This is a genomic window from Mycobacterium sp. 663a-19, from assembly GCF_035616495.1.
In the GTDB taxonomy this organism is placed as follows: Bacteria; Actinomycetota; Actinomycetes; order Mycobacteriales; family Mycobacteriaceae; genus Mycobacterium.
This window is the reverse complement of record NZ_JAPJAV010000001.1, coordinates 685,676-743,346: the sequence shown is the minus strand read 5'-3', so window position 1 is coordinate 743,346 and position 57,671 is coordinate 685,676. Positions and strand designations below refer to the sequence as shown.

Below are 57,671 nucleotides of genomic sequence, written 5' to 3'. Positions count from 1 at the left end.
CAGCTGGACGCGGGAGGCCAGGCCGAGCTTGGCGTAGACGTGGGTGAGGTGGGTCTGCACGGTGCGCGGCGAGATGAAAAGCCGCGCGCCGATATCCCTGTTGCCCAGCCCCTCGCGGACCAGGCGCACCACGTCGTTCTCCATCGGCGTCAGCGATGCCCAACCATTTGTCGGGCGCTTACGCTCGCCGCGCCCGCGCTGTGTGAAGGCGATGGCCTCCTCGGTGGACAGAGCCGCACCCTCAGCCCACATGAGGTCAAAATCCCTCTCGCCCAACACTTCCCGGGCTGCCGCGACCGTAATGTCGTAGCCGGGTTGGTACATCGGGTACCGCGCCTGCCCCATGCGTTCCCGCACGCCGTCGGCTGCGCCCAACAGGCGCGCCGCATAGGAGTGATTGCCGCCGTCGCCCGCCAGCCGGGCCAGGCATTCCAGCGTGTCGGCCACTCGCAGATATCCCTGCGAGCGAGCGGCGGCCCCAAGAGCCTCGTGGGCATCGCGCTCGGCCTGGTCCGGCTCACCCTGGGCGATCGCGACAAAGGCGCGAACCGTGCGCGCGACCACTTGGTGCCAACCCGGTACCACAGCGACGCAATCGTCGGCCCAGTTGCGCGCGGAGACCAGATCACCGCAGGCCAATGCGGCCTCGCCCAACGGATTGACGCTTCTGGTGAACAGTTCGCGCACCGGCACGGTGAGGCGCCAGGCCACCTCCGCGGCGTCCCTCGCCCGGGCGGGGTCACCGTCCGCCAGCGCGGCTTGCGCAGTGACCGCGGCCACCGCGTCCGCCCACTGACCGCCCACCTCCTCGGCAATCACTCGTGCGGATTCGGCCGCCGCTTGAGCGGCATCCGCCCGTCCCTGATATGCGAGCACCACGGTGCGACCCACGTCGCCGAAGACTTTCATCGGCTTGTCCCCGGCCGCTTCGGCCTCCTCGACCAGATCATCTTCGACCAGAGCGGCGTGGGCCAGATTTCCCTGCATCATCAGCGCGATGGCCAGCCACGCACGGGAGTGACGCGAGAAGAACCCGAAGCCCAACGCGTCGGCGAGGTCACGTCCCTCCTCGGCCGCGGCGCGCGCGCCCGTCGGTTGACCCGCCATGCAGCCGATGGTCGCTCGATAGCTGAGAATTTGGCACAGGCTCCAGCGATCGCCGGTCGCGCGGGCCAGTTCCATGGCCTCGGCGAGGTGGAGCTCGGCCAGCTCGGGGTTGTAGAAGGCGAGGGCCCCGCACCCCATCAGGACTCGAGCCAGCAGTACCGGATCCCCGAGTTCGCGCGCGGCAGCCACCGCGTCCCGTGCCCGATCCTCGTTCGCGGGTACGACCGCCCACCCCGTGAGCGTGCTCTGGTCGGCGACCGCGCGAATCCACACCGCCCGTTCGACTTCCGAGCAGCGGGCATCGCTCAGCACCATTTCAAATCCGGATATTCCTTCGCGGAACCGGCCGGCAGCTATCCAGACCAACTGCAACGTGGATAGCAGCCGCAGCGCCGTGTCGAGGTCGCCGTTCTCGCGACTCCACGTGAAGGCCGCCCGCAGGTTCTCGACCTCGGCTTGTGCCCAACTCAGCAGCAACTCGTCGTCGCTGTCGTGGCGTGATTCCAGCTCGGTCGCGGTGGAGGTGTAGTAGTCGCGATGCCGAGTGCGTACCTCGTCGGCCTCACCGGACTCGCCGAGCTTTTCCTGCGCGTATTGGCGCACCGTCTCCAGCAGCCGATACCGCATCGCGTCGCCGGTGTCGTCGGCGACCACCAGGGATTTGTCGACCAGCAGGCTGAGCTGATCGACCAGTTGGTAGCGCTCCATTTCGCTGTCGGCGCCGACCGCCAGGGCGGCGTCCAGGTCGAACCCTCCGGCGAACGCCGCCAGCCGGCGAAACAACACCCGCTCCGGTTCGGTGAGCAGCGCGTGCGACCAGTCCACCGAGGCCCACAGCGTCTGCTGGCGCCGCACCGCGGTACGCGCACCCCCGGTCAGCAGCCGGAACCGGTCGTGCAGACTGTCCGCGATCTGGGCCAGCGACAGCGCCCGGACCCGTGCGGCGGCAAGCTCGATCGCCAATGGCATACCATCCAGCCGCCGGCAGATCTCTTCGACCACCGCGGTGTTGTCTACGGTGATGGTGAATTCGGGGCGGGCCCGCCGGGCGCGGTCGGCGAACAGCTCGACGGCCTCGTCGGCAAAATTCAGCGACGGGACCCGCCAGCTCAGTTCGCCGGGCACGCCGAGCGGCTCACGGCTCGTCGCCATGACCGTCAGCCGCGGGCAGGTCGCGAGCAATTCGACGACCAGCGTCACGCACGCGTCCAGCAGATGCTCACAGTTGTCGAGCAGCAGCAGCATCTTCTTTTCGTCGAAGAACCGCTGCAACAACTCCATCGTGGAGCAACCCGGTTGATCGGGCAGGCCAAGTGTGCGCGCCACGGTCACCGGCGCTATAGCGGAATTGGTGATCGGTGCCAGGTCGATGTACCAGACTCCGTCAGAAAACTCGTCCGTCAGCAGCGAGGTGAGTTCCATGCCAAGGCGGGTCTTGCCCGCACCCCCGGCGCCCGTGAGGGTCACCAGCCGGTTGTCGATCACCAACCGACGCAACTCCGCCATTTGTGCTTGGCGCCCAACGAAACTCGTCAACTGGGCCGGCAGGTTGTGCGACACCGCGACCTGGCGGACACGCAGCGGCGGAAAGTCGTTGCGCAAATCGGGATGACACAACTGCAGCACCCGTTCGGGCCGCGGCAGATCACGCAGCGGATAGTGGCCCAGATCGGCCAGCCACACCCCGTCCGGCAGCCGATCGGCCACCAGCGGTTCCGTCGCGCCGGACAACACGGTCTGCCCGCCATGGGCCAGATCACGCAGCCGCGCGGTCCGATTGATCGTCGGACCGGCGTAGTTGGCGTCGTCGCGCAGCTGCACTTCACCGGTGTGCACGCCGATGCGCAGCCGGATCGGCCCGAGCGGGGCCCGCTGCAGCGCCAGTGCGCACGCCACCGCGTCGGACGCGCGCGCAAAACCGGTCACAAAGCTGTCGCCCTCACCCTGCTCCAGCGGGCGCACCCCACCATGGGCGGCGACGGCCTCATCCACCGCGCGGTTCAGCACCGCCAGGGCGGCGCTCATCTGTTCGGGCTTGGTCTCCCACAGCCGCGTAGAGCCCTCAACGTCGGCAAGCAGCAACGTCACCGTACCGGTCGGCAGCAACTCGGTCACGCTCAAACGCTCCAGGTCAGCAGCGGCATCTCCGCGTGTTGGCTCATAGTAGCCAGCGACGCGGTCGCAAACCAGGCAAAAACATCGGCAATCGGGCACGGATCCAACAAACGCGCCCGGCGAAGTTACGACCCGCGCCGCCCGGATCTACGCGCCAAGGCGGATGGTCTTCGTCGCGCGACACCGGATAGTCGAGTTCCATGACGACCCTGCTCGGCAATTGCCCCAGCGTTTACGACGCCGGGCTGCCCACCTTCGCCTACGACCACCTCACCGATCCCGACGAGGCGCACGCGATCATCGACGACGCGCGCACGCGGGCCCCGATCGCGATCGGCCCGCACGGCCCCGAGATGTTGAGCTACGAGCTGGTCCGAACGGCGCTTCGCGACGGCCGATTCGTCACGGCACGCGGCCTGGGGCTCGACCTGCAGGGCGTGACGTCGGGTCCGCTGTGGGATCGGGCGATCAGCAACATCCTGGGCCTCGACGGCGCCCGCCATCACCGGCTCCGCCGGCTGGTGTCCAAGGCGTTCGCGCCGCGCGGCGCCGAGCGGCTGCACACGTTGGTCGTCGAGATCATCACCGGCCTGGTCGATCCGCTGACCGCCGTGGGGCACTGCGACGTCGTCGCTGATATCGCCCGCCGCTACCCCACGCCGGTCATCTGCGCGCTGTTGGGCGCGCCGCCCGAGGACTGGCAATTGTTCAGCGACTGGACCGACGACATCAAGAAGATCTTCGACTGGAACGTGGCCGAAGACGGCCCGGCGATCCTCGCGGCGTGGGATCAACTGGACGCCTACCTCGAGGACCTGATCGCGCGCCGGCGCGCGTCGCTGGGCGATGACCTGATCTCCGAGCTCATCCGCACCGAAGACGACGGCGACCGCCTCACCCACGACGAGTTGCTGATGCTGTGCGCCACCCTGCTCGGCGCGGGCACCGACACCACCCGCAACCAGCTCGCCGCGGCGGTGCAGGTGCTGTCCGCCCACCCCGACCAATGGGCGCTGCTGGGCCGGCATCCCGAGGTGGCGGCCGACGCCGTGCACGAGCTGATGCGTTACTACCCAATAGTTTTCGGCGCCGCACGCAAGGCCGCCGAGGACGTCGAGCTGGGCGCGGTCTGCATCCCCGCTGGCACCCTGGTGCTGGCCAACACCGCCGCGGCCAATCGCGACCCCGATGTCTACACCGACCCGGATCGCCTCGACATCACCCGCCGAGACCCACCGGCGATGCTCACCTTCGGCGGCGGCGTGCACTACTGCCTCGGCGCGCACCTCGCGCGCCTCGAGCTCACCGAAGCGCTTCGGGTCATCACGCGGCGCATGCCCAACCCCCGTCGGATCGGCCCCGCCCCGTGGAAGGCCATCAGCGGCATCACGGGCCCGACCACCCTGCCCCTGGCGTTCGACGCCGGGCACTGAGCGGGCGCCATTAGGCTCGGCGCATGACCGACTGGACCGCCGCAGACCTCCCCTCGTTCACCGGGCGCACCGTCATCGTCACCGGAGCCAACAGTGGGCTGGGCGCGGTGACCGCCCGGGAGCTGGCGGCGAAGGGCGCCGGGATCGTGATGGCCGTCCGCAACACCGAGAAGGGTGAGGCCGCCGCGCGGCAGATGCCCGGCCAGGTCGAGGTGCGCCGGCTCGACCTGCAGGACCTGTCGTCGGTGCGGCAGTTCGCCGAGGGGGTGGACAAGGCCGACGTGCTGATCAACAACGCCGGCATCATGGCCGCGCCGTACGCGTTGACCAAGGACGGCTTCGAGAGCCAGATCGGCACCAACCACCTCGGCCACTTCGCGCTGACGAACCTGTTGCTGCCCAAGCTCACCGACCGCGTCGTCACGGTGTCCTCGATGGCGCACTGGCCGGGCTGGATCGACCTCGACGACCTCAACTGGGAGAACCGGCGCTACTCGCCCTGGCTGGCCTACAGCCAGTCGAAGCTCGCCAACCTCCTGTTCACCAGCGAACTGCAGCGACGCCTGGACGCGGTCGGGTCGCCGCTGCGCGCGCTGGCGGCCCACCCCGGCTATTCGCACACCAACCTGCAGGGCGCCTCGGGCCGGAAGCTGGGTGATGCGCTGATGTCGGCCGCCACCCGGGTGGTCGCCACCGACGCCGATTTCGGCGCCCGGCAGACGCTGTACGCGGCGTCGCAGGACTTGCCCGGCGACACGTTCGTCGGGCCCCGGTTCGGCTACATCGGCCGGACGCAGCCCGTGGGCCGCAGCCGGCGGGCGCGGGACGCGGCCACCGCCGCCAGGCTCTGGGAGCTGTCCGAGCAGCTCACGGGCACCAAATTTCCGCTCTGAGGGGCTGGGTGGAAATTGACTCTGCGCTGGTGGTGACGGCTACTCGACAAACTGCACCATGACCGCAGAGTCAACGCGGACCTGAGCCCGAAATTTCCGCTCTGAGGCGCCCATGCGATAACCTGACCGGGCGTCACGGCGAGGGTGGCCGGCCGTCTGGCCGGCACCGTTATCGACGGAGACCGACGGATTAATCGTCGATCCTGGCCGTGCCCCGGAACCGAGCACACAGGAGCGACACGATGGCCAAGTCGGCAGTCAACCAACTCACCGCCACGGTGCGAACCGAGACCGGCAAGGGCGCGTCGCGGCGCGCCCGGCGCGACGGCAAGATTCCCGCCGTCCTCTACGGTCACGGCGAGGCCCCGCAGCACCTCGAACTGCCCGGGCACGACTTTGCGGCCGTGCTGCGGCACTCCGGCACCAACGCGGTGCTGACCCTCGACATCGCCGGCAAGGAACACCTGGCGCTGACCAAGGCGCTCGACATCCACCCGATCCGGCGCACCATCCAGCACGCCGACCTGCTGGTCGTGCGCCGCGGTGAGAAGGTGGTCGTCGAGGTCAGGGTCGTCATCGAGGGCGACGCCGTCCCCGGCACCCTGGTCACCCAGGACGCCAGCACCATCGAGATCGAAGCCGACGCCATGTCGATCCCCGAGCAGTTGACCGTGTCCGTCGAGGACGCCGAGCCGGGCACCCAGTTCACCGCCGGACAGATCACGCTGCCCCGCGGCGTCAACCTGATTTCGGACCCGGAGATGCTGGTGGTCAACGTGGTGAACGCGCCGACCGCCGAGGACCTCGAGGAAGAGGGCGCGGGCGAGGCCCCCGAGGGCGAGGAAGCCGCGGAAGCCCCGGCCGAGGAAGAGGGCGGCGAAGCCGAGGCCCCCGCCGCCGAGTCCGAGTAGGCGGCTCACGACGTGGCCGAGCCGCTATTGGTGGTCGGCCTGGGCAACCCCGGGGACAACTACGCCCGGACCCGGCACAACCTGGGATTCATGGTCGCCGACCTGCTCGCCGCGCGGCTGGGCGCAAAGTTCAAGGCGCACAAGCGTTCCGGGGCGGAGGTCGTCAGCGGCCGGTTGGCCGGGCACTCGATCCTGTTGGCCAAGCCGCGCTGTTACATGAACGAGTCCGGCCGCCAGATCGGGCCGCTGGCGAAGTTCTACTCGGTGGCGCCGGCGGACATCGTCGTCATCCACGACGACCTCGACCTGGACTTCGGCCGCATCCGGCTCAAGATCGGCGGCGGCGAGGGCGGTCACAACGGCCTGCGGTCGCTGGCAGCTTCCTTGGGCACCAAGGACTTTCAGCGGGTGCGCATCGGGATCGGTCGTCCACCCGGACGCAAGGACCCGGCGGCTTTCGTGCTGGAAAACTTCACCGCCGCCGAGCGCCCGGAGGTCCCCGCGATCTGCGAGCAGGCGGCCGACGCCACCGAGTTGCTCATCGAAATAGGCCTGGAGGCCGCGCAAAACCGCGTCCACGCCTGGTAACCCCCCGGCGAGCAGACGCAAAAGCCCCCATTTCGCGCCGAAATTGGGGGCTTTTGCGTCTGCTCGCCGGGCTTAGCTGACCAGGGTCACCGAATTGGACCGGCGCAGCTTGCCCGACGGCGTCTTCGGAATGGTGCCCGGGCCCAGCACCACCACATTGCGGGGGCGCACGTCGACCTCGCTGACGACCTCGTGCGCGACCTGATGCTCGATGCGGCGCACCTCGGCCGGGTCCTGCCAGGCGTTGGACTCGACGGCGACGGCGAACGTCTCGCGCGAGTGGCCGGCGTCGAGCCGCACCGCGACGGCGCAGCCGGGCCGCACCCCGTCCACGCGGCAGGCCGCCCGCTCGATGTCGGTCGGATAGATGTTGCGCCCGGCCATGATGATCACGTCCTTGACCCGGCCGCACACCACGATGTGGCCCTCCTCGGTGATGTAGCCGAGGTCACCGGTGTCGTACCAACCATGCTCGTCCTGGGCCGGGATGAAGCCGCCCATAGTGAGGTAGCCGGGCGTCAGCGACTCACCGCGCAGCTCGATGACGCCCACGCCCCGCGGGGGCATCACGTCGCCGTGCTCGTCGATGATCCGGGCCTCGAGGTCCTGCAGCAGCGGCCCCAGCGTCGCCAGCCGGCGGACGTTGCCCTTGCTGGCGGGCACCGCCCGGCGCAGCGCGGCCAGCAGGTCGGCGTCGACCTCGTCGACGACGAGGCCGGCGTTGCACTCCGAGAACGACACGGCCAGCGTCGTCTCGGCCATGCCGTAGGCCGGCAGGATCGCGGAGGGCTTGAGCCCGAACGGCTTTCCCGCGTCGAGCAGGTCCTCGACGTCGGCGGGCTCGACGGGCTCGGCGCCGGACAGCGCGAAGCGCAGGGTCGACAGGTCGAAGTCGCCGGGCTTGGCGTTGCGGCGCAACCGCTTGGCCAGCAGCGCGTAGGCGAAGTTGGGCGCCGCGGTCATGGTGCCCTTGTACTTGTCGATGAGCTTGGCCCACAGCAGCGTGTCGCGCAGGAAGTCCATCGGCGTGACCTTGACCAGCTCGGCGCCGAAGTACATCGGGATGGTGAGGAAGCCGACCATGCCCATGTCGTGGAAGCAGGGCAGCCAGCTGACCATGACGTCCTTGTCGACGTCGTACTGGGCGCCGATGAACATCGCCTCGGCGTTGGAGTAGATGTTGCGATGGGTGATCTGGACCGCTTTGGGTGAACCCGTGGAGCCCGACGTCAATTGCATCAGCGCCAGGTCGTCCTCGCCGACCTCGACGGGGTCGACCGGGTCCGCCGCCAGCAGGTCGGCGACGGTGAGGACCTTGATCCCCTTCTTCTCGAGGACGGGGACGGCCACCAGGAAGGGCTCGGAGACGATGACGGCCTTGGCCTCGATCATGCCGATGACGGTCATGGTGTCCTCGGCCCAGATCGCCAGGTCGGTGCGCGGCGTGGGCTGGTGCAGCATGGTCAGGCTGGCCCCGCGCATCCACAGGCCCTGCGCCGTCGGGGCGATCTCCACCGGCAGGCCGGCCAGCACGCCGAGCGCGTCGCCCAGGCCGATGCCCGCGGCGGCCAGCCCGCCCGCGATGCGCCGGGCGCGCTCGTGGACCTCGCCCCAGGTGTGGCGGACGGGTTCGTGGGGTTCACCGGTGACCATGCCCGTCGTGGCGGTGCGGGCATTGCGGTACATCTTCTCGGTAAACCTGCTCACAAGGGCCTCCTCGGTCCCGGCACATTCTCTACCGCCAGGAATCTCATGTTCCGCCTGCTGGGGGCTACTTTGAAGCAGGCGCGCGAGCACAGTTGGGCAGCGGTTGGGTCTCGAAACAGTGATGAGCCGGCAACACCGCGCTCGGCTACCCGATCGGCAGGAGCGTGACCCGTCGAACCCGGCCGGTGTGGATGCGTTGGCCGTCCACCGCAGCTCCCGGTGGACGGCGAAATCGAGTGGTCCTGCTTACCGCTACTCGTCACCGCGAGTATCTTAAACTCCTCTTAAGTAACCGCCAAACTGTGGCGGCGTGTGAGTCGGATCTCACATTTTCGGTTCGGATTCGGTTCGGATCCCTCGGTTCGGATCAGACTTCGGTCATCGGTGCGGGCACCACGCGGGCACCGGGTACCGGCCCGCTGGCGACCCGGACCGTGCGGCAGACGCCCGCTCCCGACAGCTGGGTGCCGATGTCGACCGCCTCGGACGCCGAGGTGCACAGGAAGGCACACGTCGGACCCGAGCCGGACACGATGCCGGCCAGGGCGCCGGCCTCCACGCCGGCGCGCAGCGTGCGCCGCAGCGACGGGTCCAGGCTCACCGCGGCGGCCTGCATCTCGTTGCCCAGCAGCGGCGCCAGCTGCTCCGGGTCGCCCGCGGCCAGGGCCGCCAGCACCGGGCCGGGCTCGGCCAGCCGCGACGACTCTCCGCCATCCCGGAGCCGGTCGAGCTCGCGGAACACATCGGGGGTGAGCAGCCCGCTGTCCGCGAACGTCAGCACCCAGTGGAACGTGTTGCGGGACAACACGGTGGCCAGCTCCTCGCCGCGTCCGGTTCCGAGCGCGGTGCCGCCGTGCAGCGCGAAGGGCACGTCGCTGCCCAGTTGCGTGGCGAGCATGCGCAGGTCGCGGCGGGGCACGTTGAGCTCCCACAGCGAGTTCATGGCGACCAGCACCGCCGCCGCGTCCGCGCTGCCGCCGGCCATGCCGCCGGCCACCGGGATGGACTTGTCGATCATGATCGAGACGTCGGGGGCCCGGCCCACGTGGTCGGCCATCAGCTCGGCGGCCTGCCAGGCGAGGTTGCGTTCGTCGGTGGGCAGCGTGTCGGCGCCCTCGCCGACGAGCTCGAGCGACAACACGTCGGCGTTGCGCACGGTCACCTCGTCGAGCAACGAGACGGCCTGAAACACCGTCGTCAGCTCGTGGTAGCCGTCCTCGCGGCGATCGCCGACCGCCAGGTACAGGTTCACCTTCCCGGGCACCCGAACGGTGACCGACCCGGTGGGCACCCACTGCGTGGCGGTGTTGCCGTCAGACGCGGACACCGCAGCAGACTATCGCGAAGCCCGCCCCGAAGCGTGCCGCAGCGCGGTGTCGGGGCGCGCCGGGCCGCTGCCGTCGTCCGGATCGCCGGAGCGCCGCAGCAGCCGCACGAAGTCGTCGATGGACAGCGTCTCGCCGCGGCGGGCGGGGTCGATGCTGGCGGCCAGCAAGCGGTTCGCCGACTCGTTGCCCGAGCCGGCCCACTCGGCGAACGCGTTGCGAGACGTCTTGCGGCGCTGCGCAAACGCGATGTCGATCAGTTCGAACACCCGCCGCCGGAACACCGCGTCGGACGGCCACAGCGGTTTCGCGTACCGGTCGATGCGGACCAGCCCGGAATACACGCGGGGGATGGGCCAGAACACCGTCGGTGAAACCATTCCGCAGCGGGTGACGCGACCGAAGAATCGGACCTTGACGCTGGGCACGCCGTAGTCTTTGCCACCCGGCTCGGCGGCCAGCCGCTCGGCGACCTCGGCCTGCACCATCACCGTCACGGCGTTGATCGACGGGAACTCGGCGAGCAGGTGCAGCAGCGCCGGGACAGCGACGTTGTAGGGCAGGTTGGCCACCACCGCCGTGGGCTCGGGCGCGCCCGCGAGGTCGTCGGGGCGAAGGGTCAGGACGTCGCGGTTGAGGACCGTCAGCCGCTGGATTTCACTGTGCGAGTGCTCCGCGACCGTCTGCGGCAGCCGGGCGGCCAGGACGGGATCGATCTCGACGGCGGTGACGGTGGCACCGCGGTCGAGCAGCGCCAGCGTCAGCGAACCCAGGCCGGGACCGACCTCCAGGACGTGGTCGGAGCGGCCGACCCCCGCGACGGAAACCACTCGCCGCACCGTGTTGGCGTCGTGGACGAAATTCTGGCCGAGTGCCTTCCGTGGCCGAAATTCAAGTTCCTTGGCCAGCCGCCTGATCTCGGTGCGCCCGAGCAGCCGGATGGTCAGCGTGCACCAGCTCTTCCGCTGCACACCGGCCACGCGCCCCAACCCTGACGCTCCCGCGTCACCTCGGCGACGGCGATCTGCTCTTCGCGCGTCGCGAGGTCGGCGCGCGGAGCGAACCGCGTCCCGCCGTTGCGCTCCCAGGTGCCCTGGTCGAATTGCACACCACCGTAATACCCGTTGCCGGTGTTGATCGCCCAGTTTCCGCCGGCCTCGCAGCCCGCGATGGCGTCCCAGATGGATCCGTTGGTTACCGCGGGCACATCGGTGCCGGGCTTGGTGCCGATGCGCACCACGGATTCGCGGGACGGCGTGATCACGACGTTGGCGACGGGGATGCGGCCGGTCTCCACGCCGTTGACGGTGGCCACCGCGTACGTCACGTCCTGCGTGCCGGGGCTACCCGGGTCCTCGACGACCTGGCGGCTCATGTTCATGTCCGGGTCCTCGACCCGACGGGCGTTCGGCTGCAGTGGAACCCGCTCGGTGACCCGTTGGATCCGGTTGCGCGTCACCTGGATTTCCATGCCGTCGACGATCGGCGACGACGCGGCCGGGGTCACCTGGTCGCTGTCGAGCAGCGGTGCGCCGGCGGCGCTCAGCAGCCCCGCCACGTTCGGCGCCGGCAGGTGCACCGTGCGGACCGCGCCGCCGTCGTTGATCCTGACGGTCTTGGCGCTGACGACGGGGAGGGACATCCCCGCCAGCGGAACGCGGCTGCCGCGCGAGGCCGCCGCGGGGGCGGTGTCGGTCATCGCCAGTTGGGCCAGCGCCTCGTCCACGGTGGACGCCGTCGTCCACACCTGCTTGGGGTCGCGGCCGTCCAGTGAGATCTGCAACGGCCGGCTGCGCCGCAGCACGATGTTCGCGGCGTCGCGCACCTGCACATCACCGGCGGGATAAAGGTCGTCGCGCTCGTCGACCGTGTAGCCGTTCTCCTCGACGATGTCGATCACCCGCGACTTCATGGTTGTCACGCGCATCGCGATGCCGTCGACGGTCAGTGTCACGGTCTTGCTCGCGGAGACGGCGAAGCCGCCGGCCAACGCCAGTACTAATAGGAATCCTGCGACGACGAGCCGCAACATCGGTGATGGGGACTGATGAAGTTTCGCTACTACACTCAACGCGGTTTTACCCCGACCTCAGCAACCAGTTAACGACCTAGACAGCACGAATGGGCCCGCCGGCCCACCTTTCGATCACAAGACGGTAACGAACCAGCCAAGTTTCGGCAACTCCTGGCCAAACGTGGCTCGCGCGTTAGACAATCGCGACGTCCGATCTTGTTGTGCATGCGTTCAACAAGAGGAGGCCGCGACGAAACACGCGGTGGCACCAACACGAACGCTCGTCCGAGCACTCCCGTGGACGGTGGCTGGCGTATCGGCCGGCGGTTCGGCCCGCCACAGGATAATCGATCACCCAGGCTTTTCTGCATGCGCAGCCGCTGGCGTGTCGTCGGCCACGCCGGCGGCGTTCTCTGTCCCGCGCAACCCGCAACGCGACGAACCGTTTTGAGGACGTGTTATGGGCGCGTTGCTTTTCGTGCTGGGGTCCGCGGCGGGGGCAGTTCTCGCCTGGTTGGCCAGCCGCGGTCGACTGAGCCGGTCAGCCGGTTTCGCGCTCAGTGGCGTCGTCAGCGCCGCCGCATGTGGGTTGCTCAGCGGTTTGGCCTCGGCAAGCGACGACGCGAACGGTGCCGCGATCGGGACCTATGTCGGGTTCCTCGGCACCGCGGCGCCCCTGGCGTTTTGCATCACACAACTATGTGTGGCGGCCAGCCCCACGGGATTCTCGTCGGTGCTGGGCCACGGCGCCGCACTCGGACTGGCTTTGGCGCTCGGAACAACCTACGCGACCGCGGGCGTCGTCTCGTGGCACGGCGTACACACGGTCCACGCTTTGCCGTCGCAGCCGATGGCCGTCGCGCCGTATTCACCCGCCGGCCTCAAGCTCCCTGGTGTGCCCGCGCAGTCGACGGCGGTGACGCCGTTTCTTCCCTTCGACCTGGCCCGAGCAAATGGCGGCCGAAAGGTCTTCGCCGACTACATGCCGAACTTTCCGATTTCGATCGACAACAAGGACGGGGACAAGGACTACTACGCAACCCAATACCTCACTGTGCAGGGCGAAAAGGGTGTGCACGCCCCATACGGGGGATATCTGCGGGACAGGCCGCTGCCCCGGGCCCACAGCACCAGGCCCGATTGGCGACAGGCGGACCTGGAAACCGAGATCCAACAAGCCAAAAGCGTGGGCATTGACGGATTCGCCGTCGATGTTCTGCAAGCCGGCCGCGCCGCCTCCGATGTCATCGATCGGATATTGCAGGCCGCGGCCGCGGTGGGCGACTTCTCGATTCTGACCTCCGCCGACATAGACGGCGGCGAGTTGGAGCCCATGAGCCCCAACGACTTTGCCGCCGCTGTCGCACCGTATCTAAGAGCACCGGCGGCGTTTCGCCTGCCCGACGGCCGATCCGTGCTGGGCGCATTCGCCGCCGAAAACCGACCGCCGACGTGGTGGGTCAGCGTTTTGAGCATCCTGCGCGACAAATTCCAACTCGCAGTCGCGTTCGTGCCGACCTTTGTTCACGTGGCCGACAACTTGGAGGCGTTCGCTTCCTTCAGCTACGGATTCAGCGCGTGGGGCGGCCGCGACCCCCGCGCGATGGCCCTCGCCGACACCGGCCGCGGTTCCCCGGTGGATGTCATCCAACGCACGCGTCGACTGGGCAAACTGTGGATGCAACCGGTTGCCTTCCAAGACAATCGGCCGCGCAGCGGAACCTTTTGGGAATCCGACAACGGTGTGACCAACAGGCTGGCCTGGCAGCTCGCCGAGCAACACGACGCCCAGTGGGTGCAGTTGATCACCTGGAACGACTACTCGGAATCCACCGCCATGGCCCCGTCGGTGGTTCACGGCTGGCGCCTGCTGGACATGAACGCCTACGACATCGCCACGTTCAAGTCGGGCCGACCGCCTGGCATCGTCCGCGACGCGCTCTACGTGTCGTATCGCAACCAACCGGTCAGCGCCCGCCCGTTGGACCCGCAAACCTTGCTCATGCGCGTCGTGCCGACCAGCGCGCCCCCGCGCGACGTGATCGAGGTGGTGGCCTTTGCCAGTGCGCCTGCGCAGGTCTTCGTCAGGACCGGAACCCAGGACTATTCCTGCGACGTCCCGGCCGGCCGAACGGTTTGCACCTTCCCGTTGAGCCTCGGGCCGATCAGCGCCGTCATGTCGCGCGACGCCGTCGTGGTCACCACAGCACAGTCCAACACCGACGTCACCGACACCCCCCGAATACAAGACCTGCAATACCGCGTCGTCGGAGGCCTGCGATAACGACGCAAACGTTGCCGCGCCATTCGAGCCGCTTCGTTTACTGTCGATCGCGTGGTGGCATCGCGAGCAACGCTCGTGCGTGAGTTCGCATGGGCGGCGGCGGGGGCGGCGGCCGGGAGCTTCGTATGCTTCTGGGTCGACCAGCTGTGGCCCCGACGCGGGTTCGCGTCCGTGCTCGTGGTCGCCGCCGTCACGGCACTATTGGTCGGCCTCGCGCTTGTCGCGTTGATCCGGGCGCCGCTGAAGACGGTGCTGATCGCCGCGGTCCTGAGCCTGCCGTGGGCACTCCCCCCGCAGTGGGCCGAGCCATTGCGTGCCCGACCGACGGCCGTGACGCCGTACCTTCCCTTCGACTTGGTCAAGGCGAAGGGCGGCCGGAAGGTTTTCGCCGACTACATGCCGAACTTCCCGATTTCGATCGACAATAAGGACGGGGACAAGGACTACTACGCAACCCAATACCTCACCGTGCAGGGCGAAAACGGTGTGCACGCCCCATACGGGGGATACCTGCGGGACAGGCCGCTACCCCGGGCCCACAGCACTCGGCCCGATTGGCGCCAGGCGGACCTGGAAACCGAGATCAAACAAGCCAAGAGCGTGGGCATCGACGGATTCGCCGTTGATGTTCTGCAGGCCCGCGCCGCCTCCGATGTCGTCGATCGGATGTTGCAGGCCGCCGCGTCGGTGGGCGACTTCTCGATTCTGACCTCCGCCGACATCACCGGGGGCGAGCTGGGGGCGATGAGCCCCAACGACTTTGCCGCCGATGTCGCACCGTATCTACAAGCACCGGCGGCCTTTCGCCTGCCCGACGGCCGATCCGTCCTGGGTGCCTTCGCCGCCGAACAGCGACCGCCGAGTTGGTGGGTCAGCGTTTTGGGCATCCTGCGCGACAAGTTCAAACTCGCTGTCGCGTTCGTCCCGACCTTTGGCGACGTCGCCGACAACTTGGAGGCGTTCGCTTCCTTCAGCTACGGGTTCAGCGCGTGGGGCGGCCGCGACCCGCGCGCGACGACCCTCGCCGACACCCGTCGCGGGTCCCCGGTGGATGTCATCCAACGCACGCATCGACTGGGCAAGCTATGGATGCAACCGGTCGCCTTCCAAGACGTCCGGCCGCGCAGCGCGACCTTTTGGGAATCCGACAACGGTGTGACCAACCGACTGGCCTGGAGACTCGCTGAGCAACACGACGCCGAATGGGTGCAGTTGATCACCTGGAACGACTACTCCGAATCCACCGCCATGGCGCCGTCGGTGGTTCACGGCTGGCGCCTGCTGGACATGAACGCCTACGACATCGCCACGTTCAAGTCGGGCCGCCCGCCTGGCATCGTCCGCGACGCGCTCTACGTGTCGTATCGCAATCAACCGGTCAGCGCCCGCCCGGTGTATCCACAAAGCTCGCTCATGCGCGTCGTGCCGACCAGTGCTCCCCCCCGCGACACGATCGAGGTGGTGGCCTTCGCGCGAGCGCCCGCGCAGGTCTTCATCAGAGCTGGAACACAAGACCATTCCTGCGACGTCCCGGCCGGCCGAAGGATTTGCACCTTCCCGTTGAGCCTCGGACCGATCACCACCATCATGTTGCGCGACGGCGTCGTCGTCGCCACCGCACACTCCAACGCCGACGTCACCGACACCCCCTACACCCAAGACCTCCAATACCGCGTCGTGGGAGGCCTGCGATAACGACCAGACCGCGAGCGCGCTGATTCGTAGGCCGAAACGCCGTCCAGGCCGGCATTTTGAGGACGCTCGGCGAGTGGATTGATGCTTCGAGTCAAGGCGTGACCGGGGATTCGGGAGTTCCGGGCTTCGGGGCCGCACGCACCTCCCACGGCGCGTAATAGGCCAGGCCGAGCGAGGTCACCAGAATCGTTCCCACGGCCAGCCCCACAGCGACGCCGCGCACGTTGTGGAACAGCAGCGCGGCGCAGGCGGAGGCCACCAGCAGCGCCAACCCCGCCGCGAGTTTGAACCGCATCGCATCCGAGCTCCGATTGAACGTCCTCAAGAAAATGCCCAGCCCGAACGCCACCAGGGTCGCGCAATACTCCACGACCACAACCGGAAGCACATACTGGGCCAGTTCGAACGACTGCCCCAAAAAGTAAGCCCCCACGCTGCCGGGCAACCGACACAGCACCACCCCGGCCAGCACGGCAAGGCCCGCGAGTCCGACAGTCAATCGCAACGCGGCGCGCCACACGGCCCGGGGTGGTGCGGAATTGCGGGTGCTCTCGGAGATGACGACGAGCTGAACGGCCGCAGCCAATATCGTGATGGGCGCCAACAAGAGCGTCGCGCCGCGAAGCGCCGCCGCGGCGGTGGGGCTCAGCACAACCGTCGCCATTGCGAGAACAAGGAAGCTGGTGGTCTGGTCGACCCCGGCGTCGACGCCATACCTGATGCGGTGTTGCCAGCCGGCCCTGGCCCATCGCGTGAAGCCGTGCAGCCGGGGCAGAGTCCGAAGATCCGCCGCCATACCGGCAAAGGCGATCAGGCCGAGGCCCGCCCATCCCCCGATCAACCAGGACGCGGTCGAAAGCTTGAGCCAGGCCGAAACGAGGAGCAGAACGGTTCCCACGAACCAGACGCCATCCCACGTCGCCGCCACGTGCGGTCTGCCCTCGGCGATGGCGACATGCCTCAGAATGTCTTGGCACGACACGATCGGCGCGGAGACGGCGAGGAAAACCGCGGGCAGGCCGACCTGGTATCCGATGGTGACCAGCACGGCGAGGGCGGCCGAACCGATCACCAGGCCGGCGAGCAACGCAAAGGAACCCTCGCGGCGTATTCGCTCGGCCGTTTGACCGGACTTCAACATCAGGGGAATTCCGACGGCGCCTCGTTGAGCCGCGAGTATCGCGACGAGGGCCGTGATCATCAGCGCGATCTCGCCGAACGATTGTTTGGTGGACACAACTGCGACAGCGAATGTGAAGATCCCATTGCTGGCGCTGGAGAAGACTTGGTCGAGCATTGCAGACCAAACACGTGTCCTGCGGTTCGACATCGAGGGCGCCACTCATCCTCGCAACACGTCATCGGGCCCGATCATCCGCGCCACGTGCCAAGTTTTACCAGCGCACAAGCTTCTCATGAAGAAGCGCGTCGCGTTGCGCCAATTGTCGCGCCTTACACTCGTGCCGTGGCAACCACCGAAGAATTGGTGCACCGTTTCTACCCCGAGTCCAATGTCGGCGGGTTCAGCCATGTCGATGGCACGGTCGTATTTTTCAATCAGGTTGCCGCGTTGCTTCGTCCGACCGATCGCGTACTTGATTTCGGCGCCGGGCGCGGCGAGCCGATCGCGGACGACCCGGTGCCCTATCGCCGCCAGTTGAGCGACATCAGGGGACGATGTGCGCGCCTGGAGGGTTGCGACGTCGACGAAGTCGTCCTTGACAATCCGTACCTGGACCACGCCGAGGTGATAAGTCCGGACTCATCGCTGCCATATCCCAACAATCATTTCGATCTCGTCGTCGCCCGATCGGTTTTCGAGCACATCGACGACCCGACTCACGTGGCAGCTGAGCTGTTGCGGATTGTCAAGCCGCGCGGGTGGATAGCGGCTCACACGCCCAACAAGTTCGGCTACATTGCGGTGGGCGCACGGCTGATACCCAACCGACTGCACGTGCGTTCGCTGAGAGTGGTTCAGCCAGAGCGCAAGTCGCAGGATGTCTTCCCCACCCGCTACCGCATGAACTCGCGCTCGGCTCTTCGGAAGGCTTTCGGTGGCGGTGCGGACATGTTCATCACCGGGTGGGCGTCGGAGCCCTGCTACCACTTCGGTAGCCCCTTCATCTACCGGGTGGTGAAATGGACACACAGGCATCTGCCCGCGGGCCTGCAGCCGATACTTTTCGTCTACATTCAAAAGCGTTAGGCCCCAGCGGTCAGTGGGCCAGCTCGGCCCACGACTTCAGGCCCGAGAACTTTCGGAACTCCTGGTCGTCGATTTCGGTCTTGGTCGTCCAGCCGACCGGCTTGCGGGCCACCATCAACCACGTGTCGCGCGTGGATGGAGCGAGCCGGCTTGCCGCAAGGTAGACGCGCAACAGCCGGCGAGGAACCTTTTGCAGCATCTGATGCATTCCTCGTAGCTCCACCACCTCGAGCCCAAGGGCCCGTGCCAGGGCGACGCAGTCCCCGCGCGTGTATTCACGCACATGTCCGCGAAACTTGCCGGGGTACCAGTAATAGATCTCGTATTTCTGATGGCTGGTTTTGCCCAGCAACACCGCGATCCGCTTCCGCAGGTTCACATGGTTGGGAACGGTGATGAAGAGGTACCCGCGCTCACGCACGCGCGAGAGAAGGTCGTTCAGCAGATCTCGTGGTGAGTCATGCAGGTGCTCGAGAACATCGTGCAGCATCACCATGTCGAATTCACGGTCGGAGGGCAATTCATGGTTGTCCAACGTGATGTACTCGACGCCCATGTCCTTGGCGAACTCGAGAATCTTCTGTTTGGCGTCGCCGCGTTGGTGCCACTCGTCGCCGAGGTCGTCGACGGCTGTGCACTTGTAGCCCAGCATCGCCAGGATGGCTGTCTTGTCGGCCGGCCCCGCACCGAAATCCAGCACGCGGGATCCCGCCTCCAGGTGGCGCATCACGGTCTGGGCCATGTCCAGATGCCCCGAGAGAAACGGGTCGAAGTAGTCGGGAAACGGAAACCTCTCCAGGACCTTATCCACGGCGCCTTTCAATGCCATCTGATCCACCTGACTGGGCTCCATCGCAAGTGCCTCCTAGGATTTCAAAACCGCGGCCTGGCGTGCGATGCGAGCGCGCCGGCAATGTCACTCAACAACGATTCAAACCGTTCGCCCACGCGCTTCACCTCGAATGTGCGTTCCGCATAGCAGCGAGCCGCGGTCCCCATCCGATCTCGCGCATCGGCATCCGCCAGCAGGTTCCTGAGCGCTGCGGCCGCGGAATCAGCGTTCTCCGGAGCCACCACGAGCCCCGCCCCCGCCGTTTCGATCATCTGGGCGACCGCGTTGTCCCCCGGCAGCAGCCCCAGCACGGGGCGGCCCGCACAGAAGTAGTTCAGAACCTTGGACGGCACCGAGTAGCGGCTGGCGTCACTTTCCAGCACGACGAGCAGCACATCGGCGCTCGCGAGCATGTCCGGCAGCTGCTCGTACGGCTGGTAGTCGAGCAGCATCAGGCCCGGTACCTCACCCGCCTCCGATTCCAGCCAGTCGCGGCCACTTCCCTCGGACACCACGACCATCCGGGTGCCCGCCGGCGCCGACCGTGCGAGCGCGGATATGACGGACGGGTCGTGCTTCAGGCCGAGAGTTCCCGCGTACATCACGACGGGCATGCCCACCAGGCCGTGAGCCTTCGCCCAGGCATTGTCGCGCGGCCGCATGGGCATCTCGTCGATCGCGCCCCAGTTGGGCACGACGTGCACTTTGCTCGGCCGAACTCCCCAGGCGGCGAGTTGCTCGATGAATGTGTCGCTGATGGCGACGACGGCCGCGGCACCGCGCGCGACCTGACGCTCGGCACGGTCCGCGGCGTAGCCGATCGGGTATCCCAACCGGCCGTACCGATCGCGGGCGATGACCCTGATCGCTTCGCTGTAGACGTCCTGCTGCCAGAAGACGTATGGGATCCGGCGCACGCGGAGAGAGAAAGTCAGGATGAAGAGAGACAGCAACGGGATAGTGGACAGCACCGCGACATCGGGTCGCGCCGCCAGGACGGCACGGGTCGCCATGCGGGCATACCGCAGCTCCTGCCAGAGCCGAACGAACGGCATGTAGCGGGCGAATTCGCTGCTCAGCTCGATGGGCCGCACGGTGAAGGACTCGGGATCGCCGCAACGCCGCTCGGTCGCGCCCCGGCCGCTCGGGAACGACGCGCAGTATTGGTGCTCGACACGATGCCCTCGGCGGGCCAGCTCCCGACTCAGGTGGACCGGGCCGGGGTGGCCGGAAAAATCGTGGATGACCAGCCTCAAGTCAACCTCTCGACACTATCGGCCGACCGTGCACGTCGCCCGCGTGAGGCATGGCTCCGCGGCGTCGAGGCGCCAAGGGCGGCCTGCGGTCTGGTTTCCACCTGATATCCCTGATATTGGAATGTTTTAATAGGCGTCAGGATACTATCAGTCTGTTACGGTGCGTGGGTTTCCATATAGTTATGTGACCTGCTGGGCTCAAAAGGATCATCGGTGTAGATGGAATCGATCCTCTGGCGCCGCGGTGGCCGCGGCCCGTACTCGGGACATGCACTCCGCCGGGCGCCGTCGCGCACCGTGTCGGAATTCAATCCCGGACGGTTTCGCTCGTATCGTGCTGCCGTGGAATCGGTGACGCAACCCTGCGACGGCCGGAGCGGATCTGCGGCCGGACCCTCGAGCAGGGATCGCGGTGGCAACCCTTAAACCGGGCCGCTCGTATCACACCTTGGCCCAGGTGGTCTTCGCGTTGGCGCTGGCGGTCGTGGTGGCGGTGGCTCTCTGGTGGGGGTTCCTGCGAGAGCACGCGCCGATGGCCGCGCGCGGCATCCGCGTTCAGGCGGATTTCACCGCTCTGCCCAACGGGCCCGTGCCGAACCATTTCGACGGCGGCCAGCCCGCGATGGTCATGGCCGCCTCCGATGACCCCGGTGATCAATTCAGAATCCAAGACGGCCGATTGACGTATCAGCCCACGAGCCAGGGAAGCGCGGCCGCGTTCTTCAGTTCCCCCGACCTCGGTTCGTCGGTGAAGGGTATGGGCGCGCGGTTCGTCTTCAGGCCCGGATCGGGCACCCCGGGTGCGATCACACTTGTGGTGTCGCGGGGCGTCGAGAAACGCGTTCCACCGATGGTCCGGCCCCTGGCGATGCAGTTCGTCGTGACGCCGATCAACTGGAATATCAGCGTCGCGCGCAACGACGTCGCGCCGCTGGACGTCGTCGCGGCCGAGTTCTTTCCGCAACCGCTGCATGAAGATGGGCGAACTCCGTACGACGTACGTCTGACCATCGACGGTGCCCAAGTGACAGTGGATTTGCCCGGGACACACAGAATTGTGTCGGATCCGCGCTTTTCCGAGTGGCAGGGAAGTTTCGCGACATTCGAGCTCTACTCGAACCACGGAGCCACTGACTCCATCGGAGCCTTCGAGAAAATCTGGGCGACGGGCAACAGGGACTGAGTCATGACCGAGGGTTTGTCGATCAGAGAAGTCCGCGCCGTTTCGAGTCCCGCCGACCGGATCTTCTTCGCTCTTAGCAACCTCTTGATCATTTTTGCGATCGCGGTGGTGTCCAACCCGCGGCACTTCGGCCAGATTGCGGTTCTCTTGACGCTGCTCGCCGCAGCGGTCGGCGTCTTGCACGGTGCGCTGGGCACGCCGCTGCTGCTGACCGCGGGACGCAGCCCGGCCGAGATCCGGCGGGAAGGCTCGTTCGCCGTGACCACCGCCCTGCTGGTCAGCCCCGTCATCGGCGGCGTCATGTGGGCGGTCAAGGGGCAGGCGCCTCAGTTGCCGGCAACCTTGATCATCATCGCGACACCGATCGTGCTCGTCTTGGATGTCCTGCGTTACGTCGCCGTCGCCCAGGGCCGCCCACACGTTGCGACCCGCTGGAGCGGGATGTGGTTGGCGGGTTCGGCCGCGCTGCCGGTGGCGACGTGGCTGCGCCTGCCGGTGGCCACGACCAGTCACCTCATCGGCGCGTGGACGGCTCTCGCATTAGTTGCGCTGACCGGAATGCTGGCCGCCGTTCGCACCGGCCCGCGGCTCCACGGCTACCCGGCTTGGATCTCCGACGGCTGGCAACGTCGAGCGCGGTACGGAATGGACTCCGGCGTCGGGCAATTGGGACTGTTCGCGGTGCTGTTGTTCGCGACCGTTGTCTTGAATCCGGACGTGACCGCCGCGCTGCGTGGTGCCACGGCATTGCTGGCGCCCGTCGCCGTCGCGGCGTGCGCGGTTTCGTCGTCGGCGATCCCACGCACGCCGCCGCGGCGAGCGTGGAGCTCATCGGCCCGAACCGCTTCGATCGCCACGTCCGCGACGATCCTCGTCGGCGCGACGTTGTTTTTATTGCCCGGCAAGGTCGGTGAACTCGTCCTCGGCCCCACATTCAAAGAGGCACAGGCGATTATCCCGATCGTCGCACTGGACAACGCGATGGCGGCGTGGGTCATCGCCGTCACGATGCAGCTGCGCGCCGTGCATCGAAGCGCCGATGCGCTGAGGCTGCGGCTCGGCTACGCGGTCGTCGCGCTCGCGGCGGCGCTCGGCGGCGGGCTGCAGTTCCGCACCGCGGCGGGGATCGCGGTTGGTATCGCGACAGCGACGACATTCATCACGGCGCTCGCGCTGGTTCGGTACAGGCCGTGGGCCGAGCCGGCGGCCGGACGTCGCGGCGCGGCCGTCGAGTTTGTGACCGGCCAGGACTTTCTGAAGGTCGGCGCGCCGAGGCCCATGCCACTCGCGACGGGGCTGCGGCTGCGCGAATCGACACCGGTGGACGGGGCGCTCATCACCCTGTGGTCGTTTGCGGCATTGGCGGTGTTCATCCCCGCGGCGATCATCCGCTTCAGTGGGATTCCCACCGACAGGACCTGGCTGTGGTTGATCCCGACCATCACGATCTCCGCCGCGCGGCTCGCCTGGCTGATCGGGAATGGCGAACGGCGGCTGTTCGAAACCACGTTCTGGCTTTTCAGCTGCATCTTCATGGGCTTGACGCCGTTGGCTCAGGTTCGCGAGAACGAATGGCCCTACACCGACCCGCACATCGATTCGACCCTCGTCGTCCCGGCCGTGATGATCGTCCTTGTCGGATTCGGCGCATTTCTGGCCGGCGCCGGTTTGGACAACGTGAGGTGGCCGCAACGGCGCTGGCATGCGGCGCGACGCACCCGGCCTAACCAGGACTTCACGATCAACTATCCACGCACCGTACTGCTTGTCGTGTTCGCCGTTCTCGTCGACATGTACTACCTCTCCCGCGTCGGCTGGTTGCAATTTCTGATGAGCCGCGCCGACCTGCTTGCGGCCTACGATGCCGCTTGGCCGCGACTGAGCCCGGGCGTCGTGATGATGCCGCTCACCCACATGGCGTTGCTGGTCGCCTTCATCGCGCTGATGCGCTTCCGCAGAGAGGCGAACAAGGCACGTGCGCGGGGAGAGGACATCTCCTCGACGGTCATGCGCAGCAACATGGCGCTGATCGTCTTGATCGGAATCCTGTTGGCGGACACCATGAATCCGATATCGAACGCGCGTTACCTTTCCGGCACCGCGATATTGGCTGCCGCCACGGCATTCGGGCTGTTTGCCACCAGGCGGCGTTTCCGTGTTGCCGTGTGCGGGCTCCTGTTCGGAATGCTCATCGTCTTCCCGGTGTACTCCAATGCATTTCGCTACACCACGCACGCGGAGATCGAACTGGAGAACCCCGTCAAGGCGCTGCTGTCACCCGACTACGATTCCTTCGACCAGCTGATGAACGGCTATCTGGTCACGGCGCGCGAAGGGAACGTGCCCGGCAAGCAATTCATGGGTGTGCTGCTCTTCTGGGTGCCAAGGGCGGTATGGGGTGACAAGCCCGTCGACACCGGTGTGTACATCGCGAACGAGCGCGGCTACTCCTTCACCAATCTGTCCGCACCCTTGTGGATCGAGTTCTACATGAACGGCGGTTGGGTGCCGCTTGCCATTGGAATGTTCGCTCTGGGATTCGGCCTGCATCGCTGGGACACGCGACTGAACGCTTCATTCGACGTCGACCGGATGCCCAGCCTGATCGGCTGCATCCTGCCGTTCTATCTGTTGATCCTGCTGCGCGGTTCGCTCCTGCAGGCCACGTCCTTCGTATTTTTCATCCTGGTGTTCTCATTCTTTGTCCGACAACGAAAGAACGTAAAGATCCGGCCCCGCGCACCCGCAGCGCGTCCGGAACCGCCACCCGCGTCACGCGTGCTGCAGCCAGGGGCGAGTTATGTCCCCGCCTAAGGCGCCGACGAGCGCGCGGCGCGCGATCCTGCTGGCCGTCGCCGCGACGTTGGCGTTGAGTCTCGGCGTCCTGACCTACCGCGAATTGCACGCCGCCGGCCGCTCGGAAAGCCGAGGCAGGTCGTCCGACATCGGCGCCTGGGTATCGCCGCCGTCCCCCTCGACGATGTTCGACTACAAGCCCACGTTGCTCGCCGTCGGTGACTGGTCCACCCCGTTCATCCCCTATCTGGTCACCGAAACCTTGGGCTGGAAGCTGGTTCTCGCCGCCCAAGGCGGCACCGGCTTCATTCGTGGCACCGACAACCCGTCACCTCTGCGAGTGCCATTCATCGACGGCCTGGACCAGGATGCGGCGACCTATTACGTCGATCATGTTCTGATCGACGGCGGCCGCAACGACATTGGCGAACCGCCGGAACGGGTGACGGCCGCAGCCGACGAGTACCTCAAGAAGGTTCACTCGGTCTGGCCGTACGCCAAGCTCATCGTCGTGCTCCCCGCCCCCGTCGCACCGGAGGTGGCTCCGAACTACCCCGCCGTGGCGGACGGACTTCGCCAGGCCGCGGGAAGCCTCGGGGCCTACGTGATCGATCCGGTGGCGCAGCAGTGGTATCTCGGCGTCGACATGAAGCCGCTGCTCTCGCCCGACGGCCTGCACCTCAACGACAACGGCGAGGTCTACTACGCGAGCAAGATCGTCGCGAGCCTGAGACAACTGGGGTTGACGCCGTGACGGGAATGCTGGCGTTGCTCGCGGCCGTGCGCGGCAAATTGTTGCTCCTTCTCATATGGACGTTGGCGGGCGCCGCCGCCGCGGGCGGAATCAACCTGCTGCTGCCCGTGGTCTACGAGGCAACCGCGAAGGTCGTCGTTGCGACGCCGTACTGGAACGACTCCACCGCGCTCGACGACCCGAACTTCGGTGGAGCCACGAACCTCGCGTTCGGTGACGAGTTCACCCAGCAACGCATGACGAGCTACTCGCGGCTGGTCACGACGCCGATGGTCACCGGCCGCGTTGCCGACCGCCTGCGGCTGAGCGAGTCCGCCGACGAGCTGGCCAAGAAGCTGACCGGCCACGTCGTTCCCGAGAGCGTGATCCTCGACGTCAAGGCCGAGGACGCCTCCCCGGCTCGGGCCGCGATGATCGCCGATGCGGCCGCGCAGCAGACCATCTACATCATCAAGGACGTCGAACGCCCGCCCTATACCCTGGTGTCTCCGGTGCAGCCGCTGCTCTTCCAGCCCGCGCCCGTTCCATCACACCCCATCTCACCGCGAACGTTGCTGAACGTCTTCTCGGGAGCAATCTTGGGTCTGCTGCTCGGGCTGACCTATATCGCCGCCTATGCCGCCGCGAAAGAACGGCGCCGGCTCGCGCGAATCCGGGGCGGCGACGGCACCCTCGCCGACGAACTCACCGGCGCGCTCGGTGTGGTCACCGCCGACGAGCAACCGCCGGCCGGCGGCAGCAACACCGACATGAAGCTGCTACGCATCGAAGTCGCGCACCTCCTGAATCAGGCCGGCGCCCAATCGGTTCTGACGACGGCGCCCCGTGCCACCGCGGCCACCGGCAGGATCGCCACGCTGCTCGCGACCGCTCTGATCGAAGCCGGCTCACCCACCATCGTGGTAAGCGCCGACTTCACCGCCGAGCACGACGACCCCCGGGTCGGGTTGGGTGACCTGCTGCGCACGGCCTCGACTCTCGACTCGGCCATCGAAACGGACGACCGCACGGGCCTGAGCTGGATTCCGGCCGGAACCCCGCCCGAAGACCCGACACGGGAACTCACGGGCACGAAGATGCGCGATCTACTCGGTGACCTGGCCGCTCGCTACCGCTACGTCATCGTCGTGGGGCCGGCGACGCTGGAGCTGGCCGATGCGGTGGACATGGCGAGTGTGACGGGTGCGTCGATTCTGGTCGACCCCGTCTCGCAAACCACCGCGGGGGAGGTTCGCGAGAGCGAACGGCTGCTGCGGCTGGCCCGCGGCACATACCTGGGGCGGGTCGCCGTGATCGATCAGTCTTTCTCGGAGGAGCTCGAGACGCCGCGGTCCGATCCGCGACGTCCGGCTACGAGTGGTCAGCAAGCACCGTGAACGGAGAACGATGGAGTTAGTGACGCGAGGCTGGGTGATCTTCAGGCGGCGTTGGCCAATCCTGCTTGCGTGCCTGGCGATTGCGACGGTCGGTGTGGCGGTTTACAACGTCAGCGCCGGCAAGAACTACGTCGCGTCCACCGAGGTGTTTCTCCGGGCCCCCGACGTGAAGACCTCCGTCACCGCATACCAGGGCGACCTGTTCTCCCGGCAACGCGCGCAAACATACGTCAAGACGTTCCAAAGCGACGAGCTGGCGCAGATGGTGATCGACAAGCTCGGCCTGAAAATGACGCCCCGACAGCTGTCGTCCCGGGTCTCGGCGAGCTACGTGAAAAACACTGTGCTGATGGTCGTTTCGGTCACCGACCCCGACCCGCAGCGCGCGGCGAACATCGCCAACGAATACGGCAATCTGCTGGGCGCCTACATCGCCAAGCTGGAGAACGTCAGCAACGACCCGAATTATCCGCCCCTGATTCAGGTCGTGGCAAAGGCGAACCCCGCCAGCGTCAAGCATTCCGGGTTTCCAACGTGGATGGTCGCGTTCGCGGCGGGCGCCATGGCCCTTTTCGTTGCGGCCGCTTTGATCTGGTTCCTGGAGCATTTCGATACCAAAGTGATCTCCCGACGGCAGGTGGAGGAGATCACCGGAAGCGAGATCATCGGCAAGCTGCCCAAAATCTCGGACGTCAAGGCTCTGCGCAAGTCCGAGAAACTCCGCCAGGCGGCATTGCGGCTCAGCCTGAACGTCGACTCCGTGCTGCAACGACTACCCAAAGCCGGATCGCCGCCCAAGGTCGCCGTCGTGGCCGGCAACCTCGATGATCGGGGCACCATCGCGACGTCGGCGCTCGCGCAGGCGTTCGCCGACCGTCGACGAATGGTAGGCGTCGTCCGTTTCGCCAAACGCAGGCAGCAGCCGGACGCGACCGATCCCGGGACCGTACGCTCCGCGCCCAAGCACGACCAAACCAATCCGGTGACAACCGTGATCAACGTGACGGCAGGGCTGACGCCGGAGAGCGTCGGCCGCGAACTGGAGCAGTTGCGCCCGAGCAACAACGTCGTGTTGATCGACACCCCGCCGTTTCACGAGTCGACCGATGCGCAACTGGCTCTCGGCGCGGCGGACGCCGCGATACTCGTCGTGCGGCCGGTCGCCACCACGACGGCTTCGCTGTCCGAACTGGTCGCCGGGGTCAAGGTGCTCGGCAAGCCCATCCTTGGTGTCGTCGTCAACATGGCGAAGGAGACGGCGACCGTCGACGGGCTCTACCTCTGACGGGTTCGCGACTCAAACAACATGTCCGCCTGGATCTTTCGCCCCCGCTCATCGCTGACGGTGCCGTAGCTGCGGACAAGCTCATAGCCGTGGTCACGGAGCCAGCCGACCAACTCATCGGCCAGCACCTGCCCTTCGTACAGCTCGATGAACGAGGCCTCCGCGCAGACGTAGGCGAACCTGTCGAGCAGCTCCCCGCACGCGCGCAACGCCTCCAGCTCGTAACCCTGGACGTCGAGCTTCAGCAACGCCGGCTCCTCGATGGAGCCGGCGTCGAGAAACTCCGACAGCGGGCCGGTCCGCACCGCCTCGGTGCGGACCTCGCCGGTGCCCCGGAAGACGCTTTCCTGTGTGGCGGTGATGGGCAGCAGGGACGACGAGTCATCGTGACGCGACACGTGCATGGTGGATTGCCCGCTCTCGGGCCCGAGCGCGGCATGGTGCAGCGTGACCCGCGGCTCGTTGGCAAAGACGCGGCGGAACGTTGCGGCGGGCAGCGCCAGCGGCTCGAGCGCGACGATCTTCGCGTCGGGAAATGCGCGCAGGGCGAAAAGCGTGAACTGACCGCGGTTGGCGCCGACATCGACGACGGTACGCAGCTGCAGCCCGCCGAGCGCCTCCTCATGCTCGACGGCCGCCGCCACCCGGTGCCGCAACAGCGCGGCTCGATAGCTCCCCACCCTCAGGATGGCGATGAGTTTCGCCGAGCGCCTCATGCCGCGCCGGCCTTCCCGATCGCCCCGGCTATCGACGTTACGAAACCGAGTGCGGCGCCCCGCGCTTCGAAGTTTTCGAGGAAGCAGGCCCGGGCGCGCCGCCGCATTTCTGCGCGGCCGGCGTCCGACAGGTCCATCCAGCGGTTCAGCAGCGAGGCGGCGCCGGCGACGGTATCGCCGTCGACAAGACCCGCCCCGCAGCGTTCGATCTCGCGCCAGATGTTGACCTTGTCGCTGATGAGGACGGGCAGCCCGCACGCGAGCGCCTCGGCGACGACGACGCCGAAGTTCTCCGAGTGCGACGGCAACACGAACGCGTCGGCAGCCCGGTATGCGCCCCACTTGGCATCGCCGTTCAGCATCCCGGTCCAGGTGATGCGGCCCGTCACTCCACGCGACTCGGCCAGCGCCCGCAGCCCGGCCTCCGATCCCGATTCGTCGGGTCCCGCCACGACCAGGTGCAGGCTCTCGTCGCGATCGCACACCCGCGAGAACGCCTCGATCAGCAGGTCGCACCCCTTCTTCGGATGCAGCCTGCCGAGGAAGAGCAGCAGGCGCTTGTCTCGCAGGTGCGGGTTCGCCGACAGGAAGGCCTCCCGCTGCAGCGCCGGGTTGCCGTGCGGCTCTTCGATTCCCAGGCCGACGATGGCCTCCCGCGCGTGGTACGGCGTGAACGCGGTCCGGGCCAGGCGTCGCTCCTCCTCGCAGGTGTATAGGACGGCCCGGGCGTCGCGAAGCGTACGGTGCTCGAAAAGTCGCCAGTAGAGCGCCTTCTTGGCGTGCTTGCCGGGATAGCGCTCCCTGAACCACGGGTCCAGCGCGCCGTGCACGAAAAGAAAATATGGCACCCCGGCTTTGCGGCACGCCGCGCGCACCGCCTGGCTTTGGTACTGCCAGATACCGTGGACGGTCACGGCGTCGTAGCCGGGCGCATGCCGCTGTAGCCAGGGCCTCAAATGCCTTGTGTACCCGTACTTTCCGAGTCCAGGGCCGAAGGCGCGGGGTGAGCCGGGCAGATCGGTGAGCCACGGCGCGGACGGGGGGTCCAACGTGATCACGTCGACCGAGTGGCCCAGGTCGATGAGGCTGCGGGTGAGTTGATTCACGACGACGCACGGCCCTCCGTAAGCGGGGTCGAGTGTGCCCGCAACCTGGAGCAGGCGCACCGGCGGGATCCTCACCGGCTCCCGTACCGTCGCGACGTGTCGATGACGCCGACGCGGGGTACTGCGATCACATCACTCACAGCGGTGAGGCTATACACCTCAGACCCGCTCTTTGTGTCCCGACGCCACGATGCCGAAAGTGTTGTCCGGAAAGAACTTGGCGCCGATCGCCTGAAGCAACGCCGACTGGGTCGAAAAGTAGCGGTCTATTTCCACGTTGTCGAACCGCTCCCGCAGCAAATCGACGAGCGCCAGCTCATCCACACCCTGCCTGACCACGTGGTATTCGACGACGTCCGACGGTTCGGATTCGTCATATACCCCCCTGAGGCGCCGCCAACGCGTCTTGAGCCCGCGCTTGATCTCCCCTTGTGTCGCGCGCCAGGCGAAATACGACCCCCACGACAAAACTCGCGCCGTCCGGGTCTGGCGCGGATACCACAGCGGGTCCTGGAATGTCACCATGGCACCGCCCGGACGCAGCACCCGGTCGCAAAGGCTGGTGACCGCCTCGATGTAGTCGGGGATGTGGTGAATCACCGAAATCAGCAAGATGACGTCGAATTGCGACCCCACCCGCAGCGGTGCACTGCCGTTGGCGTCATAGATCACCGTCACGTTATGTTGACCCGCGAACTTGTGCTCCAGAAATTCGAAGCTCGCCTTCGACATCTCGGTAACGGTCGGGGTCCCGCCGGCCCCGAGAACGACTTCGGTCACGGAGCCGTGCCCGGCGCCGATCTCCAGCACGGCGCAGGTTCCCCGTCGGCTGACCACCTCGGCGACAACCGACGCGATCTTGGCGTTCAGGCGCTCATGCAGGGCGTCGTGTCGCAGGTGGGGGTTGCTGGCGTAGTCATGACCCTCGCCGTGCGAAATATCCTGAAAACGAAAAACAGCGGCGCGTTGTTTATCGCTCAAGCCCACTTTTCACCTGCTCGCTTTGGTGTAGACGCCAAAACCGCTCCAACTCCTTGTCGCCAGTCGGGTTTCGGCCCCTCATCAAAGGTAGTGTGGCCGCGACCGGAATGATATCCCAGAAGTACGGCGCATCAACCGATTTCGATGCCGAGAGCATGCGGCGGCGATTTCGCGGCGCATTCGGGTTCCCGGGAAGGCGGTGGGCAACCCGCGCCGTTGTGCGGGACGGCTTGGGATTTTGCTGGTCAATCAGATCTTCGCGCCGTTCGTGTGGGAGAAGCCATCAAACCTTCCGTGTTTTCACAAGTCGAATCATGTATTCCCGTGCCTCGGCCGATTTCAGACTCCCCGGGAGTCAGTGCCAGCATCCGTAAGCCACCCAAAAGCGCGGCATGCTTTCTCACATGTATTTCAAAGTTCCCATGCCAAAATAAATCTATAAATGGATGGACCGCGAACTAAAGCATCGCCGGCATCTTCCAATTGCGCTCGGCGATGCGCGGTTATTCTCCACCACCGCGGCCTTCCTGCTCGAACGATCACCGACACGCTTCGCCCGGGTCGGCGCCGGCTTCCTCGAGTCCCCCGGCTGGCCCGCAGTCTGTTCTATGCGGTGTATCCCGTGTGTGAGCATGCGCTCAGCATCAAGTTATACCATATGTCCCTAGTTAGCTTCCAAAACGGTCTAAAAGTATGTATCCTACCCCATAGGGACATGAACGGTATATGAGTCCCGTACACCCAGGTGCCGCACTAACCCCAGCCAGCCTCCGGGTCGGCTTGCTTCCGTAGGAGGAAGGACATGTCGTTCGTGGCCGCGCGGCCAGAGCTGATTGCGTCCGAGGCCTACACCGCTACCGAGGCCGCCGACGCGGTGGCAGCCGGCTGAGGGACGGGTGTCTGTGGCGATCGACTTTGGAGCATTTCCCCCCGAGTTCAACTCCGCGCGGATGTATGCGGGTCCCGGCCCGGGATCGATGGCCGTGGCCGCGGCGCTCTGGGACGAGTTGGCCGCCGACTTGTATTCCGCCGCGAGTGCCTACCGATCGGTGATCACGGGCTTGACCACCCAAGGGTGGATGGGTCCCTCGTCACTCGCCATGGCATCCGCGTTCGGTCCCTATGCGGCCTGGATGGCCGGGGCTGCCGCGCGCGCAGCCGAGACGGCCAGCCAGGCCCGGCTTGCCGTGGAGGTTTGGGAAGCCGCCTTCGCGATGACCGTGCCACCAGTGGAGGTCGCCGCCAACCGGGCTCGACTCGCGGCGCTGGTCGCCACCAACATCTTGGGTCAGAACACCGCGGCGATCGCGGCCACCGAGGCCGAATACGCCGAGATGTGGGCCCTGGACGCCGCGGCGATGTACGGCTATGCCGCGGGGTCGGCAGAGGCCGCGATGCTGACAGGGTTCACCCCAGTGCCCGACGTCGTGAACCCGGCCGGGGTGGAATTGCAGGAGTCCGTGCAGGGAGCCCAGGCCGGCACGTCGACCAGCGCCGGAGCGCAGTCAGCGATCTCACAACTGATGTCCGCGCTGCCCACAACGCTCAACAGCCTCGCGTCACCCCTTGCGGCGCCCCTTACGGACGCGGGCGCCGGTGGGTCGTCCGCGGCCGCCGCGACCGGACTTTTCGGAGGAACGACCGGTTTGAGCAGCATTGCCCAAAGCGTGATCGCCTCGTACGCCGTGCTCCCGGGGTGGGCTGCGATGTTCTTCGGGGGCGACGCGCTGGGGCCCCTGATGAACCCCGATGTCTTCCTGCCCTTCGCGGCTTCCGCGGCGGCCGCCGCACCCGCGGCCGCGGCTTCGACCACCGCCCCGGCCGCGTTGGTGTCGACGTTGGCCGGGACCACGGGCGGTTTGGGTGGTGGTATGGCCGGCCTGGGCCAAGCGGCTGCGGTCGGCGGGCTGTCGGTACCGGCGAACTGGGGCTGGGCCGCGGGAGGTCCGGCGATGCTGGGCGGCATGCCGTTGGCGTCGCCGGTGCTGCCGTTGCCGGGCACCGGTCTTGGCACCGGGCTTGGTGCGCCACTGATGTTCGGTGCGCTGCCGCGGGCCGCGGCGGCGGGCTCAGGCGGTACGGCCGCCGCCAAGTACGGGCCACGCATGAGCGTCGTGGCGCGCCCGCCGGCCGCCGGATACCCGGCGTCCGCGACACCCCTGCCCGCCGCGGGTTATTCGATGCCCGCCGGACTCCCGCCGCCGGCACCCGGATACACGCCCGCAATCGTGTACCTCCCCACCAACGGACATGCGACGGTCCCAGAGTGATGCGAAGGAGGGCGCCCCACAGCACTGCGCCGTCACTGGTTCTCAGCCAAATCGACGAGCGACTGCCTCGGAAGGAGATGCAGTGAAGTACATGCCCACGACCGTCGCCGGGGTAACGGTCATCGACGTCGAACCCGACCGAGACCACCGCGGCTTCGTCTACCAGTCGTTCTGCGCGGCCGAATTCGTCTCCCGCGGCCTGATTCCCGACGTCTCGCAGACGCATGTCTGCTTCAACCACACCCGGGGCACCCTGCGCGGTCTGCGTCGCCAGGCACCGCCACACGCCGTGGCCACACTGGTTCGGTGCACCCGCGGCGCGGTTGCGAGCGTCGCGGTGGACGTCCGCCCCGAGTCGCACACCTATGGCGGCCACGTGATGGTGGAGTTGAGTGCGGACAACCGCCGGGCGCTGTTCCTGCCGCCGGCCGTCGCACACGGCTTCCAGGCGTTGACCGACGACACCGAACTCATCTACCAGGCCAGCGGTCCGTACGAGCCGGCGAGTGAGCAGGGATTCCGCTGGGACGAACCGGAATTCGGCATCGCGTGGCCGTTGCCGGTCACCGTGATCTCCGAACAGGACGCCAGCTGGCCCTACCTGCAACGGCGCCGGCTTGCCCCGACTCGCGCCGAGGATGAGGTCGCCAGGAGCGAGGCATCATGACGCCGCTCGCGGCCGCGTGCCGGCACCGCGGAGAGCAATCGGGATAGGTCGGCCATGGCCCGCGAAGTGCTCTCCCCGGTCGCGCCGAAATACTCTGCGCCTCAGCGCAATCGGCGATCGCACATTCACCGCCGAAACGGCCAGCCGCCCGTCACCGCGCAGTCGGCGCCGGCAGTCCACGCCGGCCCCGCGCGCCGCTGGCAGCACCATTATTCGAGGCTGTTGTTCATCACCGATTCGCTGATCGTATGCGCGTCGGTGATGCTTGCGCAGTACGCCCGGTTCGGTGATTCACCGGGTAGCCCCGATCATCCGCGCCAGTGGATCACATTGTTTTCGGTTGTGTTCATCGCACTGTGGCTGTTGTGCCTGACCGTGTTTCGCACGAGATCGATCCGTGTCATCGGTGACGGTATCGAGGAATATCGGCGCATCGCCAGCGCATCGTTCTGGACTTTCGGCATCATCGCGATGACAACTCTGCTCGCGAAGATCTTCCTGGCCAGAGGCTACTTGGCGGTCGCGCTTCCGGTGGGCACCCTGGGATTGCTGGTGAGCCGCCGCTTGTGGCGCTACTACGTTGCCAACCAACGGGCGCACGGCAGATATCAGACGCGGGTATTGGCGATCGGGGACCTCGCCGCCGTTTCCCAGCTGGCAGAGGAACTGACTCGCAATTCCCGGGGTGGCTACGTCGTCGTCGGGGTCGGAATTCCGGGATACGGGCCACCCCGCGGCCAGAAACTCCTCGTCCACGACAGGGAAATTCCCGTGCTCGGTGACGAGGCGCACGCGCTGGCTGCGATCGATAGTTGTGGGGCGGACACCGTGGCCTTGACCGGAACCGACTGTTTCGGCGTGCGTGGAATCAGACAGCTGATGTGGCAATTGGAAACCCTGGACATCGACCTTGTGGTGGCCCACGGGGTGATGGACGTCGCCGAAGCCCGGCTGGCCTTGCGACCGGTCGCCGGGTTCCCGATGCTTCACGTCGAAAAGCCGCAATACCGAGAGGCTCAATCCTTCCAGAAGCGTGCCCTCGACATCTGTTTCGCGCTGACCGCACTTATCGTTGCCTCGCCCTTCCTCTTTGCCGCGGCGATCGCGATCAAGCTGACGAGTAAAGGGCCTGTCTTCTACCGAGCCGAACGCATCGGAATCGATGGCAAGCCGTTCATGATGCTCAAATTGCGGACGATGGTCGACGGCGCCGACGAACAGGTCGAGCACCTGCTACCCCTGAACGGGAGCGCTGGTGGTGTGCTCTTCAAAATTCGGCAGGACCCCCGGGTCACACGCGTGGGCCGGATACTCCGGAGATTCAGCATCGATGAGTTCCCCCAATTCATCAACGTGCTCAAGCAGGACATGAGCGTCGTCGGACCGCGGCCCCCGCTGAGGCGAGAAGTGGACAAGTACGACGGCGATGTGAGGCGACGGCTGCTCGTCAAGCCGGGCGTCACCGGGCTGTGGCAGGTGAGCGGTCGTTCGGATCTGTCGTGGGAGGAATCGGTACGGCTGGACTTGTCGTACGTGGAGAACTGGTCGATGGCCGGTGACCTCATCATCATCGCCAAGACCGTCAAGGCGGTCCTGACCAGGCGAGGAGCGTACTGAGTGGGCGTCGACAGCGGCGTGGCCAGTGCGCGCTCGGTGACCGAGACGCGTTCCGGCAGTTCAGGATCCGCGTCGGAGCTGTTGCCGCTGTCGGTATCGCAGACCGGGCTGTGGTATGTGAGCCAACTCGCGCCGGACTCACCGGCGTACAACGAGTTGATCGTGATCCGCAAAACCGGTCCGCTGGCGGTGGAAGCACTGCGCCGGGCGCTTACCGAGGTTGTGGCGAGACATGCGGCGTTGCGCACCTCCTTTAGGACCGTCGACGGCATGCCCTATCAATTCGTCCGGGAGCCCGCCGATGTCGATCTGCCCCTCACAGATCTGTCAGACCTGGGTCCCGACCGCGCCGTTGCTCGTGCAACCGAGATCGCCGCCGCCGACACGATGCGTCGTTACGACCTTGCCGACGTAGCGTTGATACGTGCGCGGCTGATTCGCATCACCGATCAGGACCATCGCCTCTACCTGGGCCTGCACCATCTGGTGTGCGACGGTACAACGCTGAACCGCGTCGTATTCCCCGAGCTGATAGCGCTATACCGCAACTACGCCACAGGCGCGTCCTCGTCGCTGCCCGACCCGGAGGCGCAGTACGCCGACTACACGATGTGGGAACTCGATTGGGTTCGCGGACCCGAGGTGGCCAACCGAATTGCTCACTGGCGCGAGCGTCTTGACGGCAGCGCGGCCACCCAGCTGCCGCTGGACCACCCGCGACCGCTGCGTCAGAGTCTTTCCGGCGGGACGATCCCGCTCACGATTGACAGCAGCACCGTTTCCGGGCTACGCCGGGTGGCTGAACCCGCGGGAGGCACCCTTTTCCACGCACTGGCCGCCGCGTACGCGTGGTGGCTTCATCTTTACGGCGAGTCCGCCGACGTCGTCTTCGGCACCACGGACGACCTGCGCCGCTGCGACGGCCTGCCGGGGGTGGCCGGATACTGCGTCACGCCGGTGGTCCTGCGATGTGGCGTGTCGGGCGACGAGTCCTTCACCACATTGGTAGGCCGAATGCGTGGCGTGGTCTCCGAGGCGCTCGGCGAGCTGGTGCCGTTCGACACCCTGGTGGCCGACCTGGGTCTGCCCCGAGATCCGCGCAGCAATCCCCTGTTTCAAGCAACGTTGGAACTTCAGTCGTCGCTGACGCCGGCAGCCGAGGATTGGTCACTGCACGTGATGGCACCCGACGTGGGCGACGCGGTGGCATCGGCGAAGTTCGACATCAGCATCCAGCTCGACGAGCGGCCGGAGGGGCACGTCGAGGGAGGGTTCGTCTTCAGCACGGATTTGTTCCACCGTGCGACAGCAGAGGAGATGGCCATCCACTGGTGCCGGTTGCTCGACGTTGTCGCGGCGGCACCCGGCATACCGATGGCCGAACATGACTTGGTAACCCCGGATGAGCGGCAGCGACAGCTCGGCTGGAATCGGACTACCCCGCAAGGCAATCCACCGCAATCCATACACGACGTCATCAGCGTGCAGGTCGAACGCGCACCCGACGCGCCGGCCGTGCGGGTCGGCCAAACGACCCTCACCTACCGCCAACTGGACGACCGCGCGACGGTCATCGCATCGGAATTGATTCGGGCGGGTGCCGCGCCCGGCACGGTGGTGGCCTTACTGCTGGACCGCACACCCGACCTGGTGGCGGCCATCTTGGGAGTTCTCAAATCCGGTGCGGCGTTTCTGCCGCTGGATCCCCGTCAGCCGACCTCCCGGAACAGGTTCTGTATCAACGACACTGGCGCCAGCATCGTGCTTACCGACCGCGAGCTGCCGACCGGCGGAGAGACCGTCGTGGCCACCGTTATCGACCTCCGCGATGTGGGGCCGGGCGAACCCCGCGGTGATGCGCTGTCACGCACCGTGTCTCCGGTGGACCTGGCCTACGTGATCTATACGTCCGGCTCCACCGGTCGCCCGAAGCCGGCGCTCATCGAGCATCGCGGCGTCACGAACCTCATGTGCACCATGTTTCGTCAGTTCGGTGTCACCTCCTCCGATACCGTGCTGTCGGTTGCCTCCATCGCCTTCGACATGGCGCTCGGCGACATCTTCTGCGCGTTGGCGTGTGGAGCACGCGTGGTGCTTGCCACGGCCATGGAGGCGATGGACCCGGCCGCGCTGATCCGGCTGATGGCGGATGCCCGCGCGACCTACATGATGGCCACGCCGGCCACCTGGACGGCGCTCATCGCCGCCGGGTGGAGCGGAGATCGGAACCTCACCGCAGTGCCCGCCGGCGAAGCGCTGACGGATACGCTTGCCGCCGCACTACTGCAGCGGTGCCGGGCGGTCTGGAACGCCTACGGCCCCAGCGAAACCACGGTCGTCACCAACGTCGTGCGTCTGGCCCCGGGGGACACCGTCACGGTGGGCAGGGCCTTGCCGAACGTCCGGGTGTACATCACCGATCCCCGCGGGCGACTCCAACCGATCGGCGTTCCCGGGGAAATCGTCATAGGTGGCGTCTCGGTGGGTCGCGGCTACCTCGATCGCCCCGAGTATGCGCATCGGTTCGCAGACGATCCGTTCCATGCCGGTGGACGTATATACCGGACCGGCGACCGGGGCAGGTTCTTGCCCGACGGCCGCATACAACACCTGGGGCGCTACGACGAACAGCTCAAGATACGCGGCTTCCGCATCGAGCCGGGCGAGATCGAGTCCGCCCTGTGCGAGCACCCAGAGGTGAGCGGCTGCGCGGTGGTCGCTCGCGAGACACCCAGCGGCGAACAGCAGTTGGTCGCGTATGTCATCGACAGTTCCGGATGCCCGGGTGACGCACAAGCACGCGATTGGCTGCGCCGCCGCCTGCCCGAGTACATGGTTCCCAACGCATTCGTACGTCTGAGCGCACTGCCCACGAACGCCAGTGGAAAGCTCGACAGGGCCGCCTTGCCGGCGCCCTCGGCGCCGGGAACCCACCTCGTCGGCGCTCGGCCTCCGCGCACCGACACGGAAAGGCGCGTCGCCGGGTTGTGGGCTGAGCTGCTGGTCATGCCGGTGACCGACGTCGAGGCCGACTTCTTCGACATGGGCGGTCATTCGCTGTTGGCGGCGCGACTGATCTCCGAAGTCGAGCGGGCATTTGGTGTCGAGCTGTCGCTTGCCGCGTTCCTCGACTATGGCAGGACCGTTGCGCAACTTGCGGAACTACTCGACGCGGACGGCCGGGTCGGGAGCGACGAAGCCGCCACCCGCGCACCGCTGCATTTCATCTTCTCCGGTCTTTCGTCGGCGATGAGCCTGCGACACTTCACGGCTCAGTGGGGCGCCGCGCAGCCGGTACACGCGTTGGTCCCCGAACAGCCGGGTGGCCTATTCGACCGATCCATGACCATCGAGCAGCATGCCACCCAGGCCCTTTCGGCGATCCGCAGCCGGCAGCCGGACGGTCCGCTCGCGCTCGTCGGCTACTCGTTCGGCGGGCTCGTGGCCTACGAGATCGCCCGGCAGGCCGTCGACGCCGGCCAGCAAGTCGAGTGGCTGGGCGTTCTCGATATGCCGGCACCATCGATGGAGAAGCACCTGCGGGCGGAGATGACGCTGCGATGGCGGCTTCGCCGGTTGCGCCGACGTCCGGCACGAGAGCGGTGGGCCAAGTACCGCGAGGTCGCGCTCCGGGTGCTTCGCGGCGGCCCGCTGTGGCCGGAGAACGACTTCGATTATCGCGGCGCCGCGGAGATCATATTCCGCTATCAGCAAGCCGGGCACGAGGTGCCGATGCACCTGTTCGTGAGCGAGGTAACGGCGGAGGCTGCGGAAGCAGATCTGTTGGGCTGGGACGAATTTCACAAGGGGCCGCTGACCGCCCATCGTATTGCCGGTGACCACACGGCGGCGCTCGATCCGCCGGAGGTCCAGCGGGTTGCAAGGATGATGCTCGACTCGCTTCGCGCAGCGAGGGCATCGAGACATTCAGATCCGTTGTAGTCCAGCGGAATTCACCAGCCGGTGGCCAACTAGTCCACGAGCTCAGCGCGCATGCCGAAGGTTGTCACCACAATCCGCCGGTCTACCCCTTCGCGAGCACTCACGCGGGGATTTTTTCTATCCTGCCAGATGATCACGGTATCGGAAGAGTCTGGGCCGGTTCCTATTTCCGCCGGGTCGTATGGAAGTGATTCGGCGTAGATCCGGCTCAGCATCGAGGAGCCGTCGAAAATGTGGCCGCACACCGGGTTGATGTAGACAACGTAAATGCTGCTGTCTCGCTCCTGCAGCGCGGCCTCGATCTTGTTCAGAAGCTGTGTGATCAGAACCTTTTCGAAGGGATTGAACAAGAATATGACGAGATTGCCCGGTGGAAGCGCATAGTCCAGAACGTCCCCTTCGACAACGGATATCGGCGTTCGCTGCGGGTGGTTCCGGCGCACCACCAGAGCATTCTCACTGGCAACCTCGGCGAGCTCGGGCGATATTTCCACGCCGACGATCGACCCGAACGGAAACTCGGACGCCACCACCAAAGCACGCCCTTTTCCGCAACCCAGGTCGACGAAAGTTGTTCCACTATCAACGGGGAGAATGTTCAAGGCCCGGCGAAGGATGCTTGGCTGCACACCGAGATAGCCGACGCGACCGGTGGTCGCTTTCAGGGGATAGCCCAGCCGGAGAACGGATCCGGGCAGCACGCCGCTGGTTTTTATTGCGTACTCGTTGTCAAATGGGTGGGCGGGAGCCAGACGCATGAATCTTTTCGATCTTTGATCGTAGTACTCGAAAAGTGCCCGGCGGATCGGCTCGAACCGGGAGGCGATTTCGAGACTACGGCCAACCAATCTGGTGCCACGACGAACCCAGGTGGGCCTCACATTCGCCCCGCCGACGGAACGATTCTTCTGCATACAACGCCCTCACATCGCGGCGATTCGGTCGCGTTGGAAGAACCCTAGCAAGAAGGCGGCAGGGGCGAGATTTTTGCGTACCGACCGCGTCACCGTGATGGAGCGCAATAAGGCGGGACGGCGGTCCCGGGTGACGCTACGATGAGGCGGTGCTGAAAGTACCGCCTCGGCACCGGGGCCGATGAACCGATGAATATGCGGCTCGCGGCGCGGATTGTCATCGCGCTCGTGGTAACGATGTTAGCCGCACTGGCACTGTATTTCGTTTTCCTCCGGGGTGAGCGCCCGGCTCAAGGTGACGTGAATGATCCCATCGGATCTTCCTCGGTTTCGGCGGTTGAAGGTTCCCAGTGAATGAGACGCCGTGAACGGCAGGACACGCGTCTGGTCTGCGGTGGTCGACCAAGTCTTCTCCAGCGCCAGCAACGGAATCTTCACATTCGCCGTCGCGGTGGCGTCCAGCACGCGATCGTTCGGCGAAATCGTTCTGATGATCACGGCACTCACCGCCCTTTTGGGAGCTCAGCGCGGCGCCGTCGGAACCCCACTGCTGCTCAAATCCGATCAAACGACCGTGCAAATACGCCGCGAGGGTTCCCACGCGCTGCTCGCCGGCCTGGTGGTCGGCTGCGTCGTCCTGGGCGTGATGGTGGTCTTCGGATACGCACTCGGCTTGCCGGCGGTGTTGCTGGCCGTCGCCGCGCCGATTGTGTTGTGCCAAGACATCTTGCGGTATGTCGCGATCTCCGATGGCAGGCCGCAAGTCGCGGCCACGTGGGACGGCGTCTGGTTCCTCGGAACGGTTCTGTTGCTCGTTTCGGCGTGGCTGAGGCTTTCGACCGTGCCGTGGCTGATCGGGGGGTGGGCGGGCCTCGGCCTGATCGCCCTCATCGGGATGGCGGCGGATCTTCGGATGCTGCCCCGACTCGACGGCTTCGGGCGGTGGCTACGGGCCGGCTGGCAGCACCGCGTCAGATACGGCATCGACGCGGGCCTCGAGCAAACCAACCTGTTCCTGGTCCTCGGAATGGTGACGGCGGTACTGAGTCCGGCGGCCACGGCGGCGCTTCGCGGCGCGACGCTGCTCTTGGCGCCCATCGGGATTCTGGTCGGCGCCCTGCAGCTGGTCGTCATTTCCGAAGCCACCCGCAACACCGCACAGCCCCGGACGGTCTGGTACGCCTCACTGCGATGGTTCGCCGGCGTCGCAGCATTGGCCGTGGCCGGCGGTGTGGTGCTGTATTCATTGCCCGGCCGCGTGGGGGGCTACGTCTTGGGCCAGTCATTCGGACCGGCCCAGCATGTCCTTCCCATCATCGTGATCGAGTACTGCGCAAGCGTGGTCGCGTTCGCGTTGTGCATCTTCCTCAAGACGTTCAATCGGAGTCTGGACGTGTTGCGGTTCAAAATCGCGTGGATGACGGTGACGCTCGTGACGTGCACCGGCGCCGCCTTGCTGTTCCGCAGCGCAAGCGGCGTGGCCGTCGGCCTGGCGGTGGGATCGATACTGGTGACCTCCCTGGGGCTGGCCTACTACGCACCGTGGGAGGCGCGCACCCGCGCGTCGTCCGTGGACATCACGGCGGGCGCCAAAGACCTTGGCGCTCAAGGTGATTGCGAATCCACCGACTCCAGCTTGTAGACGCGCCGAGCGTTGCTCGTGGTGATGTGCGCGACGTCCTCCGGCTGACGATCCAGAAGTTCGGCCACCGCGCGCACGGTGTACGGAAGGCAGTACGGCTCGTTGGCCATGCCCCGATACGGGTGCGGCGTCAGAAACGGCGCGTCGGTTTCCACCAGCAGCTGCTCCGGCGGTATCAATGGCACGGCCTCGCGCAGGGCGTGTGCGTTGCGAAAGCTCACCGTCCCGGACAGGCTGAGCAACCACCCGGCGTCCACGCACCGGCGAGCCATCGCGCTGTCCGACGAAAAGCAGTGGAAGATCACGGCGTCGGGCGCCCCCTCGGCGGCCAGCACGTCGAGCACCTCGGCGTCGGCATCGCGGTTGTGGATCATGAGCGGTTTCCCGCAGCGCTTGGCCAGGTCGATGTGCCAGGCGAATGCCTCGCGCTGGACCTCGGGTCGGGCGCACCCGTCCAGGCGCCCGGGCCAGTACAGGTCCATGCCCGTCTCGCCGACGGCCACCACCCTGGGGCGGACTGCCAGTCGCTCGATTTCGGCTCGCGCGGAGTCGTCCAGCGCGTCGGCGCGGGTGGGGTGCAGCGCCACCGCCGCGTACACCCGCCGATCCCACTCGACGGCCCGCGTCACCCAGCGCGCCGAGTCCAGATCGTCGGCGATGGTGACCATCGCGACCACCCCGACCGCCGCGGCGCGTTCCGCGATGGCGCGCACGCCGTCGGCGTCATCGGCGCCGCACGCGTCGAGGTGGGTATGGGCATCGACCAGGGGCGCCAACGGCTCCGGGGCGGGCGGCGCTTCTCGTTCACCAGATCGGTAGGAGCTCACGCGGACACAATAGGGTGGTTCTCGATGAGGCCCTACTACGTCACCACCGCGATCACGTACCCCAATGCCGCACCGCACCTGGGGCACGCCTACGAGTACATCGCCACCGACGCGATTGCCCGGTTCAAGCGGCTGGACGGCTTCGATGTGCGCTTCCTGACCGGCACCGACGAGCACGGCCTCAAGGTCGCCCAGGCCGCGGCGGCCGAGGGGCTGCCCACCGCCGAACTGGCCCGGCGCAACTCCGACGTGTTCCAGCGGTTGCAGGAGAGGTTGAACATCTCCTTCGACAGGTTCATCCGCACCACCGACGCCGACCACCACGAGGCCTCCAAGGAAATCTGGCGGCGGATGTCGGCGGCCGGCGACATCTACCTCGACGCCTACTCCGGCTGGTACTCGGTGCGCGACGAGCGGTTCTTCGTCGAATCGGAAACCAGGCTCCTCGACGACGGGACCCGCGTCGCCGTCGAGACCGGCGCCCCGGTGACGTGGACCGAGGAGCAGACGTACTTCTTCCGGCTCTCCGCGTATGCCGACAAGCTGCTGGCCCACTACGAGGCCAACCCGGACTTCATCGCGCCCGAGGTGCGGCGCAACGAGGTCGTCAGCTTCGTGTCGGGGGGCCTGCGCGACCTGTCCATCTCGCGCACCTCGTTCGACTGGGGGGTGCAGGTGCCCGGGCACCCCGATCACGTGATGTACGTCTGGGTCGACGCGCTGACCAACTACCTGACCGGGGCCGGCTACCCCGACACCGACTCCGAGTTGTTCCGGCGCTACTGGCCGGCCGACCTGCACATGATCGGCAAGGACATCATCCGGTTCCACACCGTGTACTGGCCCGCGTTTTTGATGTCGGCCGGAATCGAGCTGCCCCGAAGGGTTTTCGCGCACGGGTTCCTGCTCAACCGCGGCGAGAAGATGAGCAAGTCGGTGGGCAACATCGTCGACCCGGTGGCCCTGGTCGACACGTTCGGCGTGGATCAGGTGCGCTATTTCCTGCTGCGGGAGGTTCCCTTCGGCCAGGACGGCAGCTACAGCGAGGAAGCCATCGTCACCCGGATCAACGCCGATCTGGCCAACGAGCTCGGCAACCTGGCCCAGCGGTCGCTGTCGATGGTGGCCAAGAACCTGGGCGGTGTGGTGCCGGAACCCGGCGAGTTCACCGCCGCCGACACCGAACTGCTGAAGACGGCCGCGGGTCTGCTGGATCGGGTGCGCGCGAGCTTCGACGCCCAGGCGATGCACCTGGCCCTCGAGGCGATTTGGCTGATGCTCGGCGAGGCGAACAAGTACTTTTCGGCCCAGCAGCCGTGGGTGCTGCGCAAGAGCGAGTCCGACGCCGATCAGGTGCGGTTCCGGACCGTCCTCTACACCACCTGCGAGGCGGTCCGCGTCGCGGCGCTGCTCGTGCAAGCCGTCATGCCCGAATCGGCCAACAAGCTGCTGGACTTGCTGGGCCAGGGCGAAGACCGGCGGGCATTCGCCGCCGTCGACGCGCGGCTGGTCCCCGGCACGGTGCTGCCGGCGCCGACGGGTGTGTTCCCCCGTTACCAGCCTTCCGAAGTCGAGTGAGCGGAACGCAGTGCCGGGAACGAGACGAGCATCCAGCACCGACGTCGAGTGATCATGCGAATGAATTGCGAATGCATTGGGAGAAAGCTCCCCACACAGCCACTGCTACGGCCATAATCTGCGCGTGGACCGACGACGTAATCGGCAACAGGACCAATCACCGATGGCCACGTTGCAGGAACTGCCGGCGTCGCTCGTGCTGGAGCGGATCCCGGTTCCCGTGCTGGCCGTCGCGCACGACGGCAGCATCATCTTCACCAACACCGCATTTGCGGAGATGGTGGGCTACGAGCCGGACGAGGTCTTGTCGCTGGGCTTCCACCAAATCTTCAGCCAGGCCCAGACCGCGGAGTCCCCACTGTCGCTCGTCCACGCCCTGGCGAACGAGGTCGTCGAACTGGTGCACAAGGACGGCTCCGTCGTGCGCGCTCTGATGAGCAAGTCCGCGATGAAGCGGGCGGACGATCAATTTGCCCTCGCCACGTTCCAGGACCTGACCGAGCAGTTGTGGCAGGACGAGCGCTAAAAGCGCGGGCACCTAGCGGGTCGCCGGCTCGACCGTGGCGTCGTCGCGAGCAACCGCGACCTTCGCATGGCGCAGCGCTTCGCGGTGCAGGAATTGCTGGAAATATGACAACGACGCTTCCACCGCGATGCCGGGCAGCAGCAGTTCCCAGATCTGTGTCAACCGGCCGGTGAGCCCGCCGCCCGCAGCCACGTCATTGCCGGACTTCGCGTTGAACACCAACCGCGTTCCGAACATGGCGCCGATTATCGACTCACTGACCATTTCCGGATCGACGTGCTCCCGCAGATCTCCTTCGGTGATTGCCCGCCGGGCCTCGGCCGCCACCTGGTTCACCAAGTTTGCGTAGAAGCCGGAAGCCGTTTCATTGAACCCGCTCAGGGCGGCGGCCAGTTGCTCGGCCGCGGCGGCCGTCTTGTCCGAGCCGAGCACGTTCGCCACCGCCAGCGTTCCATGGATCATGTTCTCGAGCGCCGGCGAACCCGGTCTGCACACATTGCGAAAGGCCCCGAGGAGCGTGCCGGAGCCTTCTTCGATGATCGCGGACGCCAGCGGTTCCTTCGCATCGAAGTGGTGGTACAGGGCGCCCTTCGTCATGCCCGTGCGCTCGACGATCGTGCCCCACCCGGCGGCGGTGTACCCGACCTCCATGAACACGTCGATCGCGGCGTCGAGAATCTTTCGCCGGGTCAGCTCGGATCGAACCTGGCGCGCCACCGCTGTACCTCCGGAATTTGGACCGGCCTACACGCCGAACCTCGGTGCCCTACATCCTCCCCCGGTCAGCGGGTCAAGCGTAAGCGAACCGCCCTAACGGGGTTAGTCGTGAGTTGCGCCGGCGGTCGTGGCGCTGTTCGCAAGTGCTGCGCGCCGGCCGATGAATTGCCGGAAGTAATCGATTCGGTCCGGTCGCAGGATCCCGGGCAGCAGCAGGGCCCAACTCTTCTCCAGATCGTGGAGAAACCGCTCCGGTTCGTCCAGGTTGCTGGTATGCCGCAACCCCAGGTAGAGCGACACGATGAGGCGCCCGACATCCTCCGGATCGCACCCTTCGTCGACATCACCGTCGGCAATCGCGTCCTGCACCACGCGGGCGAAGGTTTGGATCCACCCGCCCAACAGCGTCGCGTGCAGGTCTTCCACCCGCCCGATCGCCTCCACCAGGTGCAGCGATGCCCTGGTCACGTCCTGCGTGATGTCCTCAACGGCCAGCCAGAAGACGAGGTCCACGAGGGTTTCCAGGCCCGAAAGCTCGCGGGCGAACAGGTCTGCGAACGCGGCGGTACCGGTGGCGATCTGTTCTTCGATGACCGCGATCGCCAGGGCGTGCTTCGACCGGAAGTGGAAATACATGGCGCCCTTGGTCAATTCGGCCTCGGCGAGGATGTCGTCGAGGCCGACCTCGTGGTAGGCGCGGCGCGCAAACTGGTGCGCGGCGGCGCGCAGAATCTGTCTCCGAGTGGTGTCCGCTCGGCTGCCGGTCGGACGTTCGGTCATCGCACCCGCAAGGCTGGTTTGTGTAGCGCCGGAACGGGGACGGCTGCGCCGACGTGCGCATGGTGTTTCACGTTCGCGATGCCTTCCTCGGAAAACGCCCCCATCTGCAGGCCGCCGGTCCCAGTAGCCACCGGTTGGCATTCATCGGACGGCATGGGAGCGGCGCTTCGAATGTAGTTTAGGTGCCTTCGTTCGGCGGGCGGAGTTTCAAGGCCTTACCGGGCCGATTGTCCCAACATACTTAGATACCTTATATCGGCGGTAACCGCTCTCATCATACAAAAAGTATGTATGATCCCTCCATGCTAGCGGTGGAACATCGCCCTGCGATGGCCGGGACCCTCTCGGCCGTTGGCGCCTCGAGCCCGGTGGCGGCCAGCTGAAGTTGTTCCGGTGATGCATGGGAGATGTGTGCGCGGCATCGTTGCGCTGATCGGTGTGTTCGCAATCTTGACCGCGAGCGCCCCGCCGTCGTGGGGTACGCCCGACGAGCCGGGCACCCCGACTGACTCGATGACCCTGCCGTTAACCGACCTGGGGTCCGGTTCGATCCTGACCTTCTGGGGCCAAGAAGGCTGGGTGCCGCTGACGCTGCCGGTTCCGCGCGGGCTGGCACCGGCCGCTCTGAACGCGACCGTCCAACCGCCCTTCAATCTGCGGTCGGGAGTGATGGTCGTCACACAGGGCGACCGCACGATCGCGAAGGTGGACCTGCCCACCACCGACGGAGCGCCAATCGTCCTCCCGCTGGGCGCGGCGGAAGTGACCAACGGCTACCTGGCCTTGACATTGCGTTCCTATCTGCAGCAGGCAGAGGGCAACAACTGGTGCGACCACGGGAGCCCGCTGCGCTTGTTCGACGCGGCGGTCAGGTTCACCGGGGTCGAACAGCCGCCCGACACGGTGGCCCACTTCCTGCCGCCAATGCTGCGGAAGCTGACCATATTTCTGCCGCAATCGCCGTCGACGGTGGAGTCCGACACGGCGGTTCAACTGGCGGCCTCCGCGGCCACGCACTACAGCTCACAGTTGCCCGAGATTGCCGTGGTCCCGCTGACCGAAGGGCAGGTGGCGCCGCCGTCGCCGCCGGGACCGCTGGAACGCCAGATCCTCGTCAAAGAGGGACCGAGCAACGGGCTTTCCATCCAAGGCACGACGCACCCCTGGCTGCTGATCTCGGGACCGCTGCGGCGAACCGACGAATCGGACGCGGCCGTGCTGTTCAACAACGACCTGTCCCAGCTGGCGCTCGCCCCCAAGGCTGTCGTGGGATCGCTGCAGCCCAGCGTCCGACTGCCCGGCGACACCACCACGCTGCGCGAACTGGGGCAGCCCGACTTGACGTCCGCCACGCTGCAGCCCCGGGTATCGATCACGTTGAACCAGACCGGGTTTGGCAGATCCATCCACGCTGTGCGGGTGCATCTGCAGGGGTCCTACACCCCCACGCCGGCCAATATGGGCGGCCAGATCACGGCAGCGATCGGATCGGAGACCATCGACCAGTGGCCCACCGACGGCCGCGGCCTCATCGACCGCTGGATCGACGTCCCGGATCGGCTGCTGGGGCGATACACCCGTCTCGATGTGACGCTCACCGTTTCGGGGAACTATGGGCCGTGCGGGGACTACACCGCCCTCGGGCCCGGGGACCGGCTCCTCACGTTGACCATCAACGGCGACAGCGCGGTGCAGAGCAGCCCCGCCAAACCGCCGGTGCCCGCGGGCCTGCTGTCGGTGCCCCAAACACTGCTGCCCCGGGTCCTGGTGGGCATCGAGCCCCGCTCGTTCAGTGACACCGCGCGCGCCGTCGCGATCATGGTGGGCCTGCAGCGAATGAGCGCGATACCGATCGAGACCGCCGTGACGAGCGTGCAACAAGCGATCGATTCGCCAAGCCCCGCGATACTGATCGCCGCCAATGGGTGGAATCACCCCGACATCGTGCTTCCGGTGTCCGCGGGATCCACCGGGCCCATCACCGTCAACGCCCTTGGGCCGGAGGGCAAACCCACCACTCTCGCATTGGACCCGCCGGTGCCGTTCGCTTCCCTTCAAACGGTGTTGAACCGCGGCCGAACGCTGTTGATCGCGACGTCCACCGGGGCACCCGGGCAGCTCGACGAGCTTCTCCGACGGCTCAACCACGATGCCGCGGGCTGGCAAAGCCTCAAAGGCGCGGCGATCATATCCATGCCCGGACAGGATCCGGTGACCGTAGACAACCCGGCCAATCCGGCCCCACCGACCGAGCGTTCGGCGAGCTGGGGATGGCTGTGGTGGCTGGGCGCGGGGTGGCTTGCCGTGGCCGTCGTCGGCGCAGCGGTCATCCTAGTGCGCAGCCGGCGCGGATCGCACCGCGGCTGACGCGCGCGGTCATCGACCGTTCGCCGTCGTGGACTCGCGCGGAATATCCAGCGTCGCAACCGGATACAGACCCGAGCCGTCGCGACCGTCCCGGGCCAACGCCATCGGGGCGTAGTTCACCACGTGTGACGCGCCCGGCTTGTGCTGTTGCCAGTCGACGGATGCGCGCAGCGTGTAGTGCCCCGGCGCCAGGCCCGTCAGGTCGACGCGCACCGACTCGGTCGACGGCGCCGGGACCGCCTCCTCGCGCGATTGGCTGGAATCGTCGTGAACAAGCGTCTTGAGGTTCACCGTCGCCGGCAGGGTCCGGACCACGGCTCCCGAGAAATCGATCAGCTTGTAGCCGGGCGACCACTGCTCCGTTGCGGCCGCGGAGCCGTAGTTGGTCCAGACGACCGAAATGCTCGCCACCCTGCCCTGGATCGATTGCGACCCCGGCCGCGCCTCCACCGAGTACTGATAGCCCGCGGAGGCGTTGGCCTGGGCCCACAGCGCATACAGGTTGGGGTCCATCGCCGAAGTCGCGTCCCGGTCCGGGAATTTGGTGCTCGACGTCATCGACACGTGGTACCTGATGACATCGTGCAGGCCCTTCTCGTAGTAGGCGCGCGGGTCGGTTCCGTTCGGCATCCGGCACCATTCGCTGATCACCGGCGCCGAGGTCAGCCGCTGCTTGATCGCGTTGACGACGGCATCGTTGGACCGCACATAGTGTGAGTCGCCGGCCTCGGCCCAGGCCGGCAACGGCGCCTGCACGCCCAGGCAATCCGCGCGGATGCCCACCGGCGCGGACAGTTTCTTGGTGACGTCGTCGCCGAGCAACTCGCGCACGATCTCCGGGTTCTGCGGCGTGACCACCAATTGCGTGTGGGGGAACGCGTTTGCGTTGGCCGCGACCAGCCGCCGGATGGACGCGGCGGTGATGCTCTGATCGCGAAACTGGCTGTAATACCCCAACATCGACACGCTGTCGTCCGGCGACGGGCCCGGCGCCCCCAGCGAATCACGCAGATAGGCGATGTCGTTGCCGCTGGCGTCCCCGTAGCCGGAGAACTCGAAAACACTGAGCCGCTCGTCGCCGTCGTAGCGGCGGCCCAGCGCGGCCAGCAGCTGTCCGAAGGCGTCCAGGTAGCCGGGGTTGTTCCAGTCGGGCACCACCTGCGTCACCCCCGCCGTGTTCGGCGGCCCCGGGTAGCTGGTGGCCACCGAGCGCATCCAGTCGGGGATCGCGATGTTCGCGTTGTCCGAATAGGAGTCGTTGCAACACGAGTCGTAGGCGTACACGCGAAGGATCAGCCGCATGTTGCGGCTGGACAGCTTCGCCAGCGCGTCGTCGATGACGCTGAAGTCGAACTTGCTGTCGTCCGGCGCGTCGGGCGGCAGCGTGCGCGGATCGGTAGGCTGCAACCGCCGCCACGACACGCGCAGGCTCGCGTCATACGACGCCGGCCAAGCCGGGTACCGCTGCTGGGCCGGATTGCCCTGCGGGAAAAGGGGATTCAAAAGACCTTCGTACTGTCCGCGCAGCGGGTTGGCGATCGCTTGAACGCTCGGCGGGATGGCCGGACTGATCATCGCGGAAAACGGCCCCGGGTTGGGATGCCCGCCGCACGCGTCCAGCATCAGCGTCACCGCGCACAGGGCAACGGCCAGCACACGTTTCATCGATGGAGCGAACATCGGTGCGTCAGATCACGCCCAACGACAACGCCTCGCGGTCGGCGAGGAACGGCATCGGCATCCAGCGCGCGGCGAGCAACGCCTCCATCGCATCGCCCGGAACGGGACGCGACAACAGGAATCCCTGCGCGCGGTGGCACCCGTGTTGCATCAATGTCAGTGCGGCAGCGGGTGTCTCGACGCCCTCGGCGACCACCTGCAGGCCGAAGGCCTCGGCGAGCCCGATGATCGCCCGCACTATGGCGAGGTCGCCGGCGTTGTTGCCCAGGTCGCGAACGAACCCGGTATCGATCTTGAGCATGTCGACCGGCAGCGACTTCAGGTGCGACAGAACGGCGTAACCGGTGCCGAAGTCGTCGATGGCGATCTGGACCCCGACCTCTTTGAGCTCGGTCAGGGTCTTGCGAGTGGTCTCGATGTCGTGCACCACGGCCCGCTCGGTGATCTCCAGGCAGATCGATCCGCCGTCGATGCCGAATTCGTCGATGGTGTCGGCGACACTGCGAACGAATCCCCGAGTGATCAATTGCACGGGCGACACGTTGATGCGCAACACGGCGCTCTGCCCGACACCGTTGGCCCGCCACCGGCTGAATTCCGCACAGGCGCTTCGCATCACCCACTGGCCCAGGTCGGCCGCAAGATTCGTCGTCTCGGCCACCCCGATGAACGAATCCGGCAGCAGCAACCCCCAGATCGGATGCCGCCAGCGGACCAATGCCTCCGCGGCCACGATGGCACCCGTCCACAGGTCGACCTCGGGCAGGTAATGCAACAGCAGCGCTTCGCTCTCGATATCGCCTCGCAAATGCAGCTCGATGTCGTTGCGGAAGGCGCTTTTCAGCGACATGTCATCGTTGAACATCGCAACCTGGTTGCCGCCCCCGCGCTTGGCGGTCAGCACGGCCTCGTCGGCACGGCGCAGCAGTTCGGCGACGTTGTCACGCCCCGGTATGCCCATCGCCAGCCCGATGCTGGCGGTGCGGGTGATCATGTAGCCCCCGACGGCCAGGCGTTCGTGCAGCATCGCCCCCATCCGACGGGCCAACGACTCCGCGGTGCCGGTCGACATCGGCTGGTCGGGGATGACGACGAACTCGTCCCCACCCAACCGCGCGATAAAGCTCTGAGGGCCCGCGCAAACCCGAATGCGTTGCGCGAAGACCTTGAGGAACCAGTCACCGGCGGCGTGGCCGAGGTAGTCGTTGATCGGCTTCAGCCGATCGAGGTCGAGATACAAGACCGCGACCGGCCCCGTCCTTCCCTCCGCAAGCCTTTCCGAGAGATGCGCCACGAGCGCCCGACGGTTGTACAGGCCGGTCAGATCGTCGTGGTCGGCCAGGTGGCGCAGCTTTTCTTCGGCCGCGAGACGGGCTTGAAGCTGCGCAAACAGCGCGGCGACGGCTTCGAGGGTGTTGATCTCCGTTTGGTTCCACTTCCGTGCGCCGAGCTTGACGAAGCCGAGTATGCCGGTGACCGTGTCGCCCGAGACCAGGGGCGCGGCCGCCACCGAGGGCGAGGGGTGCCCGTTGGCCCGGTGCAGCCAGCGCTGCAGGAAACCGCCATCCTGCTCGCCGCGCATCACTACCGGTTTCCTGCTGCGCTCGCATTGGGCGAGCACCGGGTCGGTGCTGGTGAAGTGGATGACGGCGATGGGATCCGGGTCCGGAACGTCAGTTCGCGGCGGCCATTCCGCAACCAACACCGAGGCCCGGATCTCCTGGTCGTTGTGGCGCAGGAAGCTGCTGTCCATGTCGAATTGCTCGACAAGCTGCTCGAGGATCTTTTCGCTGACCTGGGTCGCGGTGGATCTCGTGGCCTGCATCAGCTGGGTGGCTACGGAGGTGACGACGAGATCCAGACTGCGCGGCACGGGCTCCTCCGACGTCGGGCAAATATCCCGTCTGGGCGGCTGGCCCAATCAGTATGGCGAAGCGTATCATGCGCGACCCGGCCCACCCGACGTTCCGATCGGCCTGAAAACGAACGGTTTCGAGCGCGACCTGGCAGTGAGACAGCTCACAATCCGGCCCCGGCCTGTCACACCCGCCCGGTCCGCGGTGTCTCAAGGGCACTAGGCCCGCGAGAATAGGAGACACAAATGAGCGAGGTCGCCCGCAAGAGAACCCATGTCGTCGTTGTCGGCGGCGGATACGCCGGAACCCTGGCCGCGAATCACTTGCGGCAGCGTCCGGACATCGATATCACCCTGATCAATTCCCGTCCGGTCTTCGTCGAACGGATTCGGTTGCACCAGTTGGTCGCCGGCACCGGCGTCGCGACCGCCGACTACGGCACACTGCTCGGTGACGGGATCCGGCTGATCGTCGACACCGTGGACCGCATCGAGGTCGGCGCCCGGCGGGTCCTGCTCGACTCGGGCGCCGAGCTGGCCTACGACTATCTGATCTACGCCGTCGGGAGCACCGGCGCGACGGCGCCCGAGTTCGCCTACTCGATAACCGATTTCGAGAGCGCGCAGCGGCTGCGGCACGCGCTCGCCGACCTGCCCACCAACGGCCCCATCACCGTGGTCGGTGGCGGGCTGACGGGCATCGAGACGGCCGCCGAGCTGGCCGAACGGGGACGCCCGGTGACGCTGGTCTGCGGGGCCATCCTCGGGCCGTCGCTGAGCAACCGGGGCCGGCGTTCGGTGGCCAAGCGCCTGCGCAAGCTCGGCGTGAACGTGCTGGAATCCGTTGCGGTGAGCCAGGTCCGCTGGGACGCGGTGGTGCTCACCGACGGCGTCGTGCTGCCCAGCGCCGTGACGGTGTGGACGGCCGGTTTCGCCGTGCCGGACCTGGCCGCGCGCAGCGGGTTGCGCACCGACGCCGAGGGCCGGCTGCTCACCGATGAGACGCTGACCAGCGTCGACGACGAGCGCATCGTCGCCGCGGGGGACGCGGCCGCGCCGTCGGGCCGGCCGCTGCGGATGAGCTGCCAGGCCGCCGGGCCGTTGGGCGCCCAGGCCGCCAACACCGTGCTCAGCCGCATCGCCGGGGAGGAGCCAGCGCCGCTCAACCAGGCGTTCGTCGGGCAGTGCATCAGCCTGGGCCGCGCCCACGGCGCCTTCCAGCTCGCGCGCACCGACGACACCCCGGTGAACGTGGTCGTCGGCGGCCGCAGCGCGGCGTCGATCAAGGAGGCGATCTGCAAGGGCACGCTGTGGGGCATCCGCCGCGAGGCCGCCAAGCCCGGCTCGTACTTCTGGCTCAAGGGCGGCAATCGGCCCGCCCAACTGGCGGCCGGCGAGCAGGTCGCACTGCGATGACCGCCACCGGTGAGCACGCCGAACGGTTCACCCTGCTGCGGCCGTTGCTGTTCACCATCGCCTACGAAATCCTGGGCTCGGCAACCGAAGCCGACGACGTGCTGCAGGACAGCTACCTGCGGTGGGCCGGGGTGGACCTGGCGACGGTGCGCGACACCAAGTCCTACCTGGCCCAGCTGGTCACCCGCCAGGCGCTCAACGCGCTGCGGGCCGACGCTCGTCGTCGCGAGGAGTACGTGGGGCCGTGGCTGCCCGAGCCGCTGTTGACCGACGATCGGGACCCGTCGACGGATGTCGTTCTGGCCGAATCGGTTTCGATCGCGATGCTGGTGCTGCTGGAGACGCTGAGCCCGGACGAACGAGCCGTGTTCGTGCTGCGGGAGGTGTTCGGTTTCGACTACGGCGAGATCGCTGCGGCGGTCGGGAAACCGGCCGCGACGGTGCGGCAGGTTGCGCACCGGGCCCGCGAGCACGTGCGGGCGCGGCGCAAGCGATTCGACGGGATAGACCCGCAACGCAACGCGGAGATCACCGCCCAGTTCCTGGCCACCGCGGCCAGCGGCGACGTGCAGGCGCTGATGACGATGCTCGCCCCGGACGCCACCTGGATGGCCGACAGTGGCGGCAAGGTTTCCGCCGCCCGCAGGCCGGTGGTCGGCGCCGAGCGGGTGGCCAGGGCGATCACCGGGCTGATGCGCCGGGGCGCGGCGGCGCTGCGCGTGGAGATGGTGACCTGCAACAGCGCCCCCGCGGCGTTGTTCTACCTCGGCGAGCGGCTCGAAGGCCTGATCACGCTGGAGATCGCCGATGACAAGATCACCAACTTCTACGTGATGCGCAACCCGGACAAGCTGGTGGCGCTGGCGACCGCTCGCGACATCAGCCGCGGCTGACGACCCGGGCCCGGCGCGCGCAAGTCGCGCGTTCTGTCAAGCTGGGTCGGTGCGAATCGACCGGCTCGGCGACCTCGGCGACGCGCCCTCGGTGCTGCGCGCCGTGGCTGCCGCTGCGTGCCGGTTGGGCCTGCCGCCGCCGGCCGCGCTGACCGGCGACTGGTTCGGCGCGCTGGCCGTCATCGCGCCGAGCCTGTCGGCCCGACCGGTCGGCGTCGACGACGCGTTCGCCGTCCCGTCGGTCGCGCAGCCGCCCGACTCCGGGGCCGTGGGCGGTGGCTGGGTCGGTTACCTGTCCTATCCCGACGGGGCCGCCGACGGCCTGCCGAACCGGATCCCCGAGGCCGCGGGCGGCTGGACGGACTGCCTGCTGCGCCGTGCCCGGGACGGACATTGGTGGTACGAAAGCCTGTCCGGGGCGCCGATACCGGATTGGCTGACCGCGGCGCTGGCCGCGCCGCCGGCGCCCGCGCGCGATTGCCGGATCGACTGGGCCGCGCCCGATCGGGGGGCCCACCGCGACGGGGTTCTCGCCTGCCTGGAGGCGATCCGCGCCGGCGAGGTCTACCAGGCGTGCGTGTGCACGCAATTCACCGGAACCGCCGCCGGGGAGCCGCTGGATTTCTTCGCCGACGGCGTCGCGCGCACCTCCCCCGCCCGGGCCGCCTACGTGGCCGGACCGTGGGGCGCGGTGGCGTCGCTGTCCCCGGAGCTGTTCCTGCGGCGCCGGGGTGGCGTCGTGACGTCCAGCCCGATCAAGGGCACCCTGCCGCTGGACGCCTGGCCGTCCGCGTTGCGGGCCTCGGCGAAAGAGGTGGCCGAGAACATCATGATCGTGGACCTGGTCCGCAATGACCTTGGCCGGGTGGCGATCACCGGCACGGTCACCGTGCCCGAGCTGCTGGTGGTGCGGCGCGCGCCGGGTGTCTGGCACCTGGTGTCGACGGTGGCGGCGCGTGTTCGGGCCGACCTGCCGACGTCGGCGCTGCTGGACGCCGCCTTCCCGCCCGCCTCGGTGACCGGCACACCCAAACACCGTGCTCGCCAACTGCTTTCGAGTTGGGAGCAGCGTCGCCGCGGGATATATTGCGGCACAATCGGTTTGGCGTCGCCGATCGCCGGGTGCGAACTCAACGTCGCGATCCGCACCGTCGAGTTCGACGCGGCGAGAGGCGCCGTGCTGGGGGTCGGCGGCGGGATCACCGCCGACTCGGATCCCGACGCCGAATGGGAGGAATGCCTGCACAAGGCGGCCCCGGTCATCGGCCTGCTGCCCCGCGCGGTGCCGGTCGGTTAGCCCGGCTCGCGGCGTGACCGCAGGACCGCGTCGTAGAGCTGGCGCGAGCGCACTCCCGGATGCGCGGCGGCCACCTCGCCGCAGGCGTCCTTGACGCGGGCGCCCGCCGCGACGAGCTCCTCCACGTCGGCCACCAACGACGGCAGGTCGGCGCGCGGGGTCGCGCCGGCCAACACGACGGTGATCTCGCCGAGCACGCCGCCGGCCGCCCAGCCGGCCAGCTCGTCGAGCGACCCGCGCACCACCTCCTCGTGCACCTTGGTCAGCTCGCGGCAGACGGCCGCCGCGCGCGCCCCGCCGAGCTCCTCGACGGCGTCGCGCAGGCAGGCGGCCAGCCGGCGCGGCGACTCGAAGAACACGACGGTGCGCCGCTCGTCGGCCAGCGTGCCCAGCCAGGTCCGGCGCGCCGAGCCCTTGCGCGGGGCGAAGCCCTCGAAGCAGAACTTCTCCGACGGCAGGCCGGACACGGCCAGCGCGGTCGTCACCGCGGAGGGCCCGGGCAGGCACGTCACCGGCAGCCCCGCGTCGACGCACGCCACCACCAGGCGGTAACCCGGGTCGCTGATCACCGGCATCCCGGCGTCGCTGACCACCAGCACCGTCGCGCCGGCCTTGACCGCGTCGAGCAGGGCGGGCACCCGCGCCGCCTCGACCTGGTCGAACAGGCTGACCACCCGGCCGCTGATCCCGACGCCGAGGCTTTTCGCCAGGGTCCGCACCCGCCGGGTGTCCTCGGCCGCCACCACGTCGGCACCGGCGAGCGCGTCGATCAGCCGCGGCGAGGCGTCCGACGGCCGGCCCAGCGGGGTCGCACCGAGCAACAGGCGACCGTAGGACATGACGGACAGCCTACGATCGACACCGATGTCCGCCCCGCCCCGCGAAACCTCCCTGAACGTGGAGGGCGCCCTCCAGGAGCGCGTCGTCCCCGTCGTCAGCCCGGGCCCGCTGGTCCCGGTCGCCGATTTCGGGCTCACCGACCACATCCGCGGCTGGGTCGTCACCGGCGTGATCGCGGTGCTGGCGGCGGTGACCCGGTTCATCAACCTAGGCTCACCGACCGATGCCGGCACACCGGTTTTCGACGAGAAGCACTACGCCCCCCAGGCGTGGCAGGTGCTGCACAACCACGGGGTGGAAGACAATCCCGGGTTCGGCCTGGTGGTGCACCCGCCTGTCGGCAAGCAGCTGATCGCGTTCGGCGAGGCGATCTTCGGCTACAACGGGGTGGGCTGGCGGTTCACCGGGGCGCTGCTCGGCGTGCTGATGGTCGCGCTGGTGCTGCGGATCGTGCGGCGGATCAGCCGATCGACGTTGGTGGGCGCCATCGCCGGGGTGCTGCTCATCTGCGACGGCGTCAGCTTCGTCACCTCGCGGACCGCGCTGCTCGACGGCTTGCTCAGCTTCTTCGTGGTCGCCGCGTTCGGCGCGCTCATCGTCGACCGGGACCAGGTGCGCCAGCGAATGCACGTCGCCCTCGTGGAGGGCCGCACCGGCGAAACCGTGTGGGGCCCGCGGCTGGGTGTGCGCTGGTGGCGCTTCCTCGCGGGAATCCTGCTCGGATTGGCTTGCGGGACAAAGTGGTCCGGCCTCTACTTCGTGCTGTTCTTCGCCGCGATGTCGTTGGCTTTCGACGTGGCGGCTCGGCGCCAGTACCAGGTGACCAGCCCGTGGCGCGGGGTGGTCCGGCGTGACCTGATCCCCACCGGGTACGCGCTGGCGTTGATCCCGTTCGCGGTCTACCTGGCCAGCTACGCGCCGTGGTTCGCCTCGGAGACCGCGATCGACCGGCACGAGGTGGGCCAGTCGATCGGCCCCCACTCCGTCGTTCCCCTTCCCGACGCCATTCGCTCGCTGTGGCACTACACGGCCAAGGCCTTCCAATTTCATGCGGGCCTGACGAATTCGGCCGGGAACTACCACCCGTGGGAGTCCAAGCCGTGGAGCTGGCCGATGTCGTTGCGACCGGTGCTGTACGCCATCGACCAGCAGAACGTGGCCGGCTGCGGGGCGCAGTCGTGCGTGAAGGCCGAGATGCTGGTGGGCACCCCCGCGATGTGGTGGCTGGCGGTGCCGGTGTTGCTGTACGCCCTGTGGCGATCGGTCGTGCGGCGGGA

Annotated in this window: 42 protein-coding genes (2 of these 42 running past the window's edge); 24 read left to right on the top strand and 18 right to left on the bottom strand. The window is 67.1% G+C overall.

All coding sequences use genetic code 11. The features are described from left to right. Positions 1–3,222, bottom strand: the 5' portion of a protein-coding gene (locus OQ968_RS03645) for a LuxR family transcriptional regulator (RefSeq protein WP_324674713.1). It extends 27 nt beyond the left edge of the window; only the first 3,222 of its 3,249 coding nucleotides appear in the window; it begins with the start codon at positions 3,220–3,222; its stop codon lies off the left edge, out of view. A 200-nt stretch (positions 3,223–3,422) separates the two neighbouring features. Here OQ968_RS03645 and OQ968_RS03640 point away from each other — a divergent pair, with 200 nt between their 5' ends. From OQ968_RS03640 to pth, 4 genes are all read left to right on the top strand, one after another. Further along, positions 3,423–4,655, top strand: a complete 1,233-nt coding sequence (locus OQ968_RS03640) for a cytochrome P450 (protein WP_324674711.1) — start codon at positions 3,423–3,425, stop codon at positions 4,653–4,655. Between the two features lie 23 nt (positions 4,656–4,678). Continuing rightward, complete coding sequence (locus tag OQ968_RS03635; protein ID WP_324674709.1) at positions 4,679–5,548, top strand: oxidoreductase; 870 nt, start codon at positions 4,679–4,681, stop codon at positions 5,546–5,548. Between the two features lie 242 nt (positions 5,549–5,790). Next, complete coding sequence (locus tag OQ968_RS03630; RefSeq protein ID WP_324674707.1) at positions 5,791–6,459, top strand: 50S ribosomal protein L25/general stress protein Ctc; 669 nt, start codon at positions 5,791–5,793, stop codon at positions 6,457–6,459. Positions 6,460–6,471: 12 nt separating this feature from the next. Beyond that, positions 6,472–7,047 (top strand): aminoacyl-tRNA hydrolase, encoded by a 576-nt coding sequence (gene pth, locus OQ968_RS03625; RefSeq protein ID WP_324674705.1) that lies wholly within the window; start codon positions 6,472–6,474, stop codon positions 7,045–7,047. A gap of 72 nt (positions 7,048–7,119) precedes the next feature. Here pth and OQ968_RS03620 read toward each other — a convergent pair whose 3' ends face one another. The 4 genes from OQ968_RS03620 to OQ968_RS03605 all read right to left on the bottom strand — a co-directional run bounded on the left by OQ968_RS03620 (position 7,120) and on the right by OQ968_RS03605 (position 12,111). Further along, a complete protein-coding gene (locus OQ968_RS03620) occupies positions 7,120–8,754 on the bottom strand; it encodes a fatty acyl-AMP ligase (protein WP_324674702.1) in 1,635 nt (544 codons plus the stop codon). Positions 8,755–9,121: 367 nt separating this feature from the next. After that, positions 9,122–10,081, bottom strand: a complete 960-nt coding sequence (locus OQ968_RS03615; RefSeq protein WP_324674700.1) for a 4-(cytidine 5'-diphospho)-2-C-methyl-D-erythritol kinase — start codon at positions 10,079–10,081, stop codon at positions 9,122–9,124. A gap of 9 nt (positions 10,082–10,090) precedes the next feature. Further along, positions 10,091–11,059, bottom strand: a complete 969-nt coding sequence (gene rsmA / locus OQ968_RS03610; protein ID WP_324674698.1) for a 16S rRNA (adenine(1518)-N(6)/adenine(1519)-N(6))-dimethyltransferase RsmA — start codon at positions 11,057–11,059, stop codon at positions 10,091–10,093. Beyond that, positions 11,023–12,111: a transglycosylase family protein gene (locus OQ968_RS03605; RefSeq protein ID WP_420715814.1), complete on the bottom strand. Its 1,089-nt coding sequence runs from the start codon at positions 12,109–12,111 to the stop codon at positions 11,023–11,025. The genes rsmA and OQ968_RS03605 overlap by 37 nt, the downstream gene beginning before the upstream one ends. Positions 12,112–12,553: 442 nt before the next feature. Here OQ968_RS03605 and OQ968_RS03600 point away from each other — a divergent pair, with 442 nt between their 5' ends. Then, positions 12,554–14,377: an endo-1,3-alpha-glucanase family glycosylhydrolase gene (locus OQ968_RS03600; protein WP_324674694.1), complete on the top strand. Its 1,824-nt coding sequence runs from the start codon at positions 12,554–12,556 to the stop codon at positions 14,375–14,377. A 75-nt stretch (positions 14,378–14,452) separates the two neighbouring features. Then, positions 14,453–16,072, top strand: coding sequence for an endo-1,3-alpha-glucanase family glycosylhydrolase (locus tag OQ968_RS03595; RefSeq protein WP_324674692.1), 1,620 nt, complete (start codon positions 14,453–14,455; stop codon positions 16,070–16,072). 91 nt (positions 16,073–16,163) lie between these two features. On the opposite strand, the gene OQ968_RS03590 is transcribed toward OQ968_RS03595, so the two are convergent. Continuing rightward, a complete protein-coding gene (locus OQ968_RS03590) occupies positions 16,164–17,414 on the bottom strand; it encodes a hypothetical protein (protein WP_324674690.1) in 1,251 nt (416 codons plus the stop codon). A gap of 123 nt (positions 17,415–17,537) precedes the next feature. Here OQ968_RS03590 and OQ968_RS03585 point away from each other — a divergent pair, with 123 nt between their 5' ends. Further along, entirely contained in the window at positions 17,538–18,281 is a 744-nt protein-coding gene (locus OQ968_RS03585; protein ID WP_324674688.1) for a class I SAM-dependent methyltransferase, read from the top strand. 10 nt (positions 18,282–18,291) lie between these two features. Here the strand turns inward: OQ968_RS03585 and OQ968_RS03580 are convergent, their stop codons facing one another. Next, the gene (locus OQ968_RS03580) at positions 18,292–19,134 is read right to left on the bottom strand and encodes a class I SAM-dependent methyltransferase (protein WP_324674686.1); all 843 of its coding nucleotides are present in this window, start codon (positions 19,132–19,134) and stop codon (positions 18,292–18,294) included. 20 nt (positions 19,135–19,154) lie between these two features. After that, positions 19,155–20,369 carry a glycosyltransferase family 4 protein gene (locus tag OQ968_RS03575; protein ID WP_324674684.1) on the bottom strand — a complete coding sequence of 405 codons (1,215 nt, stop codon included), beginning with the start codon at positions 20,367–20,369 and terminating at the stop codon, positions 19,155–19,157. 448 nt (positions 20,370–20,817) lie between these two features. Here OQ968_RS03575 and OQ968_RS03570 point away from each other — a divergent pair, with 448 nt between their 5' ends. From OQ968_RS03570 to OQ968_RS03550, 5 genes are all read left to right on the top strand, one after another. Then, positions 20,818–21,552, top strand: coding sequence for a hypothetical protein (locus OQ968_RS03570; protein WP_324674682.1), 735 nt, complete (start codon positions 20,818–20,820; stop codon positions 21,550–21,552). A gap of 147 nt (positions 21,553–21,699) precedes the next feature. Continuing rightward, complete coding sequence (locus OQ968_RS03565) at positions 21,700–24,366, top strand: hypothetical protein (protein ID WP_324674680.1); 2,667 nt, start codon at positions 21,700–21,702, stop codon at positions 24,364–24,366. Then, the gene (locus OQ968_RS03560) at positions 24,353–25,102 is read left to right on the top strand and encodes an SGNH/GDSL hydrolase family protein (RefSeq protein WP_324674678.1); all 750 of its coding nucleotides are present in this window, start codon (positions 24,353–24,355) and stop codon (positions 25,100–25,102) included. Before OQ968_RS03565 ends, OQ968_RS03560 begins: the two co-directional genes overlap by 14 nt. Further along, positions 25,099–26,478: a hypothetical protein gene (locus OQ968_RS03555; RefSeq protein WP_324674676.1), complete on the top strand. Its 1,380-nt coding sequence runs from the start codon at positions 25,099–25,101 to the stop codon at positions 26,476–26,478. The genes OQ968_RS03560 and OQ968_RS03555 overlap by 4 nt, the downstream gene beginning before the upstream one ends. Before the next feature lie 19 nt (positions 26,479–26,497). Continuing rightward, positions 26,498–27,763 (top strand): Wzz/FepE/Etk N-terminal domain-containing protein, encoded by a 1,266-nt coding sequence (locus OQ968_RS03550; protein WP_324674674.1) that lies wholly within the window; start codon positions 26,498–26,500, stop codon positions 27,761–27,763. Here the strand turns inward: OQ968_RS03550 and OQ968_RS03545 are convergent. The 3 genes from OQ968_RS03545 to OQ968_RS03535 form a co-directional block, all read right to left on the bottom strand. After that, on the bottom strand, positions 27,754–28,479 hold the full coding sequence (locus OQ968_RS03545; RefSeq protein ID WP_324674672.1) for an FkbM family methyltransferase: 726 nt from the start codon (positions 28,477–28,479) through the stop codon (positions 27,754–27,756). The genes OQ968_RS03550 and OQ968_RS03545 overlap by 10 nt on opposite strands. Further along, complete coding sequence (locus tag OQ968_RS03540) at positions 28,476–29,645, bottom strand: glycosyltransferase (RefSeq protein ID WP_324674670.1); 1,170 nt, start codon at positions 29,643–29,645, stop codon at positions 28,476–28,478. Before OQ968_RS03540 ends, OQ968_RS03545 begins: the two co-directional genes overlap by 4 nt. 99 nt (positions 29,646–29,744) lie before the next feature. After that, complete coding sequence (locus tag OQ968_RS03535) at positions 29,745–30,572, bottom strand: class I SAM-dependent methyltransferase (RefSeq protein WP_420715813.1); 828 nt, start codon at positions 30,570–30,572, stop codon at positions 29,745–29,747. A gap of 896 nt (positions 30,573–31,468) precedes the next feature. Here OQ968_RS03535 and OQ968_RS03530 point away from each other — a divergent pair. From OQ968_RS03530 to OQ968_RS03515, 4 genes are all read left to right on the top strand, one after another. Next, complete coding sequence (locus OQ968_RS03530) at positions 31,469–32,836, top strand: PPE family protein (RefSeq protein WP_324674666.1); 1,368 nt, start codon at positions 31,469–31,471, stop codon at positions 32,834–32,836. Positions 32,837–32,918: 82 nt separating this feature from the next. After that, positions 32,919–33,503: a dTDP-4-dehydrorhamnose 3,5-epimerase family protein gene (locus tag OQ968_RS03525; RefSeq protein ID WP_324674664.1), complete on the top strand. Its 585-nt coding sequence runs from the start codon at positions 32,919–32,921 to the stop codon at positions 33,501–33,503. A gap of 54 nt (positions 33,504–33,557) precedes the next feature. Continuing rightward, positions 33,558–35,120, top strand: a complete 1,563-nt coding sequence (locus OQ968_RS03520) for a sugar transferase (protein ID WP_324674662.1) — start codon at positions 33,558–33,560, stop codon at positions 35,118–35,120. Further along, on the top strand, positions 35,121–39,062 hold the full coding sequence (locus OQ968_RS03515) for an amino acid adenylation domain-containing protein (RefSeq protein ID WP_324674660.1): 3,942 nt from the start codon (positions 35,121–35,123) through the stop codon (positions 39,060–39,062). 29 nt (positions 39,063–39,091) lie between these two features. Here OQ968_RS03515 and OQ968_RS03510 read toward each other — a convergent pair whose 3' ends face one another. Beyond that, positions 39,092–39,976: a class I SAM-dependent methyltransferase gene (locus OQ968_RS03510; protein WP_324674658.1), complete on the bottom strand. Its 885-nt coding sequence runs from the start codon at positions 39,974–39,976 to the stop codon at positions 39,092–39,094. A gap of 364 nt (positions 39,977–40,340) precedes the next feature. Between OQ968_RS03510 and OQ968_RS03505 the strand changes: the two genes are divergently transcribed. Beyond that, entirely contained in the window at positions 40,341–41,618 is a 1,278-nt protein-coding gene (locus OQ968_RS03505; protein ID WP_324674656.1) for a hypothetical protein, read from the top strand. Here the strand turns inward: OQ968_RS03505 and OQ968_RS03500 are convergent. After that, positions 41,582–42,445 (bottom strand): TatD family hydrolase, encoded by an 864-nt coding sequence (locus OQ968_RS03500; RefSeq protein ID WP_324674654.1) that lies wholly within the window; start codon positions 42,443–42,445, stop codon positions 41,582–41,584. The two genes, OQ968_RS03505 and OQ968_RS03500, sit on opposite strands and share 37 nt — an antisense overlap. A 24-nt stretch (positions 42,446–42,469) precedes the next feature. Here OQ968_RS03500 and metG point away from each other — a divergent pair, with 24 nt between their 5' ends. Continuing rightward, the gene (gene metG, locus OQ968_RS03495; RefSeq protein ID WP_324674652.1) at positions 42,470–44,023 is read left to right on the top strand and encodes a methionine--tRNA ligase; all 1,554 of its coding nucleotides are present in this window, start codon (positions 42,470–42,472) and stop codon (positions 44,021–44,023) included. 163 nt (positions 44,024–44,186) lie between these two features. Further along, positions 44,187–44,549: a PAS domain-containing protein gene (locus OQ968_RS03490; RefSeq protein WP_324674650.1), complete on the top strand. Its 363-nt coding sequence runs from the start codon at positions 44,187–44,189 to the stop codon at positions 44,547–44,549. Between the two features lie 12 nt (positions 44,550–44,561). On the opposite strand, the gene OQ968_RS03485 is transcribed toward OQ968_RS03490, so the two are convergent. Further along, positions 44,562–45,266: a TetR/AcrR family transcriptional regulator gene (locus OQ968_RS03485; protein WP_324674648.1), complete on the bottom strand. Its 705-nt coding sequence runs from the start codon at positions 45,264–45,266 to the stop codon at positions 44,562–44,564. Positions 45,267–45,368: 102 nt separating this feature from the next. Beyond that, positions 45,369–46,046 carry a TetR/AcrR family transcriptional regulator gene (locus tag OQ968_RS03480; RefSeq protein WP_324675074.1) on the bottom strand — a complete coding sequence of 226 codons (678 nt, stop codon included), beginning with the start codon at positions 46,044–46,046 and terminating at the stop codon, positions 45,369–45,371. Positions 46,047–46,442: 396 nt separating this feature from the next. Here OQ968_RS03480 and OQ968_RS03475 point away from each other — a divergent pair, with 396 nt between their 5' ends. Next, complete coding sequence (locus tag OQ968_RS03475; RefSeq protein WP_324674646.1) at positions 46,443–48,413, top strand: hypothetical protein; 1,971 nt, start codon at positions 46,443–46,445, stop codon at positions 48,411–48,413. A 9-nt stretch (positions 48,414–48,422) separates the two neighbouring features. Here OQ968_RS03475 and OQ968_RS03470 read toward each other — a convergent pair whose 3' ends face one another. Together OQ968_RS03470 and OQ968_RS03465 are read right to left on the bottom strand one after the other, a co-directional pair. Next, positions 48,423–50,093, bottom strand: a complete 1,671-nt coding sequence (locus tag OQ968_RS03470; protein WP_324674644.1) for a hypothetical protein — start codon at positions 50,091–50,093, stop codon at positions 48,423–48,425. A gap of 7 nt (positions 50,094–50,100) precedes the next feature. After that, complete coding sequence (locus tag OQ968_RS03465) at positions 50,101–51,966, bottom strand: putative bifunctional diguanylate cyclase/phosphodiesterase (protein WP_324674642.1); 1,866 nt, start codon at positions 51,964–51,966, stop codon at positions 50,101–50,103. Positions 51,967–52,194: 228 nt separating this feature from the next. Between OQ968_RS03465 and OQ968_RS03460 the strand changes: the two genes are divergently transcribed. The 3 genes from OQ968_RS03460 to OQ968_RS03450 are packed head-to-tail and all read left to right on the top strand — an operon-like array spanning position 52,195 to position 55,554. After that, entirely contained in the window at positions 52,195–53,364 is a 1,170-nt protein-coding gene (locus OQ968_RS03460) for an NAD(P)/FAD-dependent oxidoreductase (protein ID WP_324674640.1), read from the top strand. After that, positions 53,361–54,257 carry an RNA polymerase sigma-70 factor gene (locus OQ968_RS03455; protein ID WP_324674638.1) on the top strand — a complete coding sequence of 299 codons (897 nt, stop codon included), beginning with the start codon at positions 53,361–53,363 and terminating at the stop codon, positions 54,255–54,257. Before OQ968_RS03460 ends, OQ968_RS03455 begins: the two co-directional genes overlap by 4 nt. A gap of 49 nt (positions 54,258–54,306) precedes the next feature. Continuing rightward, complete coding sequence (locus tag OQ968_RS03450; protein ID WP_324674636.1) at positions 54,307–55,554, top strand: aminodeoxychorismate synthase component I; 1,248 nt, start codon at positions 54,307–54,309, stop codon at positions 55,552–55,554. On the opposite strand, the gene rsmI is transcribed toward OQ968_RS03450, so the two are convergent. Beyond that, positions 55,551–56,393 (bottom strand): 16S rRNA (cytidine(1402)-2'-O)-methyltransferase, encoded by an 843-nt coding sequence (rsmI, locus tag OQ968_RS03445; protein WP_324674634.1) that lies wholly within the window; start codon positions 56,391–56,393, stop codon positions 55,551–55,553. The two genes, OQ968_RS03450 and rsmI, sit on opposite strands and share 4 nt — an antisense overlap. Before the next feature lie 25 nt (positions 56,394–56,418). Between rsmI and OQ968_RS03440 the strand changes: the two genes are divergently transcribed. Beyond that, positions 56,419–57,671, top strand: partial view of a dolichyl-phosphate-mannose--protein mannosyltransferase gene (locus OQ968_RS03440; RefSeq protein WP_324674632.1) — the 5' portion only. The gene runs 334 nt beyond the window's last position; only the first 1,253 of its 1,587 coding nucleotides appear in the window; it begins with the start codon at positions 56,419–56,421; its stop codon lies beyond the right edge, outside the window.

Bases quoted from the DNA above. Each gene is read 5' to 3' on its own strand.
- OQ968_RS03475 (WP_324674646.1), top strand. From the start codon at position 46,443: ATGCATGGGAGATGTGTGCGCGGCATCGTTGCGCTGATCGGTGTGTTC.
- OQ968_RS03490 (WP_324674650.1), top strand. From the start codon at position 44,187: ATGGCCACGTTGCAGGAACTGCCGGCGTCGCTCGTGCTGGAGCGGATC.
- OQ968_RS03600 (WP_324674694.1), top strand. From the start codon at position 12,554: ATGGGCGCGTTGCTTTTCGTGCTGGGGTCCGCGGCGGGGGCAGTTCTC.
- OQ968_RS03635 (WP_324674709.1), top strand. From the start codon at position 4,679: ATGACCGACTGGACCGCCGCAGACCTCCCCTCGTTCACCGGGCGCACC.
- OQ968_RS03455 (WP_324674638.1), top strand. From the start codon at position 53,361: ATGACCGCCACCGGTGAGCACGCCGAACGGTTCACCCTGCTGCGGCCG.
- OQ968_RS03480 (WP_324675074.1), bottom strand. From the start codon at position 46,046: ATGACCGAACGTCCGACCGGCAGCCGAGCGGACACCACTCGGAGACAG.
- rsmI (WP_324674634.1), bottom strand. From the start codon at position 56,393: ATGTCCTACGGTCGCCTGTTGCTCGGTGCGACCCCGCTGGGCCGGCCG.
- OQ968_RS03520 (WP_324674662.1), top strand. From the start codon at position 33,558: ATGGCCCGCGAAGTGCTCTCCCCGGTCGCGCCGAAATACTCTGCGCCT.
- OQ968_RS03510 (WP_324674658.1), bottom strand. From the start codon at position 39,976: ATGCAGAAGAATCGTTCCGTCGGCGGGGCGAATGTGAGGCCCACCTGG.
- OQ968_RS03460 (WP_324674640.1), top strand. From the start codon at position 52,195: ATGAGCGAGGTCGCCCGCAAGAGAACCCATGTCGTCGTTGTCGGCGGC.
- OQ968_RS03605 (WP_420715814.1), bottom strand. From the start codon at position 12,111: ATGTTGCGGCTCGTCGTCGCAGGATTCCTATTAGTACTGGCGTTGGCC.
- OQ968_RS03545 (WP_324674672.1), bottom strand. From the start codon at position 28,479: ATGAGGCGCTCGGCGAAACTCATCGCCATCCTGAGGGTGGGGAGCTAT.
- OQ968_RS03580 (WP_324674686.1), bottom strand. From the start codon at position 19,134: ATGGAGCCCAGTCAGGTGGATCAGATGGCATTGAAAGGCGCCGTGGAT.
- OQ968_RS03560 (WP_324674678.1), top strand. From the start codon at position 24,353: ATGTCCCCGCCTAAGGCGCCGACGAGCGCGCGGCGCGCGATCCTGCTG.
- OQ968_RS03470 (WP_324674644.1), bottom strand. From the start codon at position 50,093: ATGTTCGCTCCATCGATGAAACGTGTGCTGGCCGTTGCCCTGTGCGCG.
- OQ968_RS03630 (WP_324674707.1), top strand. From the start codon at position 5,791: ATGGCCAAGTCGGCAGTCAACCAACTCACCGCCACGGTGCGAACCGAG.
- metG (WP_324674652.1), top strand. From the start codon at position 42,470: ATGAGGCCCTACTACGTCACCACCGCGATCACGTACCCCAATGCCGCA.
- OQ968_RS03640 (WP_324674711.1), top strand. From the start codon at position 3,423: ATGACGACCCTGCTCGGCAATTGCCCCAGCGTTTACGACGCCGGGCTG.